Origin of the sequence: Actinokineospora sp. PR83, assembly GCF_021056305.1 — a bacterium.
Classification (GTDB): Bacteria; Actinomycetota; Actinomycetes; order Mycobacteriales; family Pseudonocardiaceae; genus Actinokineospora; species Actinokineospora spheciospongiae.
Genome location: NZ_JAJCXD010000051.1, coordinates 1 through 53,274 on the forward strand (window position 1 = coordinate 1; position 53,274 = coordinate 53,274).

Consider the following 53,274-nt stretch of genomic DNA (forward strand, 5'->3'; position numbering starts at 1 on the left):
CCGCGTCCTCGGCGGGCGGGCGCGCGGGCCCGTCCGGCTTGCGCGGGGGGTGCGCGCCGCGGGGGCGCGCGGGCCGCGCGGGGCCGCCCTTCGCCGGACCCCCGGTCCTGGGGCGGTATGGACGTTTGCCTGGCTGGGTCACGTCAGCCGTTCTCCTGCCTCGATACGGGTGCCGCGGGCCCAGTCGGTGGCCTGCATCCGCTTCTTGCCCTGTGCCTGGACCTCGCCGAGGCGCACCGGCCAGGTGGCCGTGCCGACGAGGACGCGCTTGCGCTCGACGAGCAGTTCGCCGGGTTTGAGTTCGGTCTCCACCGCGTCGCGGGTGACCGGGCCGAGCTTGACCCGCTCGCCGCGGAACTCCGCCCAGGCACCCGGTTCCGGGGTGACCGAGCGGACCAGCCGGTCGACGGCCATGCCGGGCAGCGCGAAGTCGACCTTCGCGTCCTCGACGGTGATCTTGGGGGCGTGGCTGACGCCGTCCGCGGGCTGCTCCACCGCGGTCAGCGAGCCGTCCTCGATGCCGTCCAGGGTGGCCAGCAGCAGCCCGGCGCCGGACTCGGCGAGCCGGTCGAGCAGCACGCCCGCGGTGTCGTCGGGGCGGACCGGGTCGGTCAGCACGCCGAAGACGGGGCCCGCGTCCAACTCCTTGACGATGCGGAAGGTGCTGGCGCCCGCGAACTCGTCGCCGGAGCGCACGGTCGCCTGCACCGGGGCCGCGCCGCGCCAGGCGGGCAGCACCGAGAAGTGCAGGTTGATCCAGCCGTGCACCGGGATGTCCAGCGCAGACTGCGGCAGCAGCGCGCCGTAGGCCACCACCGGGCAGGCGTCGGGCGCGATCTCGCGCAGCCGCGCCTGGAACACCGGGTCGGACGCCTTCGCCGGGGTCAGCACCTCGATGCCGTGCTCGTCGGCCAGGGCGCCGACCGGGGAGCGGTGCAGGGTCCGCCCGCGGCCCGACGGCGCGTCCGGGCGGGTCACCACGGCGGCGACCTCGTGCCGGTCGGACCCGATCAGGGCGCGCAGCGACGGCAGCGCCACCTCGGGTGTGCCCGCGAACACCAGCCGCATCAGCGGGCCCCGAACAGCGGGTGCGGGCTCTGCTTGAGGGTGGGGACCGAGCCGTCGAACCAGTCGGCCCGGCGGATCTCCTTCATCGCCTGCTTGCGGGTGGTCTCGTCGAGGCGGTCGAGGAACAGCACGCCGTCGAGGTGGTCGGTCTCGTGCTGGATGCAGCGGGCCAGCAGGTCGCTGCCCTGCACCTCCACCGGCTCGCCGTGCATGTTCCACCCGCGCGCGACCACGTTCTTCTTCCGGACGCAGTCCCAGTACAGGCCGGGGATGGACAGGCAGCCCTCCTGGCCGTCCTGCTCCTCGTCGTCCAGCGCCGTCCACACCGGGTTGACCAGGTGGCCCTCGGCCTCGCCGCAGTGGTAGGTGAACACCCGCAACCCCACGCCGAGCTGCGGCGCGGCCAGCCCGGCGCCGCCCTGCTGCTCCATGGTGTCCCACAGGTCGCGGACGAGGTTGTGCAGCTCGCGGTCGAAGTCGACCACCTCGGCGGCCGGGGTGCGCAGCACCGGGTCACCGAAGTACCGGATCTGCTGGACGGTCACGGGACTCCCTCACTCACTGCTCGCGGGCGGTCGGTCCAGTCTATGCCGCCCCCGGCGCGGCTCCGGAGCCGCGCCCGCACGGGCGGGTCCGCCAGGCCGTGGAGCCCGGGGTCTTGGTGGGTGCCCGGGTGGATCTGCTCAGCCGTGGCTGGGTTTGAAAGCGCCGGGATTTTGTGGGCGTGCCCGGGTGGGTGGATGTGCTTGGGCGGGGCCCCTACGCCGATCATGTGCCCGGTGTGACCGAGTGGGGCGAAAAGAGTGCCCCACTGCCCGGACAGGCTTGCACATGATCGCCTCCCCCACCCAAGCACATCCACCCACCCGGGCATCTCCGTAGCCGGGCCGGCGGTTCGTTGGGTGGCTGGCTTTCGCTGCGCCGGTGGGGTTCGCGGTGCCGGGCTGGCGGTTGGTGGGGTGGTCGGTTGGGCTGCTGCGCCGGTGGGGTTCGGTGTGGCCGGGGGTTGGTGGGTGGCTGAGCGGCTTTGCGGACAGGAGCTAGATGAGGTCGAGCGGGTCGAGCTGGACGCGCAGGGGGTCGGGGTCCTTGCGGGTGGCGCGCAGGCTCTGCGCCGTGGTCAGCGCGTCGGCCAGGGCCTTGCCCTCGGCGCGGGAGACCCGGACCAGGGCCCGTTCGCGGGGGGTGGGTGAGTCCGGGTCGCCGAGGGGGACCGGGCCGAGGACCTCGCCGGTGGGGGGCAGGGCCAGGTCGTCCAGGAGGCGGGCGACGGCGTCGGGGGCGCCGTCGACCGAGGCCATCCGGACGGCGGGTGGGAAGCCGAGTTCGGTGCGGGCGGCCAGTTCCACGCCCGCGTACCAGGCCGGGTCCCAGCGGACCAGGGCCTGCACCGGGGCGATGGACGAGTCGGCCAGCACCACCACCCGACCGCCGTCCGCGGCCGGGCGGACCAGGGCGGCGGCGGTCATCCACCGCCGCAGCGCCTCCTCGGCCGCCCGCAGGTCGGCGCGGTTGAGCATCGCCCAGCCGTCGAGCAGCAGGGCGGCGCCGTACCCCTTGGGGGACAGCGGTTCCGCGCCGGGGGTGGCCACCACCAGCGCCGGTCGGTCATCCACAGTGGACAGGACGTCGCGGGCGCCCGAGGTGCGGACCGGGAAGCCGGAGAACGCGCGGCCCAGCTCCTCCGCCGTGCGCTTCGCGCCGACCACGACCGCGCGCAGCCGCCGGGAGGCGCACGCCGGGCAGCGGTAGTTGGCCTCCGCCGCGGCGCACCAGCGGCAGGCCGGGGGGCCGGTGTCGGGCACGTGCAGGGGGCCCGCGCAGCGGCGGCAGCGGGCCGGGGCGCGGCAGTCCTGGCAGGTCAGCGCGGGCACGTAGCCCCGGCGCGGGACCTGGACCAGGACCGGGTACCCGGCCTGCAACGAGGCGCGGGCCGCGTCGAAGGCGACCGTGGGGATGCGCGCGGTGCGGGCGGCGGGGTCGCGGGCGAGCTGGCTGTCGTGCTCGCCCAGCGCGGTGACCCTGGGCGCGGCGGCGCGGACCCGCTCGCGGGTGGCGGCGACCTCGGCGGCCCAGCCGGAGTCGAGGAGCAGCTGCGCCTCGGCGGTGCGGGCGAACCCGGCCACCAGCACCCCGGCCCCGCACAGCCGGGCCCGGGTGATCAGCACGTCGCGCCCGTGCGGGTAGGGGGCGCGCTGGTCGGCGTGCTGGTCGTCGCCGTCGTCCCACACCACCAGTACCCCGGGGTCGACCACCGGCGCGTACGCCGCGGCCCGGGTGCCCACCACGACCCGGGCGCTGCCGCGGCGCACGGCCAACCAGGCGCGGTACCGCTTGGCTGGCCCGAGGTCGGCCGACAGCGCGACCGCCGCGGCCTCCCCCACCAGCGCCACGCACGCCGCGTGCACCCGCGCCACGTCCCGGTGGTCGGGCACGACGACGACCGCGCCCCGGCCCGCCGCGGCGGCGGTGGCGGCGACCTCGGCGAGCCGGGCGGGCCAGTCCTCCCCCGGCAGCGCCTGCCACACCGCGTGCGCCTGCTTGCCCGCGTGCACCGCGTCGAGGAACGCCGGGCCGCGGCGGTACTCGCCCCAGGCGGTGGCCGCCGGGCGGGGCGGGACCGGCGACGGCCCTGGCGGCTCCTCGGCCTCGACCCTGGCGTGCCGCGGCGGGACGGCGAAGCGCAGCACGTCGGTGAGGGTGCCGCTGTAGCGGTCGGCCACGGCCCGGCACAGCCGCGCCACCTCGGGGGCGAGCACCGGTTCCGGCGACACCACCCGCTCCAGGAACTGCAGCCTGCCCCGGTGCTCGGCCTCGGCCACCCGCTCCAGCAGGTAGCCGTCGACCGGCTTGCCCGCGAAGCGGACCCGCACCCGGGCGCCGGGCACCGCGTCGGCGTCGGACTTCGCGGGCACCAGGTACTCGTAGGGGCGGTCGAGGTGGGCCAGCGGCACGTCCACGCAGACCCGCGCCACGGGCAGCTCGGCGGCGGGCGACGGGACGCCCCTGGCCGGTTTCGCCGCCGGTGCCGGGGGTTCCGCGGGCACCTCGAACAACGCGTTCGCGCTCGCGTCGGAGGTGGCCATGACCGGTTGGTCTACCAGACCCGACCGACGGTCAGTCGGCTCGGGGGTCGCGCCGGGGCTCGCGTTCCGGCTCGGCCCCCGGGTCGGCGTCGAGGTAGTAGGACACGTACAGCTCGGCGATCTCCGCGCGGTCGCGGCGGGCGGATTCCTCGCGGATGCGGCGGTTGAGGCCGGGCGGGAAGCCGTGCTTGACCAGCCGCCGCTCGCACGCGTCCTCCAGGAACGACAGCGAGAAGTACAGCCCGGTGACGTAGGCCAGCGCGACCATGGAGAAGCGCAGCGAGGACGGGCCGGGGACCAGGAGCAGCAGCCAGAACGGCAGGAACAGCACCAGGACCCTGGCGAAGTGCCGCAACACCCAGGTCCGGCAGGTCAGGTCCCACAGCACCCACGGCCGGTTGCGCGCGGGCAGCGTGCCGCCCACGGCGTACCACAGCCAGCGCAGCGGGTCGGGGCGGCGGAACCGGACCGGTCCGGCCGCGGTGCTCGGCTCACCCATGGCGCAATCCTCCTCCTCGCCCGCAGATCGCACCGGACAACCCCAGACCGGGCAGAGCCGCACCGCACTCAGCACACAGCACGGGCCGCCACCGGAGTACCCGGTGGCGGCCCGTGGCGAACGCGGCGGATCAGCCCGCGGCGAGCTTCTTGAGCTGCTCGGCGCGGTCGGTGTTCTCCCAGGGGAGGTCGAGGTCGGTGCGGCCGAAGTGGCCGTACGCGGCGGTCGGGGCGTAGATCGGGCGCAGCAGGTCCAGGTCGCGGATGATCGCGGCCGGGCGCAGGTCGAACACCTCGGCGATGGCCGCGCGGATCTTCTCCGGGGCCACCTTCTCGGTGCCGAAGGTCTCCACGAACAGGCCCACCGGGGCGGCCTTGCCGATCGCGTACGCGATCTGCACCTCGACGCGGTCGGCGAGACCGGCGGCGACGGTGTTCTTGGCGACCCAGCGCATGGCGTAGGCGGCCGAGCGGTCGACCTTCGACGGGTCCTTGCCGGAGAAGGCGCCGCCGCCGTGGCGGGCCATGCCGCCGTAGGTGTCGACGATGATCTTGCGGCCGGTCAGGCCCGCGTCACCCATCGGACCGCCGATGACGAAGCGGCCGGTCGGGTTCACCAGCAGCCGGACGTTCGAGGTGTCCAGCTCCAGGTCGGCGATCTCGGGCAGCACGACCTGCTCGCGCACGTCAACGCCGAGCAGCTTCTCCAGGTCGACGCCCTCGGCGTGCTGGGAGGACACCACCACGGTGTCCAGGCGGATCGCCCGGTCGCCGTCGTACTCGATGGTGACCTGGGTCTTGCCGTCCGGGCGCAGGTACGGCAGCACGCCGTCCTTGCGGACCTTGGTCAGCCGCCGCGACAGCCGGTGCGCCAGCGCGATCGGCAGCGGCATCAGCTCCGGGGTGTCGGTGCAGGCGTAGCCGAACATCAGGCCCTGGTCGCCCGCGCCCTGCTTGTCGATCTCGTCCGAGGCGTTCTCGACGCGGGTCTCGTGCGCGGTGTCGACGCCCTGGGCGATGTCCGGGGACTGCGCGCCGATGGCGATGTTGACGCCGCAGGAGTTGCCGTCGAAGCCCTTGGCCGAGGAGTCGTAGCCGATCTCCAGGATCTTGCCCCGGACGATGGCGGGGATGTCGACGTACGCCGAGGTGGTGACCTCACCGGCGACGTGCACCTGGCCGGTGGTCACCAGGGTCTCCACGGCGACCCGGGAGCGGGGGTCCTCGGTCAGCAGGGCGTCGAGGATGGAGTCGCTGATCGCGTCGCAGATCTTGTCCGGGTGCCCCTCGGTGACCGACTCCGAGGTGAACAGCCGCAGGCCGTTGTTCTCACTCACGCCATATCCCCACTCAAGTTCCGATTGTTCCGTCAGGTTTGTTGTGGCTCAGCCTGGCGTATCCCCGCAACGCACGCGCAAGTGACTGACCGCGTCCCACACTTCGGTCGCCAGCTTCGCCTTCGACCCCAGTTCTATCGGACTTTCCGTGCCGTCGGCACCCAAAAGCCAGCCCGCGTTGTCCTCGGTCTCGAACGCCTTGCCCTCGCCGACCGCGTTGACCACCAACAGGTCGCACCCCTTGCGGGCCAGCTTGGCGCGGGCGAGGTCCAGCACGTCGGCGCCGTCCGGGCCGCCGCTGCCGGTCTCAGCGGCGAAACCGACGATCACCTGTCGCGAACCCGCCACCCCGCGCCGGGTCTCGACCAGCTCGGCGAGCACGTCGGGGTTGCGGGTCAGGGCGATCGGGTCGGGGTCGCGGTCGGATTTCTTGATCTTGAAGTCGGCCCGGTCGACCGGGCGGAAATCGGCCACCGCGGCGGCCATCACCACCACGTCGGCGCTCTCGGCGGCCAGGTGCACCGCCTCGCGCAGTTGCGCGGCGGTGCCCACGTGCACGACCTCGACGCCCGCGGGTTCGGGCAGCGCCTGGGTGTGCGCGGAGACCAGGGTGACCCGGGCGCCGCGCTGGGCGGCGGTGCGGGCCAGCGCGTAGCCCTGCTTGCCCGAGGAGCGGTTGCCCAGCCAGCGCACCGGGTCCAGCGGTTCGCGCGTGCCGCCCGCGGAGACGACCACGTGCAGGCCGTCGAGGTCGCGCGGCAGCGCGTCCGGGCGGGCCAGCAGCAGCCGGGCCAGGTCGACGATCTCGGCCGGGTCGGGCAGCCTGCCCTTGCCGGTGTCCTTGCCGGTGAGCCTGCCGCTGGCGGGTTCGACGACGACCGTGCCGCGCGAGCGCAGCGTGGCCACGTTGGCCCGGGTGGCCGCGTGCTCCCACATCTCGGTGTGCATCGCGGGCACCAGCAGCACCGGGCAGCGCGCGGTGAGCAGGGTGTTGGTGAGCAGGTCGTCGGCGAGGCCGTGCGCCGCCTTGGCCAGCAGGTCGGCCGTCGTCGGCACGACCAGCACCAGGTCGGCCTCCTGGCCCAACCGCACGTGCGGCACCTCGGGCACGTCGGCGAACACACCGGTGTGCACCTTGTTGCCCGACAGCGCCTCGAACGTCGCCGCGCCGACGAAGCGCAGGGCCGCCTCGGTGGGCACGACGCGCACGTCGTGCCCACTCTCGGTCAGCCCGCGCAGGACCTCGCACGCCTTGTACGCGGCGATACCGCCGCCGACGCCAAGGACGACACGGGGCCGGAGGGTCACTCGCCCTCGGTGTGCTCGAGCAGGCCCGCGTGGATCTCGCGCAGGGCGATGGACAGCGGCTTCTCCCGCGGACCCGGCTCCACCAGCGGGCCGACGTACTCCAGCAGGCCCTCGCCGAGCTGGGCGTAGTAGTCGTTGATCTGGCGGGCGCGCTTGGCGGCGTAGATCACCAGCGCGTACTTCGAGCTGACCTTCTCGAGCAGGTCGTCGATCGGGGGGTTGGTGATGCCCTCGAGAACGGTCGACGGCTCGCCCAGGGGGCCCAGCTCTGTAGGGGTGATCACTCGCAACGCTCCGCACCTTGTTTGGTTGAGTCTGTGAGTACCCAGGTTAGCAACTCGCGGGCCGCGACCTTCACGTCGCTGTTCACCACGACCGCGTCGAACTCGGATTCGGCGGCCAGCTCGTCCTTGGCGACGGCCAGCCGCTTGGCGATCAGCGCCTCGTCCTCGGTGCCGCGACCGACCAGCCGGGTGACCAGGGTCTCCCAGGACGGGGGCACCAGCATGACGAGCTGGGCCTCCGGCATGGCCACCCGCACCTGGCGGGCGCCCTGCAGTTCGATCTCCAGCACCGCGGGCTGACCCGCCGCCAGCGCGGCCTCGACCGCGGCGCGCGGGGTGCCGTAGTGGTTGCCCGCGTACTCGGCGTGCTCCAGCAGCTCACCGGCCGCGGCGAGCCGGTCGAACTCGGCCTTGTCGATGAAGTGGTAGTGCTTGCCGTCCACCTCGCCGGGCCGGGGCTTGCGCGTCGTCACCGAGACGCTGAAGTAGACCTGCGGGTGCAGCGCGCGCAGCTCGGCGACCACGCTCGACTTGCCCACGCCCGAGGGCCCGGACACAACAGTGAGCCGAGGCCGGGTGTTGCCCGGCCTCGGCTCAGAGCCTGTTGAGCGGCTCACTCACTCGCCGCTGAACTCGGCCAGCAAGGCCTTGCGCTGGCGGTCACCGAGGCCGCGAAGACGACGGCTCGGCGCGATCTCGAGGCGCTCGATGATCTGCTGGGCCCGCACCTTGCCGACGCCCGGCAGGGCCTCCAGCAGTGCGGTGACCTTCATCTTGCCCAGGACCTCGTCGTTGTCGGACTGAGTCAGCACCTCCTTGAGGGTGGTGCCACCTCGCTTCAGACGCTCCTTGAGTTCGGCTCGCGCACGACGGGCGGCAGCCGCCTTCTCCAGCGCTGCGGCCCGCTGCTCCTCGGTCAGCTGGGGAAGGGCCACGATTTCCTCCGTGGGGGTGGGATTTCTTCCGGATCGGTGCCGCGACGTTACCGACCCCTGGCCTGCGAGGACAACGCGGGTCGCCCTGTGCGGACCGTGACCGGAGCCCAGAAGTTGATCAACGAACAGTGACGTCGAGGCTGTGACCTGCGACGATCATAGCGCGCCGAACCCGGTTCCGGCGGTGACGGAGCGCGCTCGGGTGACTGCGGGGGGCGAAAGTGTCGCGGGCGCCACTATCCGCAGGCCCCCGGGCACACCCGGTCAGCCCAACCCCTGCGACCTGCGACAACGCTGTGTGGGCGTGCGGAAGCCCCGGAAGGTCGGGGAAAGGACCTTCCGGGGCAACTCGGACACGGCGAGCGGGACTTCCCGCGGACGTCGCGAAATCGCGCCTGGGATCAGCCCGCGGCGGCCACCAGGGAGTCGCGGACGCGCAGGGCAGCGTCGCGCAGGGCCGGGACACCCGGCCCGTGCCGGAGGATGTCGCGCGAGCTGGCGGGCAGCACGTGCGGCAGCGCGGCCCCGAAGACGGCCCGCAAGTCGGCCGGGCCCGCGCCCTGGGCCCCCAGGCCGGGGGCCAGGACCGGGCCGTTGAGCGCGGAGAGGTCCAGACCGCTGTCGCCGACGGTCGCGCCCACGACCAGGCCGACCGAGCCGAGCGGGTCGGCCCCGGCGTTGCGGGCGGCGGCGGCGTCGACGACGGCCTGCGCGACCGTGCGCCCGCCCCCGTCCACCGCGCGCTGCACCGACGCGCCCTCGCTGTTGGAGGTCCGCGCCAGCACGAACACGCCCCGACCGGTCTCGGCGGCCAGGTCCAGCGCCGGGTCGAGCGAGCCGAAGCCCAGGAACGGCGACAGCGTGACCGCGTCGGCCGCCAGCGGCGAGCCGTCGGCGAGGTAGGCCTGGGCGTAGGCGGCCATGGTGGAGCCGATGTCGCCGCGCTTGACGTCGAGCAGCACCAGCGCGCCCGCCGCCCGCGACTCGGCGATCACCCGCTCCAGCACCGCCACGCCCTTGGAGCCGTGCGCCTCGAAGAACGCCGACTGCGGCTTGAGCACGGCCACCACCCCGGCCAGCGCCTCCACGCAGGTCAGCGCGAACCGCTCCAGGCCAGCGGCGTCGCGCGGCAGGCCCCAGGCGTCGAGCAGCCCGGGGTGCGGGTCGATGCCCGCGCACAGCGGACCCCGGGCGGCCGTGGCCCCGGTCAGCCGGGCGCCGAAGTGCTGCCCGCTCACCGCTGCGCCATTTCCGCGCGCAGGGCGGCCTGCAACTCCTGCAGCGGTCGCACGCCGATGTCGTCGCGGATGAGCGCCTCGATGCCGTGCACCGCCGCCGCCGCGCCCTGGATGGTGGTGACGCACGGGATGTCGCGCGACACCGCGGCCGTGCGGATCTCGTAGCCGTCCACCCTCGGCCCGTGGTTGCCGTACGGGGTGTTGATGACCATGTCCACCTCGCCCGCGCGGATCAGGTCGACGATGTTGTCCGGGCCCTCGAAGTGCTTGCGCACCTCCGTGCACGGGATCCCGTTGCGGCGCAGCACCTGCGCGGTGCCCGAGGTCGCCAGGATCTCGAAGCCCAGGTCCGCCAACCGCTTCACCGGGAACACGATCGCCCGCTTGTCCCGGTTGGCCACCGACACGAACGCCTTGCCCGAGGTGGGCAGCGAACCGTAGGAGGCGGTCTGGGACTTGGCGAACGCCTTGCCGAAGGAGGCGTCGATGCCCATGACCTCGCCGGTGGACTTCATCTCCGGGCTCAGCAGCGAGTCGATGCCGTGGCCCTCCTTGGTGCGGAACCGGTGGAACGGCAGCACGGCCTCCTTGACCGCCACCGGCGCCCCCTCTGGCAGCTCCGCGCCGTCGCCCTCGGCGTTGAGCAGGCCCTCGGCGCGCAGGTCGGCGATGGTGGCGCCGAGCATGATCCGGGCGGCGGCCTTGGCCAGCGGCGCGGCCGTCGCCTTGGACACGAACGGCACCGTGCGGCTGGCCCGCGGGTTCGCCTCCAGCACGTAGAGCACGTCGTCCTTGAGCGCGTACTGCACGTTGAGCAGGCCGCGGACGCCGACGCCGTGCGCGATGGCCTCGGTGGAGCGGCGGACCGCCTCCAGGTCGGCGCGGCCCAGGGTGATCGGCGGCAGCGCGCAGGCCGAGTCGCCGGAGTGGATCCCGGCCTCCTCGATGTGCTCCATGACCCCGCCGAGGTAGACCTCGGTGCCGTCGCAGAGCGCGTCCACGTCGATCTCGATGGCGTCGTCGAGGAACCGGTCGACCAGCACCGGGTGCTCCGGGGAGACCTCGGTGGCGCGCTCGATGTACCCGGCCAGCGACTGCTCGTCGTAGACGATCTCCATGCCGCGCCCGCCGAGCACGTAGGAGGGCCGGACCAGCACCGGGTAGCCGATCTCGTCGGCGATCCGCTTGGCGCCGGGGAAGGAGGTGGCGGTGCCGTACTTGGGCGCGGGCAGGCCCGCGTCGGTCAGCACCTGGCCGAACGCGCCCCGGTCCTCGGCCAGGTGGATGGCCTCCGGCGGGGTGCCCACGATCGGCACGCCCGCGTCGGCCAGCCGCTGCGCCAGCCCCAGCGGCGTCTGCCCGCCGAGCTGCACGACCACGCCCGCGACGGTGCCGGACTGCCGCTCGGAGTGCACGACCTCCAGCACGTCCTCGAAGGTGAGCGGCTCGAAGTAGAGCCGGTCGGAGGTGTCGTAGTCGGTGGAGACGGTCTCCGGGTTGCAGTTGACCATCACCGTCTCGTACCCGGCCTCGCGCAGCGCCATGGCCGCGTGCACGCACGAGTAGTCGAACTCGATGCCCTGCCCGATGCGGTTCGGCCCGGAGCCCAGGATCAGCACCTTGGGCCGGTCGGGCTGCGGGGCGACCTCCGACTCGGCCTCGGGGTCAAGCTCGTAGGCGGAGTAGTGGTACGGGGTGGTGGCGGCGAACTCGGCCGCGCAGGTGTCGACGGTCTTGTAGACCGGGCGCACGCCCAGCCGGTGGCGCAGCGTGCGCACGCCGTCCTCGCCCGCCAGCTCCGGGCGCAGCGCGGCGACCTGGCGGTCGGAGAAGCCCGAGCGCTTGGCCCGGCGCAGCAGGGTCCCGTCGAGCACGGGGGCGTCGGCGATCTCGTCGCGCAGCTCGATCAGCGCGGCGACCTGGTCGAGGAACCACGGGTCGATGCCGGATGCCTCGTGCACCTGCTCGACGCTCGCGCCCAGGCGCAGCGCGCGCTCCACGGTGTAGAGGCGGCCGTCGTGCGCGGTGCGCAGGGCGTCCAGTGTGGACTCGACGGTGGCGCCGTCCGGGTCGGGGGTGGTCCAGAACCCGGCGGCCTTGGTCTCCATCGAGCGCAGCGCCTTGCCCAGCGCCTCGGGGAAGTTGCGGCCGATGGACATCGCCTCGCCGACCGACTTCATGGTCGTGGTCAGCGTGGTGTCGGCGCCGGGGAACTTCTCGAAGGCGAACCGCGGCACCTTGACCACCACGTAGTCGAGCGTGGGCTCGAACGAGGCGGGGGTCTCGCCGGTGATGTCGTTGGTGATCTCGTCGAGGGTGTAGCCGATGGCCAGCTTGGCGGCGATCTTGGCGATCGGGAAGCCGGTGGCCTTCGACGCCAGCGCCGAGGACCGCGACACCCGCGGGTTCATCTCGATGACGACCATCCGGCCGTTGGCCGGGTTGATCGCGAACTGGATGTTACAGCCGCCGGTGTCCACGCCCACCGCGCGCAGCACGTCGATGCCGACGTCGCGCATGTGCTGGTACTCGCGGTCGGTCAGGGTCATCGCCGGGGCCACGGTCACCGAGTCGCCGGTGTGCACGCCCATCGGGTCGATGTTCTCGATGGAGCAGATGACGACGACGTTGTCGTGCTTGTCGCGCATCAGCTCCAGCTCGTACTCCTTCCAGCCGAGCACGCTCTCCTCGATCAGCACCTCGGTCACCGGGGACTCGGTGAGCCCGGTCGAGGCGAGCCGCTCCAGGTCCTCGGGCGTGTGCGCCATGCCGGAACCGAGGCCGCCCATGGTGAACGACGGCCGGATGACCACCGGCAGGCCCAGCTCGGCGACGGTCTCGCGGACCTCCTCCATCGAGTGGCAGACCCGGCTGCGCGGGGTCTCGGCGCCGATGTCGGCGACGATGTCCTTGAACTTCTGCCGGTCCTCGCCGCGCTGGATGGCGTCGATGTCCGCGCCGATCAGCTCCACGCCGTACTTCTGCAACACCCCGCGATCGTGCAGCGCGACCGCGGTGTTGAGCGCGGTCTGCCCGCCCAGGGTGGCCAGGATGGCGTCGGGGCGCTCGGCCGCGATCACCTTCTCCACGAACTCCGGGGTGATCGGCTCGATGTAGGTGGCGTCGGCGAACTCCGGGTCGGTCATGATCGTCGCCGGGTTGGAGTTCACCAGGCTGACCCGCAGGCCCTCCTCGCGCAGCACCCGGCACGCCTGGGTGCCGGAGTAGTCGAACTCGCACGCCTGGCCGATGACGATCGGGCCGGAGCCGATCACCAGCACGTGCTTGATGTCCTCGCGCTTGGCCATCAGCGGTTGCCCTCCATCAGGTCTGCGAACCGGTCGAACAGGTCCGCCGCGTCGTGCGGGCCCGCGGCGGCCTCGGGGTGGTACTGCACGGAGAAGGCGGGCACGTCGAGCGCGCGCACGCCCTCCACGCAGCCGTCGTTGGGGCAGTAGTGGCTGACCTCGGCGGCGCCGAACGGGGTGTCGAACGGCTTGCCGACCTCGCCCCGGATGGCGAACCCGTGGTTCTGCGAGGTGATCGCCACCGAGCCGGTCGCCACGTCGATCACCGGGATGTTGACCCCGCGGTGGCCGTAGCGCAGCTTGTAGGTGTCCAGGCCCAGGGCGCGGCCCAGGATCTGGTTGCCGAAGCAGATGCCGAACAGCGGGATCCGCCGCTCCAGCACCGCCCTGGTCAGCGCCACCGGGTGGTCGGCGGTGGCCGGGTCGCCGGGGCCGTTGGACAGGAACACCCCGTCGGCCTCGACGGCGAGCAGGTCGTCCAGGCTCGTCGTCGACGGCAGCACGTGCGTCTCGATCCCGCGCGCGGCCAGCATCCGGGGGGTGTTGGACTTGATGCCCAGGTCCAGCGCGGCCACCCGGAAGCGGCGCTCGCCCTCGGCCGGGACCACGTAGCTCGCGGCGGTGGTGACCTCGTCGGCCAGCGCGGCGCCGACCATCCCCTGGGCCTCGCGCACCCTGGCGACCATCGCGTCCCTCTCGCGCAGCGCCTCGCCGGAGAACACCCCGGCGCGCATGGCGCCGCGCTCGCGTAGGTGCCGGGTCAGCGACCGGGTGTCGACGCCGCTGATGCCGACCACCCCGCCGTCGACCAGCGCGTCGTCCAGGGTCTTGGTGGACCGCCAGTTCGACGGGGTGCGGGCGGGGTCGCGCACGACGTAGCCGGACACCCAGATGCGGGAGGACTCGTCGTCCTCGTCGTTCCAGCCGGTGTTGCCGATCTGCGGGGCGGTCTGCACCACGATCTGCCGGTGGTAGGACGGGTCGGTCAGGGTCTCCTGGTAGCCGGTCATGGCGGTGCAGAACACCACCTCGCCGAAGCTCTCGCCGGTGGCGCCGTAGGACTCGCCGGGGAAGACGCGCCCGTCCTCCAGCACCAGCGCGGCGGGGGCGCGGTCGGAAATCTTGGTCAGCCGGGTTTCACTCACCGTTTGCCACCTCCGGGTTCAGCGCGCCGATGGCGGGCACCCACGTGTCGTAGTCGTCCTTGTCGTCGGCTCGGAAGCCGGTGTCGAACTCGTGCTCGCCGACCGCCCAGCGGACCACCAGCAGGCCACCGCCGCCCATCACCTTCCCGGCGATCCCGGCCTCGGTGCGCGCGGCGCGCACCGACTCCGCCGGGATCCAGACCGGGGTGGCGCCGGTGCGGTCGAACAGCAGGCCGTTCGGCAGCAGGTGGGCGGTCGCGTCGGCGCGGAAGCCGACGTCACCGACGGCCACCCGGTCCTGCCAGCTCCGGTCGGTGACCGTGCTGGCGTAGACGCCGGTGCTCGGCGGCAGCAGTGGTTCGGTCTTGCCCCCGCGAACCTGTTCCAGCAGCCCCTGGGGGACAGCCGGGAAAGCGGGCAGGTCGGCCTGGCGCTTGCGCCGGTTGCGGTAGCCCCACCACATCAGGGCGACCAGCAGCGCGAACACGGCCAGGAACAGCAGGGTCAGGCCCAGGCGGTTCACTTCGCGGCCTTCCCGTCTCGGGCGGTGAGGGCACCGCGCAGCACCGTGGCGACCACCGTGCCGGGCAGCTCCATGCCCTCGTAGGGGGTGTTGGCGGCGACGCTGGCGAGGTCCGCGCCGCGCACGGTCCAGCGGCCCGCCGGGTCGACCAGGGTCAGCGTCGCGGGCTCGCCAACGGCGATCGGCCTGCCCTGGTCGGGCAGCCCGGCGATCTCCGCCGGGCGCTCGCTCATGACCCGCGCGACGCCGCGCCAGTCGAGCAGGCCGGGGTCGACCATGGTCTGTACCACGATCGGCAGCGCGGTCTGCAACCCGAGCATCCCGGGCCGGGCGGCGGACCACTCGCAGTCCTTGTCCTGGCTCGCGTGCGGGGCGTGGTCGGTGGCCACGCAGTCCACCGTGCCGTCGGCGAGGGCGGCGCGCAGCGCGGCGGCGTCGGTCGCGGTGCGCAGCGGCGGGTTGACCTTGTTCACCGGGTCGTAGGTGCTCAGCCGCGAGTCGTCGAGCAGCAGGTGGTGCGGGGTGACCTCGGCGGAGACCCTGGTGCCCCGGCCCTTGGCCCAGCGCAGCACCTCGGCGGTGCCCGCGGTGGAGACGTGGCAGACGTGCAGCCGGGCCCCCACGTGCCGGGCCAGCAGGCAGTCGCGGGCCACGATCGACTCCTCGGCCACCGCGGGCCAGCCCGCCAGGCCCAGGCGCGCGGCCAGCTCGCCCTCGTGCGCCTGGGCGCCGACGGTCAGCCGCGGCTCCTCGGCGTGCTGGGCGATGACCGCGTCGAGGGCCTTGGTGTACTCCAGCGCCCGGCGCATGATCAGCGGGTCGGCCACGCACAGGCCGTCGTCGGAGAAGATCCGCACGCCCGCCGCGGACCGGGCCATCGTGCCCAGCTCGGCGAGCCGCTCCCCCTTGAGCCCGACGGTGACCGCGCCGACCGGGTGCACGTCGACCAGCCCGACCTCCCGGCCGCGCCGCCACACGTGCTCGACCACCACGGCGTTGTCGGCCACCGGGTCGGTGTTGGCCATGGCGAACACGGCGGTGTACCCGCCCAGCGCGGCGGCCCGGGAGCCGGTCTCGATGGTCTCGGTGTCCTCGCGGCCGGGTTCGCGCAGGTGCGTGTGCAGGTCGACGAACCCGGGCAGGGCGACCAGCCCGCCCGCGTCCAGCACCTCGGTGCCTGCGTCGGTGTAGGCGTCGGCGTCGACCCGGTCGGCGATCTCCCGGATCACGCCGTCGCGCACCAGGACGTCGACCGGGCCGCCCTCGCCGTACGGCGTGGCGCCGCGGATGAGCAGCGTGGTCATGACCCGTCCTCTTCTCCGGCGAGCAGGTGGTAGAGCACGGCCATCCGGACGTGCACGCCGTTGGTCACCTGCTGGGTGATGGCCGCGCGCGGGGAGTCCGCCACCGCGGCCGAGATCTCCATGCCGCGCAGCATCGGCCCCGGGTGCAGCACCGGCGCGTGCTCCGGCAGCAGCCGCAGCCGGTTCTCGCTGAGCCCGTAGGCGATCGCGTATTCGCGCGCCGACGGGAAGAAGCCGCCGTGCATCCGCTCGGCCTGCACCCGCAGCATCATCACCGCGTCCAGCGTCGGCAGCTCCGGGTCCAGCTCGTGGCTGACCACCAGCGACCCGGCGCCGCCCACCGACCAGTCGGCGACGCCCGTCGGCAGCAGGGTCGGCGGCGCGATCAGCACGACCTCGGCGCCCAGCGTCGTCAGCAGGTGCACGTTGGAGCGGGCGACCCGGCTGTGCAGCACGTCGCCGACCACGCCGATCCGCCTGCCCTCGACGTCTCCGAGCCGGTCGCGCAGGGTCGCGGCGTCGAGCAGGGCCTGGGTGGGGTGCTCGTGGGTGCCGTCGCCCGCGTTCACCACGCTGGTCCCGGCCTCGGTCAGCCAGCCCGCCAGCCGGTGCGCGGCCCCGGAGGCCGGGTGCCGCACGATCACGCAGTCGGCGCCCGCGGCGGCCAGGGTCAGCGCGGTGTCGCGCAGCGACTCGCCCTTGCCGACCGAGGACCCGCCCGCGGAGACGTTCACCACATCGGCGCTCATCCACTTCCCGGCAATCTCGAAGGAGACCCGGGTTCGGGTGGAGTTCTCGTAGAACATGGTGATCACCGTGCGGCCGCGCAGCGTCGGCAGCTTGCGCACCTCGCGGCCCAGCAGGGTCCGCTTGAGGCCGTCGGAGGTGTCGAGCACGGCCAGCGCGGTGTCGCGGTCGAGGCCGTCGGTGCCCAGCAGGTGCTTCACCCGGACCCCTCCTCCCGGTGCAGCAGCACGCCGTCGCGGTCGTCGGTCTCGGTCAGCAGGACGTGGACCTCCTCGGTGCGCGCGGTGGGCACGTTCTTGCCCACGTAGTCCGCGCGGATCGGCAGCTCGCGGTGCCCCCGGTCGACCAGCACGGCGAGCTGCACCGCCCGCGGTCGGCCCCCGGCGTCGCGCAGCGCGTCGAGCGCCGCGCGGATGGTCCGCCCGGAGAACAGCACGTCGTCGACCAGCACGACCAGGGCGTTGTCGATCCCGCCCTCCGGCAGCGCGGTCTCGCCGAGCGGGCGGGTCGGGCGCCTGCGCAGGTCGTCGCGGTAGAGGGTGATGTCGAGGGTGCCGGTGGGCACGGTCACACCGGAGAACTCGGCGATCCGGGCGGCGAGCCTGGCGGCCAGCGGGGCGCCCCGCGTGGGGATGCCCAGCAGCACGACCGGCGGTGCGCCGGAAGCACCCAGCGACGTCTTCTCGATGACCTGATGGGCCATTCGGGCGATGGTGCGCGCGACGTCGCCCGCCGTCAGCAGCTCGCGCTGCCCGGCCGGTTCCGGCGCGCCACGGTCTCGCGGCGGCACGGTGGACTCCTTCCCCGCCTCACCGGACGGGTCCTTAAAGGATGTCGGTCGATCCCCTGACCAGGGGTCGTGGCGACCGTATCAGGCTCCGGCAGGGGTTCGAAGGGGTGGTCCGTGTGGGCTGGACGACGCCCAGTCGCCGGATTGGCTTGACCTCCTGGCAACTCTGGGTAACCATTACTCTGCGTGTTGAGGTGAAGATCCCCGCGTCGGTCGATAGCGCCGACGGGGCGAAGGAAATGGAGAACCGCCGTATGGGCGACTACGCCAAGGCGCTGGGAGCCAAGCTCCGTGCCATCCGCCAGCAGCAGGGGCTGTCGTTGCACGGCGTCGAGCAGAAGTCGGGCGGCCGCTGGAAGGCAGTCGTGGTCGGCTCCTACGAGCGCGGCGACCGGGCGGTGACCGTGCAGAAGCTGGCCGAGCTGGCGGACTTCTACGGCGTGCCCGTGGTGGAACTGCTGCCCGAGGGCCGGGTGCCCTCCGGTGCCGAACCGGCCACCAAGATCGTGATCAACCTGGAGCGGCTGCAACAGCTGCCCGCGGAGAAGGTGGGCCCGCTGGCCCGCTACGCGGCGACCATCCAGAGCCAGCGCGGCGACTACAACGGCAAGGTGCTGTCCATCCGCACCGAGGACCTGCGGTCGCTGGCGATCATCTACGACATGACCCCCGGCGAGCTGACCGAGCAGCTCATCGACTGGGGGGTGCTTCCTCCCGAGGCACGCCCCTCGAAAGAGGACTAGGGTCGACGGAGGGACGCCACACGCGCAGACGGGGATGCTGCGCGTGGGGCGTCTTCGCCGTTCGACGGCCTCTGTCCGATGGCCTCGTCCGGTGGCCTACAGGGTGGCGCGGAGCCGGTCGGCGATGCCCGCGATCCGACCGAGCACCCCGTTGACGAACCGGGGCGAGTCGTCGGTCGACAGCGACTTCGCGAGCTGCACGGCCTCGTCGATGGCCACCGCATCGGGCACGTCGGTGGCCCAGAGCAGTTCGTAGAGGCCCAGCCGCAGCACCGCGAGGTCGACGGCGGGCATCCGGGCCAGCGACCAGCCCTCGGCGTGCTCGGTGAGCAGCTCGTCGATCCGCGCCTGGTGCGCGGTCACGCCCTCGACCAGGGTGACGGTGTAGTCGTTGACCGGCGGCACGTCCGGGGAGCCGACCCGGTCGGCCATGATCGTGACCGGGTCGGCCTTGCGCACCGCGGCCTCGAAGAGCAGGTCGACGGCGCGCTTGCGGGCCTTGCTGCGAGCACCCACGTCAGCTGTTGACGCGGCCGAGGTAGCGCCCGTCGCGGGTGTCGACCTTGACCTTCTCGCCGGTGGTGACGAACAGCGGCACCTGGATCTCCGCGCCGGTCTCCAGCTTGGCGGGCTTGGTGCCGCCGGTGGAGCGGTCGCCCTGCAGGCCGGGGTCGGTGTGCTCGATGACCAGCTCGACCGAGGTGGGCAGCTCGATGAACAGCGGCACGCCCTCGTGCGAGGACACCACCGCGGTCCCGTTCTCCAGCAGGAACCGCGCCTGCTCGGCGACGACCTCGGCGGCGATGGAGATCTGCTCGAAGGTGTCGCCGTCCATGAAGACGAACTCGGACCCGTCGTTGTAGAGGTAGGTCATCTCCCGGCGGTCCACGGTGGCCGTGTCGACCTTGACCCCGGCGTTGAAGGTCTTGTCGACGACCTTGCCGGTCATGACGTGCTTGAGCTTGGTCCGGACGAACGCGGGACCCTTGCCGGGCTTGACGTGCTGGAACTCGGTGACGGTCCAGAGCTGGCCCTCGAGGTTGAGCACCAGGCCGTTCTTCAGGTCGTTGGTCGAGGCCACTTGCTTCCGATCTCCTGTTATCCGCGCGCGTTGATGGTCGCTGTCTAGACGACCATGAGCTGCTTGGTGGTCAGCGTGAGGAGTTCGGGACCGGCGTCCCGCACGACGAGCGTGTCCTCGATGCGGACCCCGCCCTTGCCGGACACGTACACACCCGGTTCGACGGTGACCGCCATTCCGGCGGAAAGTGTACCCACCGAGGTCTTGGCCAGGCTCGGCGCCTCATGGACCTGCAACCCCACGCCGTGCCCGAGCCCGTGCAGGAACTCCTCCCCGCGCCCCGCGTCCTCGATCACACCCCGGGACGCCCGGTCGACGTCCCGGGTGGGCACCCCCGGGGCGAGCGCGGCGACCCCGGCGGCCTGCGACCGGGCGACGAGGTCGTAGAGGTCGCGCTGCCAGTCGGCGGCCCGGGTGAGCACCAGGGTGCGGGTCATGTCGGAGTGGTAGCCCTCGACGAGGGCCCCGAAGTCGAGCTTGAGGAAGTCCCCGGCCGCCAGGACGGCGTCGGTGGGCCGGTGGTGCGGGATCGCGGAGTGCGCCCCGGTGGCCACGATCGACTCGAAGGACGGTCCCTCCGCGCCGTGGTCGCGCATCCGGTTCTCCAGGTCGCGGGCCACCTCCTTCTCCGAGCGCCCGACGAGACCGCCCGCCTCGACGAGGTCGACGAGGGCGTTGTCGGCGGCGGCGCAGGCCCGGCGCAGGGCGTCCACCTCGGTCTCGTCCTTGACCAGCCGCAACCCCTCGACCAGGTTCGGCGCCCTGGTCAGCGTGGCCCGCGTGGCGGCGGCGAGGGCGTCGTGGCCGTCGACGGTCACGTGCTGGCTCTCGAAGCCGACGGCACCGGATGCCTTGTCGGCCAGGGCGAGGGCGCTGGCGCGGTCGATCACCGTGGCGAGGTCGGGCACCTGGGACGCGGACTGCTCGGTGTAGCGGCCGTCGGTGCAGAAGAGGGTCGTCTCCTCCGAATGGGTGACCAGGAGGGCGGCGTTGGAGCCGGTGAAACCGGTCAGGTACCGGATGTTGAGCAGGTCGGTGACCAGCAGCCCGTCCAGGCCACGGTCACTGAGTTCCTTCCGGAGGGCGTCCCGCCGCCGCGCGTGCACAGCCATGGGGAGAGCTTAGGACGAGCCGGGTGGGGTGCGGAGTGGCCGCGGTGCGTGGGGTGGCCTGTCCGCGGGCGCGCCGATGGGGTGCGGTGGGGCGGGCCTGCGCGCTGGCATCCGGCGCGGCGGCGGGCTTACGCTGCGGCAATGCGTCTGTGGGTGGTGCGCGGGGCGGTGCTGGCCGTTGTCCACGCCGTCGTGGCTGTGGTGGTGGCCGCGGTGAAGGCGGGGAACCCGACCGGCCAGTCGGTGGTGGAGGCGATCTCGCTCGGGGGCTTGGTGGGCGTCGCCGCCGTGTGGGCCGCCGTCGACGGGTGGCGGCAGGTGCCGGAGCGGGGGATGGCCTGGGTGCTCGCCGCACTGGTCGCGGGTGTGGGGTCGGCGGTCCTCCAGGTGATCGGGCGGGGGATCTTCGTCGACCAGACCGGGGTCAGCGCACTGGGTGGGGCGTTGACCGGTGGCGCGGCGTTCACCGCGCTGCTGGTGCTGCTCCCGGCCGGGCTGGGCTTGGTGGTCGGCCCACGCCTGGACCCGGACCGACCGCACGAGGACGAAGACGAGCCCGTGCGCGCGAAACCGTCACCCCGGCCCCGCGGCTGACACCCACCCGGAACGCGTCCGGCCGCGCGGCGGCGCAGCTCTGGCTAGCGGCGGGCGATCAGGTCGGGGCCGCGTCGGTGGGCGGCCCACTCCCGGGGGGTGACCTCGGCCAGCGTGGAGGCGTTGAGGCTGGCCAGCTTCGGGTCCGAGAGGGCCCACAGGCGCTTGTCGTCCAGGAGGAGACCCGCCTGGGCGGGGCCGGTCCGGATTCCGGCCGCTGCGGCGCTGAGGCGGGCTGTCACCGGGACCGCGTCCAGGGCGGGGACGCGGTGGTCGAGGACCTTCACGGACAGGCGCTCGGCCACCGAGCGCCGTTCGACCCGGATGAGTTCGCCGCGCAGGACCACGTCGACGGTGCGCTCCGGGGAGGGCATGGCGAAGCCCTCCAGTGCCCTGAGGGCGCGGGCGGCGTCGGCGCAGGCCGCGGTGTCGGTGAGGTCGGCCCCGAAGTACTTGAGGTCTGTGGGGGCCGCCGCGTCGGCCGTGGCGCGGACCAGGTCGACCGGGATGCGGTTGCAGGGGTCGTCCAGGGAGGGCAGGGCGTGGCCCTCGGGGGTGCGGATGAGGCCGGGGCCCTCCTTCCACGGGCCGGGGATGACGACCGAGGTGTAGGGCTTGCGGCGGAACTCGCGGTCCCAGAACGTCAGGCTGGTGCCGTCGGCGGTTTCGTGGGCGATGGCAAACGCGCCCAGGGCGTCCACCCACATCAGGTCGGCGCTGAACGCGTCGACGACGGAGCGGCTGCGGTCGGCGGTGCCCATGGTGTGGTGGAAGCCGTCCTCGCCGAGGAGTTCCACGTCGGTGCCGAAGGCGGGGTCGCGGGCGCGGAGGACGAACTGGCCCGCCCCGTTCCAGCCCGCGCCGCGGCCGGTGGTGTCGGTGAACATCAGGTAGAACCAGCCGTCGACGTGGGTGGCGGCGGGTTGGCCGGTGCCGTAGACGTTGTCCCGGAGGACGTCGTGGGAGGCGGTGACGATGGGGGCGCCCCCGTTGGCCCTGGTCCACACCCGACCGTCGGGGCTGGTGGCCAGGCCGATGGCGTTGCCGTTGGCGTGGTGGCCCGCCGCGCCGGTGTAGTACAGGTAGTAGGTCCACCCGACCTTGATCACCGACGGGTCGCAGGTGTGCATGCCGTCGAAGCCGGTGGAGCTGCCGGAGAACACCGCGGTGCCCGGGCTGCCGTCCGGACCGCTGTACGGGCCCCACGGGCTCGTCGACTCGGCCAGCAGGACGTCGTCACCGGGTGGGGCGGCGGTGCCGAGCTGGCTGCACCACCACATCCGGTACCGCCCGCCCTCGGCCATCAGCGTCGGTGCGTAGTTGTAGACCGCGTCCCCACCGCCCGCGGCCACCACCTGCGGACTGGCCCGCTCCCGGTCGGTCCCCAACCGGACCGGCTCGGCCCCCGCCCGCACGGCCGGGATGGGGGCGGCCGTGGTCGGCTCCGGCCCCCGCTCGGTCACGCCCTCCGCGTCCGCCGAGCAACCCGCCGCGACGACCACCACGACCAGGGACGCGAGGGCATGGCGAACGCGCCGAAACCTGCTGGGCATGTGCGGTGGGGACCTCCGTGCCGGGACGCCGCCGGGGTCGGCGTCCGGCCCAGTCTAGGCACCGGCGAACGCCCCACCGCCCCTCCACCGCCCCGCGGCACGGGGTGCGGGAGCCCCGAACAGCGCCTTCACCGGGGCCACCAGGACCGTTCGCCCAGTTCAGCCGCTGTCCGCCCGGGTCAGCGGGTGTTGTCGGCCAGCCAGCGGAGGGCGAGGGTGTAGCCGTCGACGCCGAGGCCGATGATGACGCCCGCCGCGATGTCGGAGATGAGGCTGGTGTGGCGGAAGGTCTCGCGCTTGTGCACGTTGGAGATGTGCACCTCCACCAGCGGGGCGGTGAGCTGCGCGGCGGCGTCGCGGACGGCGACGGAGTAGTGGGTCCAGGCGGCGGCGTTGAGGACGACCGGGGTCGACTGCTCGGCGGCCTCGTGCAGCCAGCCGAGCATCTCGCCCTCGTGGTCGGTCTGGCGCACGGTGACGTCGAGGCCCAGCTCCCGGCCGGTCTCCTCGCACCGGGCGACCAGGTCGGCGTGGGTGGTGCTGCCGTAGATCTCCGGCTCCCGGGTGCCGAGCCTGCCCAGGTTGGGGCCGTTGAGGACGAAGACCCTCACAGCAGCACCGTCCCGGACGTGGGCTGCTCGGTCGCCACCACCGAGTAGGCCGCGGCCAGCAGCGCCGGGTCGGGGCCCTCCAGCCGGGCGGGCTTGGCGAGGCCGTCGAGCACCACGAAGCGCAGGACGCCGGACTTGGTCTTCTTGTCGGTCAGCATCCCCTCGACGAGCTGGGGCAGCGCGTCGGCGTCGTAGGTGACGGGCAGGCCGACGGCGGTGAGGATGGCGCGGTGGCGGTCGGCGGTGGCGTCGTCGAGCCTGCCCGCGAGGCGGGCGAGTTCGGCGGCGAAGACCAGGCCGACGCTGACCGCGGCGCCGTGGCGCCACCTGTAGCGCTCGCGGCGCTCGATGGCGTGGGCCAGGGTGTGGCCGTAGTTGAGGAACTCGCGCTGACTGGCCTCGCGCAGGTCGGAGGCGACCACGTCGGCCTTGACCTGGATCTTGCGGCGGACCAGGTCGGCGAGCACGTCGCCCTCGGGGTCGAGGGCGGCGGCCGGGTCGGCCTCGATCAGGTCGAGGATCTTCGGGTCGCCGATGAAGCCGCCCTTGATCACCTCGGCCATGCCCGCGACCAGCTCGTTGCGCGGCAGCGTGGTCAGGGTGCTCAGGTCGACCAGCACGGCGGAGGGTTCGTGGATGACGCCGACGAGGTTCTTGCCCGCGTCGGTGTTGATGCCGGTCTTGCCGCCGACCGCCGCGTCGACCATGCCCAGCAGGGTGGTCGGCACGTTGACCAGCTTCACCCCGCGCATCCAGGTGCCCGCGACGAAACCGCCCAGGTCGGTGACCGCGCCGCCGCCCAGGGCCAGCACCACGCCCTGGCGGTCCAGGCCCATCCGGCCGAAGACCTCCCAGCAGAACGCGGCGACCGACAGCGCCTTGCCGTCCTCGGCGTCGGGGATCTCCACCCGGTGCGCGTCCAGCCCCGCCGCGGCCAGCTCCTCGCGGGTCGCCTCTGCGGTCGCGGCCAGGGTCGGCTGGTGGACGATCGCCACCTTCGACGCCCCGGCCACCGCCTGCACCAGCTCGTCGAGCAGGCCCTTGCCGATCACCACGTCGTAGGGGCGGTCGGTGGCCACCCTGATGCGCACCGGCTGCACGGTCAACGCCTTTCCTCGGTCTGGTCTGCGGTCTGGTCCGCGGTCGTGCCCGCGGTCGGTCCGGCGGGGTCCGCGGCCGACCCGGTGCCGTCCGCGGCCTGCCCACCGGGCCGGGCCGGGAGCGACGCCACCAGTTCGGCGACGACCTCGTCGGGGGTCAGCGCGTCGGTGAGCACCTCGACGGTGGCCACCTCGCGGTAGAGCGGCAGGCGCTCGTCGAGCAGTTCCCGGAACCGCGCCCTCGGGTTGATGCCGACCAGCAGCGGCCGGGCCGCCGAGAGCCCGGTGCGGCGGACCCCCTCGGCGAAGCCGACGTTGAGGAAGACCACGGTGTGCTCGGCCAGCAGCGCCCGGGTCACCGGGGACAGCACCGACCCCCCACCCAGCGCCAGCACGCCCGCGTGCTCGGCCAGCGCCGTGGCGACGGCCCGCTCCTCGATCAGGCGGAACGCGGACTCGCCGTCGTCGGTGAAGATTTCGGTGATCGGCTTGCCCGCGCCCGCCACGATGTCCGCGTCGGTGTCGCGGAACGGCAGGCCCAGCGCCGCGGCCAGGCCCTCGCCGACCGTGGTCTTGCCCGCCCCGGGCGGTCCGACCACAACCGCGACCGGGCTCACCAGCGCTTCCGCAGCGCCTCGAGGTACCCCTCGGCGTTGCGGCGGGTCTCCGGCAGCGAGTCGCCCCCGAACTTCTCCAGCGCCGCCTCGGCCAGCACCAGGGCCACCACCGACTCCAGCACAACACCCGCGCGCGGCACCGCGCACACGTCGGAGCGCTGGTGGATGGCCACCGCGGGCTCCCCGGTGACGACGTCGACGGTCGACAGCGCGCGCGGCACGGTGGAGATCGGCTTCATCGCCACCCGCACCCGCAGCGGCTCGCCGTTGGTGATGCCGCCCTCCAACCCACCCGCCCGGTTGGAGCGCCTGCTGACCCCGGACACCGCGTCGGTGTCCCGGTCGATCTCGTCGTGGGCCTTGCTCCCCCACCGCTGGGCGGTGGTGAAGCCGTCGCCGATCTCCACGCCCTTCATCGCCTGCACACCCATCAGGGCACCGGCCAGCCGCGAGTCCAGCCGCCGGTCCCAGTGCACGTGCGAGCCCAGGCCCGGCGGCAGCCCGTAGGCGATCACCTCGATGACCCCGCCGACGGTGTCGCCCGCCTTCTTGACCGCCTCGACCTCGGCGACCATGGCGTCGGTCCCGGCCTGGCTGAACGAGCGCACCGGGCTCTCGTCGATGGCCGCCAGGTCACCCGGTCCGGGCAGCGGCCCCTCCGGCGCGACGGCCGCGCCGATCGAGACGACGTGGCTGATCACCTCGATGCCGAGCAACTGGCGCAGGAACGCCTTGGCCACCGTGCCCAGCGCGGTGCGGCTCGCGGTCTCCCGCGCGCTCGCCCGCTCCAGGACCGGCCGGGCCTCCGGGAAGTCGTACTTCTGCATCCCGGGCAGGTCCGCGTGCCCCGGCCGGGGTCGGGTGAGCGGCTCGTTGCGGCTCAGGTCGGCCAGTTCCCCCGGGTCCACCGGGTCTGCGGACATGACCTTGGACCACTTGGGCCACTCGGCGTTGTCGATCTGCACCGCGATCGGCCCGCCCTGGGTGCGGCCGTGCCGCACGCCGCCGAGGAAGTCGACCTTGTCGGTCTCGAAGCCCATCCGGGGGCTCCTGCCGAACCCGAGCCGCCTGCGGGCCAACTGCTCCCCCAGGTCAGAGGTGGTGACCTCGACCCCGGACACCATGCCTTCCAGCACGGCGACCAGCGCGGGCCCGTGTGACTCTCCAGCGGTCATCCAACGCAGCACGCGGCAATCCTGTCATGTCAACCCCACGCCGCCCGCACAGCCTCGGGCCGACCGAACACCTCGCCGGTCACCTCCTCACCTGATGAAATGGACAAAAGGTACAAACAAACCAGGAGTGCTGAATGCGGAAGCCCATCCCGGCTCTGGCCGCCGCTCTGACCCTGACCGGCGTAGCCGCGTCCACCACTCCCGCCCCGGCCTCCGCGACCGCATCCGCGGTGGTGCGGGGCGTGGTGACGACCACCCCGCAGGACCTGGTCGCAATGGGACCGATCACGATCGACAAGGCGGCCCGGACGTTCACCTTCCCCACCGCCCGTCGATTCGACGTGCCCAAGGAGGTCGTCACCGCCCACTGGGTCGGGACGAGCAGCCTCTACGAGGCCGCGGTGACCCGGATCGAGCGGGGACCGTCGCTGTTCCACGTGTTCCGGCTGTCGCTGGACGGCACCGGTCGGGTCGTGGCGGACAACTACTACTACACGCCGGGCTGAGGGATCAGTTCGGAATGGAATCGCGGAGGCGATGATCGCGCAGGCCGGGACGGGATGGCCTGGTGGACATCGGCTCGTCGTTCGGCGCGGATTGCGCAGGCGGCGGAAATCCCTGAGCCAGGCGAAGGTGCGTTCGACCGGCGGGCGCGGATCACACACCGGCGAGGGCCGAGAGGGTGACCGTTGCCGTGCCCACCAGCATCCCGGGCGCGTGCGGGATACCGGTGCGGTAGCGGGGAGTGCGGCGGGTCACCACGTGCAGGGCAAGCGTGGTGAGCGCGGCCAGGAAGGTCGCGCCGATCAGCGCGGGCGGGCCGAGAGCGCCCTGGACGGCACCCAGTGGGGCGGAGAGGAAGACGTCCCCCCTGCCCAACGCCGCGGGATTCGCGTGGTGGATGAGGCTGTGGAGTGCACAGAGGACGGCCGCGCCCAGGACCGCGTGGAACAGGAGCACCCACCCGGTGGCGAGGGCGGGCCCGGCCAGGAGCGGTAACGCCAAGGCCGCGGTGGGAGCGGTGAGCGCCCTGGGCAGGCGGCGGTGGTGGAGGTCGACCACCGCCAGGGGTACGGCCACCCAGGTGAGCGGGAGGACCACGGTCAGCCACGCCGTCGGCAGGTGGGCGTGCTGCCAGAGGAAGGCGACGACTGTCCACAGGAGAGCCGTGGGGAGTTCGCACTGCCCGGGCCCGGCCCTGGTGCCGTGCGGGACCTTGGCCAGGAGGTTGCGGGAGAGCGCCCCGGCCAGGGAACCCGTCGCCAGTGCGAGGACGAGGAATGGGGACAGCCAGGCCGCGCAGAGGAAGACCAGGCAGGCGATGGTGAGGACCCGGGTGGAAACCCTTGTGGCGGCGGGGAATTCAGCGGGGAAGGATGTTTCGGTCATGACTCCACGGTACGAACCCGGCGGAGCCTTGTCATTGCCACGATGGCGTGGGGATGGACGTTTGACAGCCTGTGGATTCCGTGCAGTGCAAGGGTTCCGCGGGCCTACAGGGGCAGCGGCACCGGGTCGGGGACGGCGTCGCGGAGGGCGTCGCGCATGGCGACCCGGGGGGCCGCCTGGGCGGTGAAGAGCTCGACCTGGCCGAAAGCCTGGTGCAGCAGCATGTCCAGGCCGGTGGCGAGGTGGGCGCCGGACCCGCCCGCGGCGGTGGCCAGCGGGGTGGGCCAGGGGTGGTAGATGACGTCCAGCAGGTGGCGGGCCCCGGCGAGGTCGGCGGCGATGGGCTCGACGGCCTGGGCGGGGGCGGTGGTCACCAGCACCGCGCAGGCCGCGGCCAGGGCGCGGAAGTCGACGGTGTCCCACTCGAGGACGGTCACCGGGAGGCTGAGCCGGTCGGCGCAGTCCTCGGCGTCGGCCGCGCGGGTGCGGTCCCGCACGACCAGGGTGGCCGAGGACAGGCCCAGCGCCGCGAAGGCCGCCAGGGCCGCGCAGGCGGTGCCGCCCGCCCCCAGGACCAGGGCCGAATCGCCCGCCCTCGGCTGGTAGGCGGCGGCCACCAGCAGGGCGCCCGCGACGCCGTCGACGTCGGTGCAGTCGGCGTGCCAGGAGCCGTCGGGGCGCCGCACGAGGGTGTTCGCGGCCCCGACCGCGACGGCCCGGTCGGTGGCGGTGTCGGCCACCCGCAGGGCGGCGCGCTTGCCGGGCATGGTGACCGACAGACCCGCCCACTCCGGACCGAGCGAGGCGACCAGGTCGGGCAGCCCCGCCTCGTCGCACTCGACCCGCTCGTAGGTCCAGTCCAGGCCCAGGGCGGCGTACGCGGCGCCGTGCAGCACCGGCGACAGCGAGTGGGCGACCGGGGAACCCAGGACCGCCGCGCGCCGCTCAGTAGGCGTCGTTCTCATCGGCCAGCTTGATGTTCGCGTTGTGCTCGGGCAGCGTGTCGGCGAAGCAGGAGGTGCCGTCCTTCTGGCAGCGCACGAAGTACAACCAGGTGCCCTCGGCGGGCTTGGCCGCGGCCTCCAGCGCCTCGCGGCTGACCGCGGCGATGGGCGTCGGGGGCAGGCCGGGGCCCGCGTAGGTGTTGTACGGCCCGGCCTTGGCGCGGTCCTCGGACCGGGTTCGGATGTCCGGGCGGTCCAGGACGTAGTTGACCGTCGAGTCGTACTGCAGGTTCATCGACTGGGCGAGGCGGTTGTAGGTGACCCGGGAGACCTTGGCGAAGTCGGCCTCGATGGCCTCGCGCTGCACCAGCGACGCCATGACCAGGACCTGGTACGGGGTGAAGCCGGTGCTGTCGGCCAGACCTGGCATCCCGATGCTCTGCAGCCGGGCGGCGGAGTCGGCCAGCAGCTTCTTCCACACCTCCTCGGCGGAGGTGCCCGGCTTGACCTCGTAGACGTCCGGCATGACCAGGCCTTCGAACCGGTGCTTGGGCTCGGCCCGGCTCGCGTCCGCGACCGCCCAGTCGGGCACCCCCAGCGCGGTCATGTCGGCCGTTTCCGCGACCTTGCGCAGGTCTTCGACCGACACGCAGACTTCCTGGCCGTTGAGCTTGGCGCACGAGGCCTTGGAGATGAGCGTCAGCACGCCGGGGGTGATGGTCTCGCCGCTGGCGATGTCGTCGAGCTGGGTACCCGCCCGGATCTGCAGGTTGCCCACCCGCGACTCCGGGTCGACGATCTTGGCGACCGCGTCCGCGCCGGAGATCTTGGTGCGCATCACGTAGTAGCCCGGCTGCACCGAGCGGACCCTGGTGTCGGTAGCCGCGGCGGAGATGAACGCCTTCGAGCTGGCCACGACGCCCGCGTCCTTGAGCCGGTTGGCGATGGTGGCGGTGGAGTCACCGCCCTCGACCTCGACCACGACGTCGGTCTCACCCGAACCCGCGAAGTCGTCGTAGCCGCCGATGTCGCTGATGAACCGGTAGCCGTACCAGGCCCCGCCGCCCAGGATGAGCAGGACGACGAGCCCGACGACGACCAGCTTGAGCCGCCTGCGGTCGGGTTTGGCCGGGCGCGCCGTGGCACCGGTCCTGGGCTTGCGCGGGCGCTCGCGGCGCTCCGGCTCCTCCTCGAACAGGCCGAGGTCGTCAGTCATGAGTCCGCCTCCGCAGATCGTGCGAGCGCAGCGGCCCTGGCGTCGAGCCAGGCCTGCAGGATCTCCACCGCCGCGGCCTGGTCGACCACGGCGCGCTGCTTCTTCCCCCGGACACCGCGTTGGCTGAGCATCCGCGAAGCGCTGACCGTCGTCAACCGCTCGTCGGCCAGCCGCACCGGCACGGGGGCGATCCGGGCGGCCAGGTCGGTGGCGTAGGCGACCGCGGACTCGGCCGCGGCACCGTGCCGGGCGGCCAGGGTCCTCGGCAGGCCGACCACGACCTCGACCACCTCGTGCTCGGTGACGAGACCGGCCAGCGCGGCCAGGTCGGCCCCGGCCTTCTCGTCCCGCGCCAGCGTGACCAGCGGGGTGGCCAGGATCGGCGCGGGGTCGCTCAGCGCCACCCCGACCCGGACGGAGCCGACGTCCACGGCGAGCCTGCGGCCGCGCCCCGGGTCGTCGGCCCCGGGCCGGTGCGGTGAGGGGTTCACGCGCCGTCCAGGGCCCGCCTCAGCGCGGTGACGGCCTCACCGATGCCCCCGGCGTCGGCGCCACCGCCCTGGGCCAAGTCGGGCTTGCCGCCGCCGCGGGCCTCGATGGCCGGGGCGAAGGCGGGCACCAGCTTGCCCGCGGCCAGCCCGGCGTCGCGGGCAGCGGGGGTGGTGGCGACCACGAAGGCGACCTTGCCGCCGTCACCGGCGGAGAACAGGGCGACCACCCCGGGGCGGGCGCCGAGCCGGTTGCGCACCTCGACGGCGAGGTTGCGCAGGTCGCCGCCGCCGATGCCGTCGGGCACCTTGAGCGCGACCAGGGCCGTGCCGCGCACGTCCTCGGCCTGCTCGGCCAGCGTCCCGGCCGAGGAGAGCAACTGGCCCGCGCGCAGCTTCTCCAGTTCCTTCTCGGCGTTGCGCAGCCGGTCGACCAGGGCCTCGACCCTGGCCGGGACCTCGACGTCGGGCACCTTGAGCATGGCGGCCAGGTTCTGCACCAGGGCGCGCTCCTTGGCCAGGTAGCGCATGGCGTCCATGCCCACGTAGGCCTCGAGGCGGCGGCTGCCGGAGCCCACGGAGGACTCGCCGAGCAGGCTGATCGGGCCGATCTGCGAGGAGTGCTCCACGTGCGTGCCACCGCAGAGCTCGCGCGACCACGGGCCGCCGATCTCCACGACGCGCACCGTCTCGTCGTAGGTCTCGCCGAACAGGGCGACCGCGCCGAGTTCCTGGGCGCCGCCCATGTCGGTGTAGACGACCTTGACCGGCAGGTCCTGGCGGACGGCGAGGTTGGAGACCTCCTCGATCTCGCTCTTGGTCTCCGGCGACAGCGCGCCGGACCAGGCGAAGTCGAGCCGCAGGTAGCCGGGCTTGTTGTACGAGCCGCTCTGCAGCGCGGTCGGGCCGAGCACCTGGCGCAGGGCGGCGTGCACGACGTGCGTGCCGGAGTGCCCCTGCCGGGCGCCGACCCGCCACTCCGGGTCGACCCTGGCCTCGACCTCGGCGCCCTCGGTGATCTCGCCGGAGCGCACGCGCACCTGGTGCACCCACAGCTTGCGGGCGATCTTCTGCACGTCGACGACCTCGAGCACGGCGCCGGAGGCGGTGGTGATCGTCCCGGCGTCGCTCTCCTGGCCACCGGCCTCGGCGTAGAGCGGGGTGCGGTCGAGCACGACCTCCAGCACCTCGCCCTCGGCGGCGCCGGGGACCCGCTTGCCGTCGCGGACCAGGCCGATGACCTTGGCCTCGGTGGTCAGCTCCTCGTAGCCGGTGAACACGGTGTTGCCCTGGGCGAGCAGTTCGCGGTACACCGACTGGTCGCCGTGGCCGGTCTTGCGGGAGGCGGCGTCGGCCTTGGCGCGGGCGCGCTGCTCGGCCATCAGCTCGCGGAACCCGGTCTCGTCCACCGACAGCCCGCGCTCGGCGGCCATCTCCAGGGTGAGGTCGATCGGGAAGCCGTAGGTGTCGTGGAGCTGGAACGCCTTGTCGCCGGGCAGGGTGGCCTTGCCGTCGTCGACGAGCTTGTCGGCGGCCAGGTCGAAGATGCGCGAGCCGCTGGCCAGCGTGGCGAGGAAGGTCTCCTCCTCCTTGCGCATGATCGACTCGATGCGGGGGAAGTCGGTGGCCAGCTCGGGGTAGGACGGGGACATGGTGTCGCGGACGACGGCGGCGAACTCGCCGAGCACCGGCTCCTGCACGCCGAGCAGGCGCACGGAGCGGACGATGCGGCGCAGCAGGCGGCGCAGCACGTAGCCGCGGGCCTCGTTGCCGGGGGTGACGCCGTCACCGATGATCATCATGCCGGAGCGGGCGTGGTCGGCGATGACGCGGAAGCGCACGTCATCGACTGCGCCGCCCGGGTTGCCATAACGGCGGCCGGACATCTCCTCGGCCTTGGCGATCACCGGGCGGACCAGGTCGGTCTCGTAGACGTTGTCCACGCCCTGCAGCAGCGCGGCGACCCGCTCGATGCCCATGCCGGTGTCGATGTTGCGGCGCGGCAGCGAACCGATCGGCTTGTGCCCCTCCTTGGGGGACAGCTCGCCGCGCACGTCCTGCATGAAGACGAGGTTCCACACCTCGAGGTAGCGGTCCTCGTCGGCGACCGGGCCGCCCTCGCGGCCGTGCTCGGGGCCGCGGTCGTAGTAGATCTCCGAGCAGGGGCCGCCGGGACCGGGGATGCCCATGTCCCAGTAGTTGTCCTTGCCGTCGCGGCGCTGGATGCGCTCCTCGGGCAGGCCCGCGATCTTCTTCCAGAGGTCGAGGGCCTCGTCGTCGTCGGTGTAGACGGTGGCCCACAGCCGGTCCGGGTCGAAGCCGTAGCCGCCGTCGGACTGGCTGTTCGTCAGCAGGGCCCAGGCGTGCTCGACGGCCTGGGCCTTGAAGTAGTCGCCGAAGGAGAAGTTCCCGGCCATCTGGAAGAACGTGTTGTGCCGGGTGGTCTTGCCGACCTCGTCGATGTCGCCGGTGCGCACGCACTTCTGGATGCTGGTGGCGCGCGGCCACGGGGCCGGGGCGTCGCCGAGGAAGTACGGCTTGAACTGCACCATGCCCGCGTTGACGAACAGCAGGTTGGGATCTTCCAGGATCAGCGAGGCGCTGGGTACCGGGGTGTGGCCGTTGCTGGTGAAGTACTCCCGGAAGCGGCGGGAGATCTCGTGTGTCTGCACTGTCGGTCCTCAGGGGTCGAGCGGGTTCGGCGGGCGCGAACGGCGGAGGCCGAGCGTGTGCTCAGCCGTCCGCCCGGCGCGCTCGCGCGTCGGTGGCGCGCGGCTCCGCCCGGCGCGGCCTGCGCTGCGGGGCGGTGGCGCCGGTCAGGGCGTGCCGCGCCCCGGGGGTGACCCCGGAGCGGCGCTCGACCTCACCGGTCAGCTGCTCCTCGCGCTCGGACATGCCCGCGCGGACGTCCGCGCCGAAGGCGCCGATGGCACCGGCGAGCTCGCGCACGGCGTCGCCGACGTTGCCCGCGATCCCGGCCGGGGTGACCGCGTGCGCGGTGTCGCGGGCCTTGCGGGACAGGGCCACGCCGGTGGCGACGCCGACGCCGAGCCAGAACAGGCGCTTCACTTCTTCGCCCCCCGCCCGCGGCGCAGGCCCGGGCCCGCGTGCTTGCCCTCCAGCGCGCCCTTGGCCTTGCGGCGGGCGCGGACGGCCTTGCTCACCCCGTAGGACAGCGCGGCGGCCTTGACCAGCGGGCCGCCCAGGGTGGCGGTGAAGACCGAGGTCAGCGCCGACACGTTGCCGGTGACGGCCTGCGCGTTGGAGGTGATGCCGTCGACCCGCTCGAGCTGGGTGTTGACGTGCGTCAGCGTGGTGTTGGCGCCCGCGAACAGCGGGTCGCTGTTCTGGTGCGCCTTGCGGATCGCGATGGTCGTCTCATCGAGGGTGCGGCCGAGCTTGAACAGCACGATGCCCAGCAGCACCACGAGCAGGACGAACGCGCCCGCGGCGATCAGCGCGGCGATCTGCCCTGCTGTCACGAGACTCTCCTCCTAGGCCGTCGCTCCCCGGGTGCGGTCGGGGGGCGGGTGATCGGCGTCAGGCTACCGCGCCCGGTCCGGCCCGGCCTGCCCGGACCTGCGCCGCTGTCACCACAGTCTCCGCTTCGCCGGTGATCTGCGCGAAGAGTTATCCACAGGGGCCGGAGAGTCGGTCAATCCCCGCGCACGAGCCTGCGCAGTTTCGGCACCCGGTCGGCCAGCGGGCGCTCGGCGCCGCGCTGCGTGGGGTTGTAGTAGTCGCGGCCGCGCAGGGCGTCCGGCGGGTACTGCTGGCGCAGCACGCCCTCGGGGGCGTCGTGCGGGTAGCGGTAGCCGGTGGCGTTGCCCAGTTCCTTGGCGCCCGCGTAGTGCCCGTCGCGCAGGTGCGGCGGCACCGTGCCCGCGGCGCCCGCGCGGACGTCGGCGAGCGCGCTGTCGATGGCGGTGATCACCGCGTTGGACTTCGGCGCGGTGGCCAGGTGCACGGTGACCTGGGCCAGCGCCAGCCTGCCCTCGGGCATCCCGATGAGCTGCACGGCCTGCGCGGCGGCCACCGCGGCGGGCAGCGCGGTCGGGTCGGCCATCCCGACGTCCTCGGTGGCGTGCACGATCAGCCGCCGGGCGATGAACCTGGGGTCCTCCCCGGCTTCGATCATCCTGGCCAGGTAGTGCAGCGCGGCGTCGACGTCGGAGCCGCGGATGGACTTGATGAACGCGCTCATCACGTCGTAGTGCTGGTCGCCCGAGCGGTCGTAGCGCACGGCGGCCTTGTCCAGCGTGGCCTCGACGGTGGCGAGGTCGATCGCGCCGTCGCGGGTGGCGATCGCGGAGTCGGCGGCGGCCTCCAGCGCGGTGAGCGCGCGGCGGGCGTCGCCACCCGCGAGCCGGACGATGTGGTCCTCGGCCTCGGCCTCCAGCGTCGCCGCACCGGCGAGGCCGCGCTCGTCGGCGACCGCCCGGCGCACCAGCGCGCGGACGTCCTCGTCGCCGAGCGGGTGCAGTTGCAGCACGATCGAGCGCGACAGCAGCGGGGAGACCACGGAGAAAAACGGGTTCTCGGTGGTGGCCGCGACCAGCAGCACGATCCGGTCCTCGACCGCGCCGAGCAGCGCGTCCTGCTGGGTGCGGGAGAAGCGGTGCACCTCGTCGATGAACAGCACGGTGGACTCCCCGGAGTGGGTGAGCCGCCTGCGGGCGTCGTCGATGACCCCGCGCACCTCCTTGACCCCGGCCGAGAGCGCCGACAGCGCCACGAACCGCCTTCCGATCGCCGAGGACACCAGGGTCGCCAGGGTGGTCTTACCGGTGCCGGGCGGGCCGTACAGCAGGATCGAGGCGGGCGCGGCGCCCTCCACCAGCCGCCGCAGCGGGGCGCCGGGGCCGAGCAGGTGGTCCTGGCCGAGCACCTCGTCGAGGGTGGCCGGGCGCATCCGCACGGCCAGCGGCGCGGACGGGCTCACCCGGCGCGGCCCCGGCGGCTGCGCGGGCGGGCCGGAGGTCGTGCCGAAGAGGTCGAGGTCGAACTCCTGTTCCACCCGGGCGACGCTACCCGCTCAGATCGACAGGTCGAACCGGCCGTCCTCGGTGCCGGTCACGAAGGTTCCCCACGCGGCGCTGCGATCTCCGAACTCGACAGCGCCGTCGTCCGGGGGGAAACGGATGGCGATCCAGCGCGGACCGCTGGTCCACACCGTGCGACGCTAGCCGGGTAACGGCCGCCACCGGGACCGCGACCCCACGGGGCGGAGCGTGCTGTCGGGGAGTTGAGAACGCGTGGGCTTGTTGGACAGGTTCTACCGGGTGCCGCACGACCTTCGGCACTTGGAGCGGGAGATCGGCAAGCTGGCCGTGCTGATGGACGCGGTCACCCCGCCGGGGATGGTCCGCGCCGCCCGCGACGAGGTGACCAGGCAGTCGATCCAGGTGCGGGCGCGGCTGGCCGCGCAGGGGCGGCTGGGTGAGCTGCGCCGGTTCCGCACCCGGGTGCTCGCCTCGGCCGACTTCATGGACGGCACGATGTACCACAAGGTGTTCGTGCCCTACATCGAGACGATCCTGCCGAGGACGCCGGGTGAATAGCGGGTGTCGTGTGGGAGGATGACGTCCCGTGACCTCGACCGTCATCCTCCTCGCGGGCCCCTCCGGTTCCGGCAAGTCCACCCTCGGCGCCCGCCTGGGCCTGCCGGTGCTGCGGCTGGACGACTTCTACCGCGAGGGCCACGACCCGGCCCTGCCGCGCGACGCCGCGGGCCGCGTCGACTGGGACCTGCCCGGTTCCTGGCACGCCCCGGACGCCCTGGCCGCGGTGGTCTCGTTGGCCACGACCGGTTCCGCCGACGTCCCGGTGTACGAGATCGGCGCCGACCGCAGGGTGGGCACGCGCCGGGTGGAATTGGCGGGGGCACCGGTCTTCGTCGCCGAGGGGCTCTTCGCCGACCGGATCGTGGAGGGCTGCGCGGCGGCGGGGGTGCTGGCCGGGGCGATCGTGCTGGACCCGAGCGCGGGGCGGACGGCGCTGCGGCGGTTCAGCAGGGACGTGGCCGAGTCGCGCAAGTCGGTGCCGGTGCTGCTGCGCCGGGGGCTGCGGCTGTGGCGCGAGCACGCGGCGGTGGTGCGCCGGGGCGAGCGGGCCGGGATGCGCCGCTGCACGCCGGAGGAGGCCGTCCGGGTGGTCGCCGGGGCCGGGGTCCTCGCGAACGCCTGACCGGCACGCGCACGGCGCCCGCGAGCGCAACCCCCGCAACAGAACCGACCACGAACCGCCACAATTCTCTCAGCGGCTGGAAGGAAACCCGCGTTCGTTGCCCGGTCGCGGGGCGCGGTGCTCCGATTGGCGCATGGCCGCATCCCCTCCCCCAGACCCGCTCAAGTTCGCCTACTGGGTGCCGAACGTCAGCGGTGGTCTCGTCGTCAGCAGCATCGAGCAGCGCACGGACTGGTCCTACGACTACAACCGCGAACTCGCCATCTTGGCCGAGGACAACGGTTTTGAGTACGCGCTGAGCCAGGTCCGCTACATGGCCAGCTACGGCGCGGCCTTCCAGCAGGAGTCGACGAGCTTCAGCCTGGCGCTGCTGCTGGCGACGCAGCGGTTGAAGGTGATCGCCGCGGTGCACCCGGGGCTGTGGCACCCGGGGGTGCTGGCGAAGCTGGTCGCCACCGCCGACCACCTCTCCGGCGGGCGGGCCGCGGTCAACGTGGTCTCCGGCTGGTTCAAGGGCGAGTTCACCGCGCTGGGCGAGCCGTGGCTCGAACACGACGAGCGCTACCGGCGCTCGGAGGAGTTCATCCGGGTGCTGCGGGCAAGCTGGACCGAAGACGAGGCCCAGTTCGCGGGTGACTTTTACCGGTTGCGCGGCTACGACCTCAAGCCCAAGCCGCTCACGGCCGAGGGGCGGCCCCACCCCGAGATCTTCCAGGGCGGCAACTCCACCGCCGCCCGCGCGATGGCCGGGCGCGTCTCGGACTGGTACTTCAGCAACGGCAAGGACTTCGACGGGGTCACCGAGCAGATCACCGAGGTGAACCGCTCCGCGGAGCAGCACGGCCGCACGGTCCGCTTCGGGCTCAACGGTTTCCTCATCGCCCGCGACACCGAGGCCGAGGCGAAGGAGACGCTGCGGGAAGTCGTGGCGAAGGCCGATCCCGATGCGGTCAAGGGGTTCCGCGACGCCGTGCGGCAGGCGGGCAGCTCCACCGGCGACGGCAAGGGCATGTGGGCGGACTCCTCGTTCGAGGACCTCGTCCAGTACAACGACGGCTTCCGCTCGAAGCTGATCGGCACCCCGGAGCAGGTCGCCGAGCGGTTGGTCGCCTACCGGTCCCTCGGGGTGAACCTCGCGCTCCTGGGTTTCCTGCACTACCACGAGGAAGTAGCGTATTTCGGCGAGCACGTCCTGCCGATCGTCCGCGCGCTTGAAGCCGACGCCGACCGAGGCGCGGCCACCCCCGAACCGCTGACCGTCTGAGGAGGAAACCGTGACCACCACCGAGACCGACTGGTCGAAGACCGAGACCCCGACCACCGCCGAGGGCTGGGTGTCCCGCGCGGCGGAGGTGTCCGCGCTGCTGGCCGTCGACGCCGTCACCCGCGACCGGGAGGGCAAGACCCCGCACGCGGAGGTCCGGTTGCTCAAGGATTCCGGCCTGGTGACCCTGCTCGGCCCGACCGAGCACGGCGGCGGCGGGCAGGAGTGGCCGACCGCGTACCGGGTCGTCCGCGAGATCGCCGCGGCCGACGGTTCCATCGGCCAGCTCCTCGGCTACCACTACCTGTGGTTCTGGGCGGCACGCCTGGTGGGGACGCCGGAGCAGATCACCGCCGTGGAGGAGCTGGCGACGACGAACCGCCTCTTCTTCGGCGGCGCGGTCAACCCCCGCGACTCCGACGTGACCATCACCGACGAGGGCGACACGATCGTCTACAACGGACGCAAGTCGTTCTCCACCGGCAGCCGGGTCTCCGACCTGACCGTGCTGGAGGGCGTGCTGGAGGGCACGGACAAGCACATCTTCGCCATCGTCCCCTCCGACAGCCCCGGCCTCACCTTCCACGACGACTGGGACAACATCGGCCAGCGCCTGACCGAGTCGGGCGGCGTCACCATCGACGGCGTCCGGGTGGACTGGGCGTCGGCGGCGGGGTACGTCGACAAGACCTTCACCCCGCGCGTCTACAACACCCTCAACGTGCCGACGATCCAACTGGTGTTCGTCAACTTCTACCTCGGCATCGCCAGGGGCGCGCTGGAGACGGCCCGCACCTACACCCGGGAGAAGTCCCGCTCGTGGCTGCACGGCGGTTACGAGCGCGCGGTGGACGAGCCGTACGTGATCGACATCTACGGCGACCTCACGTCGAAGCTGTGGGCGGTCGAGGCGCTGGCCGACCGGGTGGCGGAGGAGGCGCTGGTCATCCACCGGGCCCCGGACCGGGTGACCGAGCGCGAGCGCGGCGAGCACGAGGTGCGGGTGGCGGCGGTGAAGGCCCGCGCGACGGAGGTGGCGCTGGAGATCACCGCCGGGGTCTTCGAGGTGACCGGTGCCCGCGCCACGGCGTCGTCGGAGGGCCTGGACCGGTTCTGGCGCAACGTCCGCACGCACACGCTGCACGACCCGGTGGCCTACAAGCGCCGCGAGGTCGGCGTCTTCGTCCTGCGCGACGAGATCCCGGAGCCCACCTGGTACTCGTGATCGGTCCCGCCCGCCGCAGACCTGTTCCGGGTCTGCGGCGAGCGGGGTTGTCTCAGGGCCGCAGCAGCGGCTTGACGACCTTGCGCGCGTCCATGTCCCGGTAGGCGTCGGCCACCTGCTCCAACGGGTACTCCACGTCGAAGACCGGGCCGGGGTCGAGCTTCCCGTCGAGCACGTCCGCGAGGAGTTCGTCCAGGTAGTGCCGGACGGGTGCCACCCCGCCCGCCACCGAGATGTTGTTCGAGAACATCTGCCCCACGGGCAGTTCCGGGCCGCCCGCGGGCACCCCGACGTAGCCGACGCGACCACCCGGCCGGGTGGAGTCGAGGGCCTGCTGCATGGACTCCTTGGTGCCCACGCACTCCAGGACCGCGTCGGCGCCGATCCCGCCCAGCAGCTCCTTGACCTCGGCCACCCCCTCCTCACCCCGGGTCGCCACGATGTCGGTGGCGCCGAAGCGGGTGGCCAGGCGCTGGCGGTCGGCGTGGCGGGACATGGCGATGATGCGGCCCGCGCCCAGGCGGGCGGCGGCCAGGACCGCCGAGAGGCCGACCGCGCCGTCACCGACCACCACGACCGAATCGCCGGGGGCCACCCGGGCGGAGACGGCGGCGTGGTGACCGGTGGCCATGACGTCGGAGAGGGTCAGCAGGGCCGGGACGAGGGCGGGGTCCGGGGTGCCGGGGGTGGCCACGAGGGTGCCGTCGGCGAAGGGGGCGCGGACGTACTGGGCCTGGGTGCCGTCGAGGGCTTCCCCGGCGCGGCTGGTGGAACCCCAGGCCCCGCCGTTGACGCAGGAGGTGTGGACGCCGTTGCGGCAGTGCGCGCAGGTGCCGTCGCTGACGACAAACGGGGCGATGACGAAGTCGCCCGCGCGGACGGTGCGCACGTCGGCACCGACCTCCTCGACGACGCCGACGAACTCGTGCCCGATCCGGCGGGGTTCGTCGGCGCCCCGGACACCCCGGTAGCCCCACAGGTCGGAGCCGCAGACGCAGGCGGCGACGACGCGGACCACCGCGTCGGTGGGCTGCCGGACGGACGGTTCGGCGGTGTCGGCCAGGCGGATGTCGCCCTCGCCGTGCAGGTAGGTGGCTCGCACGGTCCGAACGCTACGCCCGGATCAGGCCCCCAGCACGCGGCGCAGCGCGCCGAGGACCAGCTCCACCCGCTCTGGCCTGGCGTTGTGCCCCATGAGTCCGATGCGCCACACCGAGCTGGCGAAGGCGCCGACGCCCGCGCCGATCTCGATGCCGTACTCGGTCAGCAGGACCTGGCGCACCTTGGCCGAGTCGACGCCGTCGGGGACGCGCACGGTGGTCAGCTCGGGCAGCCGGTGGCCCTCCGCGGCGAACAGCTCCATGCCCAGCTCGACGAGCCCCTCGTGCAGCCGCTGCCCGGCCGCGCGGTGGCGCTCGTGGACGGCGTCGAGGCCCTCCTCCAGCACCCGGCCCAGCGCCGCGTGCAGGGAGGCGATCATGGCGACCGGGGCGGTGTGGTGGTAGGTGCGCCCGCCGCTGGAGCCGTCGACGTAGGCGCCGATGAGGTTCAGGTCGAGGTACCACGTCGGCGGCCGCTGCACGCGCCGGTCCCAGGCGCGGTCGGAGACGGTGAACGGGGCCAGGCCGGGGGCGACGCCGAGGCACTTCTGGGTGCCGGAGTAGGCCACGTCCACGCCCCAGGCGTCGATGTCGACCTCGATGCCCGCCAGTGAGGTGACGCAGTCGGCGAGCACCAGGGCGCGCTGGTCGCGGGCGTGCACGGCGTGCGCGAGGGCCTTGATGTCGCTGCGCACCCCGGTGGAGGTCTCCGCGTGCACGGCCGCCACCATCGACGGCTCCGGGTGCGCGTCCAGGACGCGCTGCACGTCCACCGGCTGCCCCCAGTCGTGGTCGACCCGGACGACGTCGGCGCCGTAGCGGCCCGCGACGTCGACCATCCGCTCGCCGAACAGGCCGTTCACGCCGACGACCACGACGTCACCGGGTCGGGCGAAGTTGGCGAACGCGGCCTCCATGCCGATGGAGCCGGTGCCCGACAGCGGCAGCGTCCGCGCGTTCTCGGTGCCCCACACCCGGCGCAGCCGCGCGCAGGTCTCGTCGAGGACCCGCAGGAACTCCGGGTCGAGGTGCCCCAGCAGCGGCGCGGCCAGCGCGGCCGTCGCCTCCGGGTACGGGTTCGAGGGGCCGGGTCCGAGCAGGGCGCGGTCGACGAGTGCCATGCCCGGCACTCTACGACCCGGTTGCGGACTGAGCGGTCAGTGGTCGAACGCCGGGTACACCGGGAGCGCGCGCTGGCCGTAGCGCCTGGTCAGCGCGGCCACCACGGTCACCGCGTGCTCGGCGGTGGCCTGCTTGCCCATGCGGTCGGCGGCGCGGGCCAGGTCGGCCCAGCGGGCCACCAGCACGTCGGTCTGGTGCGGGCGCGGCACCGAGCCGCCGGAGCCGAGCTGCTGCACGTCCGGCACGGTGAGGAACTGCCAGGTGCTCAGCCAGACCCAGAAGAGCTGGGCGTCGAACAGCCTCGGCAGCAGGACCTCGTCGTCGTCGAGGTCGGGCCACATGACCCGGACCTCGGCCCGCCAGGCGGCGAGCATCGCCGCGGCCATGCCCCTGGGCAGCGCGTAGGCGCACCAGCAGGACGGGAACGGCACGGTCAGGTAGGCGGCGTCGAACATCATGTTCCGCACGCAGCCGCCCTCGAAGTCCAGGAAGCGGACGCCGCGGTTGGTGATCAGGTTGTTGTCCGGGCAGGAGTCCGACGGGCTGAACGCGCGGTGGCGGCCGGTGTCGAGCAGGCCGAGGGTGGCGCGGGCGTCGTCCAGCGCGGCCGCCGGGGTCGCCACACCGAAGCCGTCGAGCAGCAGCGCGGGCAGTTCGGCGACGGCGACCGGGCCGTCGACGGCCAGCGGGTCCTTGTCCTTGGGCGGCTTGAGCCGCCGCAGCAGGGCGTCGAAGTCGGCCTCACGCCCCGCGGTGCTGGCGTGCAGCTTGCCCAGCGAGCGCGCCCAGGACAGCAGCGCCCCCTCGGCGACCCTGGCGTCGTCGCCGTGCAGCTTCTCCGCGAGCGTGGGCGCGCGGCCCAAGTCCTCGATGACCAGCAGGTTCGTGTCGCTGTCGTGGGCGAACAGCTCCGGGCACATCCGCTCCTCGGCGGCCAGCGCGGTGAACAGCTGGTAGCTGACCGCCTCGCGCACCCAGCTGTCGCGCGGGGCGGTGCGCTGGACGTAGCGCTTGACCACCAGCGTGCGGGGCAGGGAGAACGGGCTGGACGCGACCTTGACCCGGAGCACGATCGAGCGGCTGCTGCCGCCGAGGTCCTCGGGGTCGGCGAGCCTGATGCGCACCCCGAACCGCTTGCCGAGCACGGACTCCGCGGCGAGCACGGTGGCGGCCACCTCGGCCTCGCCCAGCTCGACGGGGGCGTGCGCCTCAACCCCGTCCACGGTGCCCGTGTCCGGTGGATCGGCGGCGATCTCCACACTCATCTCCTCCGACCCTACCCGTGGACACCGGCCACGACGTCCTGCGGATGGTCACGAATGCCTTCCTGCGACCGTAGCGAGGTCAACCGATACAGAACGAGACGACCGCCGCCGGGTGACGGCAGGAAGCCCGGTTCAGCCGCGAGCCACCCGGGTGAGGCCGAACGGCTCCCCCCGTGCGGAGCAGCCCCCGGCCGCGCCGCTCACCCGTCCGACAGCGGTCGGCCCGAGTCGCCGGGCGCGCGCACGCCGTGGCGCAGGACCAGCACGAGCGCCGCGGCCAGCACGATGCCGAGCAGGTTGATGGCCAGCTGCGCGGCCGAGCCGAACACCTTGCCCCACTCGCCGAGGATCGCCGCCACCCCGATGTACCCGGCGGCGGGCACGGTGGTGACCGAGATGAACACCCCGACCAGCGCCGCCGACTTGGCCGAGGTCATCGACAGCATGCCCGCCGCGCCCGCCAGCACGGCCACCACCAGCGACCACGGCCCGACCCGGTAGACGAAGTCGGCCACGTGCTCCTCGCCGTTGATGGCCGAGGCGTCGAACATCCCGGCCAGGGTGCCCAGCCAGGCGCCCGCGGCGGTGACCGCGATGGCCAGCGGGAAGCCCACGACCAGCGCCAGCACGGCCCGCCGCGCCAGGTCCCAGCGGCGGCGGACCAGGCCGACCGCCAGCGCGGCCAGCGGCCCGAACTCCGGGCCGACGACCATGGCGCCGACCAGGGTGACCGGCGAGTCGGTGATCACGCCCACCGCGGCGAGCAGGCAGGCGATGGTGAGGAAGGCCAGGAACGTGGTGTTGAGCCGGGACTCCTCTCCGGAGCGGGCGACCAGTTCCTCCCAGACCACCGCGTCGGCGCCCTCGCCGGGCGCGCGCTCCTCGGCGCGGTCGCCCGCGTCGGAGAGCACGGTGTCGATCTGCTCCAGGGTGACGCCCCCGTCGCGGTCGATGCCCAACCGGCACAGGCCCGCGAGCACGTCGTCGGCGGCCTCCCTGGCCAGGTCGGCCTCGACGACGTCGCCCTCCGGGTCGAGCGCGGCCCCGGGGAACAGCACCAGGTGCGTGGCCCCGGGGTGCTCGCGCAGCAGGCCGACCGCGGCGTCCACGCGGTCGGCCGGGCACACCACCCGCAGGTGCAGCACGCCCCTACTCCGGCTTGGCTTCCGGCTTGGCGGGCTTGAAGTCGACGCCCGCCTCCGCGCGCTGCGCGGGGGTGATCGGGGCCGGGGCGCTGGTCAGCGGGTCGAAGCCGCCGCCGGTCTTGGGGAAGGCGATGACCTCGCGGATCGAGGTCTCCCCGGCCAGCAGCATGACGATCCGGTCCCAGCCGAAGGCGATGCCGCCGTGCGGGGGCGGGCCGTAGGAGAACGCGTCGAGCAGGAAGCCGAACTTCTCCTGGGCCTGCTCCTGGTCGATGCCCATGAGCGCGAAGACCCGCTCCTGCACGTCCTTGCGGTGGATTCGGATGGACCCGCCGCCGATCTCGTTGCCGTTGCAGACCAGGTCGTAGGCGTAGGCCAGGGCGTTGGCCGGGTCCTCCTCGAAGCGGTCGACCCAGTCCGGGGTGGGCGAGGTGAACGCGTGGTGCACCGCGGTCCACTGCCCCGAGCCGACGGCGACGTCGCCAGCGGAGCGCGCGGCGGCGGCCTCCTCGAACAGCGGGGCGTCGACGACCCAGACGAACGACCAGGCGGACTCGTCGATCAGCCCGCAGCGCTTGCCGATCTCCAGCCGGGCCGCGGCCAGCAGCGACCGGGCGTCGGCGGGGTTGCCCGCGGCGAAGAACACGCAGTCGCCGGGTGCCGCGCCGGTGGCCTTGACCAGCCCCTCGCGCTCGGCCTCGGACAGGTTCTTGGCGACCGGGCCGCCGAGGGTGCCGTCCTCGCCGACGAGCACGTAGGCCAGCCCCTTGTGCCCGCGCTGCTTGGCGAACTCCTGCCAGGCGTCGAGCTGGCGGCGGGGCTGCGCGGCACCGCCGGGCATCACCACCGAACCCACGTAGGGCGCCTTGAACACCCGGAACGGGGTGTCGGCGAAGTACTCGGTCAGCTCGGTGAGCTCCAGGTCGAACCGCAGGTCCGGCTTGTCCGAGCCGTAGCGGGCCATCGCGTCGCGGTAGGTGATGCGCGGGATGTCACCGGCGATCTCGTGCCCGGCCAGCTCCCGCCACAGCGCCTTGGCGATCTTCTCGCCGAGTGCGATGACGTCGTCCTGGTCGACGAAGCTCATCTCGATGTCGAGCTGGGTGAACTCCGGCTGCCGGTCGGCGCGGAAGTCCTCGTCGCGGTAGCAGCGGGCGATCTGGTAGTACCGCTCCATCCCGCCGACCATGAGCAGTTGCTTGAAAAGCTGCGGCGACTGCGGCAGCGCGTACCAGGACCCGGGGCGCAGCCGGGCGGGCACCAGGAAGTCGCGGGCGCCCTCGGGCGTCGACCGGGTCAGGGTCGGCGTCTCGATCTCGACGAACCGCTCCTCGTGCAGGATCGTGCGGGCGATCCGGTTCGCCTCGCTGCGCATCCGGATGGCGTTGGCCGGGGCGCTGCGGCGCAGGTCCAGGTAGCGGTGGCGCAGCCGGATCTCGTCGCCGACGGAGAGGTGGTCGTCGAGCGGGAAGGGCAGCGGCGCGGACTCGCTGAGCACCTCCAGCTCGGTCACCAGCACCTCGATGGCGCCGGTCGGCAGCTCCGGGTTCTCGTTGCCCTCGGGGCGCACCGACACCTCGCCGACGACCCTGACGCAGAACTCGGCGCGCAGCCGGTGCGCGCGCTCGGCCATCTCGCCCTCGCGGAACACCACCTGCGCCACCCCGGAGGCGTCGCGCAGGTCGATGAAGATGACGCCGCCGTGATCGCGCCTGCGGGCCACCCAACCGCTGAGGGTGACACTCTGCCCGGCGTGCTCGGCGCGGAGGGTTCCGGCCTCGTGCGTGCGGATCACGGGTCGCGTTCTCCTAGTCCAGATGGTGGGACGCGGTGCGGGGTCGTGGAGACCTCCGTGCACCGCCTGTGCTGGTCAGGCTAGCCAACGGGCCCCGGCGTGCGTCGAGCAGGTTTAACCCCGCGCCCGGGGCCAACCCGCCCGGGGTGGCAATACCTTCGTATTGAGCCATTCAGACGCAATTGTTGGAACGTCCGGCGGTATAGCCCATAGGTCTTTGGGGTCATCTTGTCACTGGAGGCAGTGACGCCGTCACCCTGGAATTAACACTGGCGCTACCCATGCGGCCTACCAGGACGTACTGTGCTTATCAGGGCGTAAGCGGTAACCCCGGGAGTGAACATGGGTAGCGGTGTCACCCGCGAGCCGGTTCGTGAACTTCACCAGAACGAAAGGCTCCGCCATGCGATGACGGTCGAACCGTCCGAATCGCCCGTCGCCGACGCGTTCCCCGTGGCGCTGCGGTCGGCGATCCAGGCGAGCGGGTTGAGCCTCGACCGCATCCAGTACCGGCTGCGCGCACGCGGGGTGTCCATCAGCGTCACCGCGCTGAGCTACTGGCAGTCCGGCAGGCGCCGACCGGAGCGCGCGGAGTCGCTGGCCGCGCTCGGCCACCTCGAGGACGTCCTCGGCGTGCCCACCGGGTCGCTCATCGCCCTGCTCGGCCCACCCCGGCCGCGCGGCCGGGTCAACCGCGAGTCGTCCCGGCTGACCGTGGAAGCGCTGTGGGGCAACAGCGAACCGGTCTCGCACCTGCTGCGGCGCATCGACTTCACCACCGACTCGGCCCTGACGAAGCTCTCGCAGCACGACCGCATGGAGGTCGCGGTCGACCGCGGCGAGAAGGCGGTGTCGGTCCGCCAGGTCTTCCGCGCCGAGCGCGACGGGGCCGACCGCACGCTGATGGTCTACGACCTGGAGCTGCCCGGCCGCCCCTTCCCCGAGGTCACCTCGGGGGACAACTGCCGCATCGGCCGGGTCGCCCACGACCCGACCGCGGGCCTGATGGCCGCGGAGATCATGCTCGACCAGCCGCTGAGCCGCGGCGAGACGACGATCGTCGACTACGCCCTGCACCACCCCGGCCCCCCGTACTCCCGCGGCGACGACGCGTACTGCCGCAAGTTCACCTCGCCGGTCCGCGAGTTCGTGCTGGAGCTGCGGTTCGACCCGCGCGCCCTGCCCGCGTACCTGGAGCAGCACACCCTCGACGCCGACGACCAGGTGACCAACCGCAAGAAGCTGGAGGTCACCGCCGACGGCAAGGCGCACGCGGTCGCCCTCGACTTCGGCCCGGGCATCCTCTGCGCCCGCTGGGAGTGGCCGGACTAGCCCGGCCGGGACCCCGGCCACCCCGACGGGTCGCGGAGTCCTAGTCCCGGCCGACCAGTTCCCCCGCCAGTCCCGCCACCGGACCGACGACCGTCACCGCGGGCGGCCGGATCCCCCGGTCGACCACGTCCGCCGCCACCCGGTCCAAAGTGGACCGCAGCACCCGCTGGTTGCGCGTGGTCCCCTCCTGGACCACCGCCACCGGGGTGTCACCCGGCCGCCCGCCCGCGATCAGCACGGCGGCGAACCTGTCCAGCTTGTCCACACCCATCATGATCACGATGGTGCCGCCGAGCCGGGCCAGCGCGTCCCAGTCGGTCAGCGAGGCGGGGTCGTCCGGGCCGATGTGCCCGGAGACCACCACGACCTCGTGCGCGACGCCGCGGTGGGTGACCGGCACGTCGACGGCGGCGGGCACCGAGAACGCCGAGGTGATGCCGGGGACGACGGTGACCGGCACGCCCGCCTCGGCGCAGGCGATCAGCTCCTCGAAGCCGCGGCCGAACAGGTACGGGTCGCCGCCCTTGAGCCGGACGACGAACTTGCCCGCCTTGGCGTGGGTGATGAGGGCGTCGTTGATGGCGTCCTGGGTGGCGGCGCGGCCGTAGGGGATCTTGGCGGCGTCGATCACCTCGACCGTGGGCGCCAGCTCGTCGAGCAGTTCGCGCGGGCCGAGCCGGTCGGCGACGACGACGTCCGCGCGGGCGAGCAGCCGCCTGCCGCGCACGGTGATCAGCTCCGGGTCGCCGGGCCCGCCGCCGACGAGCGCCACCCCGGGCAGCTCCGGCGTCCGCGCCCCGTCGGGCACCCGGCCCTCGCGCAGGGCGTCGAGCAGGCCGTCCCGCACGGCCGCCGAGCGCTGGTGCGCCCCACCGGCGAGCACACCCACCAGCAGGCCCTCGTACTCGCCGCTGGCCGGTGTCACGGCGCTGCCCTCGCTGCCCGCGTCCGCGCGCACGCAGAACACCCGGACCCGCTCGGCCTCCTCGGCGACGGCGACGTTGACCGCGGTGTCGGAGGTGCAGCACAGCACGTACCAGGCGCCGGACAGGTCGCCGGGGCGGTACTCGCGCCGGTGCCAGACCAGTTCGCCCGAGTCGGCCATGGCCTCCACCGACGGGGTGGCCTCGGGCGAGACGACCTCGACCAGGGCGCCGGAGCCGACGAGGCGGGGCAGGCGGCGCTGGGCGACGATGCCGCCGCCGACCACGACGACGCGGCGGCCCGCGAGGTCGAGCCCGACAAGGTAGTGCTGCTCGCTCATTCCGACAGCATGACGGTTCCGGCCCCGATCACCACCCGCGGTGCCCGATCAGTGTGACCCACCTGGCACCCCGACGCGGTACCCGACGCCGCGCACGGACTCGACGCCGAGGTCGGCCGCGGCCGTGCGCAACTGGCGGCGCAAGCGCTTGACCGCGGACACCACCGCCTGCGTGTCGCCCACGTACGGCCTGCCCCAGACGTGCGTGGTGAGTTCGGCGAACGTCCACACCCGACCCGGTTCCCCGGCCAGGGCGGACAGCAGGTCGAACTCGCGGGCCGACAGCGCCAGCGGGGCGCCGTGCCAGGTGGCCGAGCGCGAGCCCGGGTCGAGCCGCAGGCCGCCGTGCTCCACGACCGGGTGCGCGGTCAGCAGCGGTGGCGCCTCGGCGATCGTGGTGTCCAGGGCGGTGCGCAGCGCCCGCTGGTCCGGCAGGTACAGCACGGCCGCGCGCCCCTGGGTGGCCTCGGCGATCGCGGCCAGCTGCTCGGCGCTCGTCCCCACGCAGAGGACCAATGGAACGTCCAAGCGCTCCAGCACGTTCCCGGTTTCCACCGGTCACCACCCCCCACTGCCGAGTTCGGCATTCACTGACAAGAACGTCACCGATAGGGGTCGCGCCGTTACAGGAATAGGGGTGTGATCCAGGCAGCAGCCGGGCAGAAACCGGTCGCCGCCCGACAAAAGACCCGATACCGCCCGGATTCGCGCCTTCATTTGGCGCTCCCGATCAGGCAGCGTCAGGGGGAACCGGAAAGTCAGCACTCGACTACCGGTGGTCACGCGCGAACCCTGCCGCGCGAGTTGGGAGTCCCATCTTGTCAGCAAGTCACCACCGGCGCAGACCACGAGGCCGGACCGCCCTGACCCTGACCTCCGCCGTGCTCGGCCTGCTCGGAGCGCTCACCGTGCCCGCGGTCGCCGCACCCGCCGCGCCGTCCCCGAACGACAAGATCGACACGACGGTCGCCGCGGCGTTCGACGCCAAGGACAGCACCGACTTCTGGGTTTCCTTCACCGACAAGGCCGACCTGAGCGGCCCCTCCCGCGTCGCCGACTGGAACGCCCGCGGCCAGGCGGTGGTGGACGCGCTGCGCGCCACCGCCGACCGCAGCCAGGCTTCCGTCCGCAAGGAACTGGACGCCGCCAAGGTCGACTACAAGCCGTTCTACATCGCCAACGCCCTGCGCGTGCACAACGGCTCGGAGGCACTGGCCACCGCGCTGGCCGCGCACGGCGAGGTCAGGTCGATCCTGCCCGCGCGCACCTACGAGCTGCCCAAGCCGCTGCCGAGCCAGGCCGTTGCCGAGGTGAACTCGGTGGAGTGGGGCCTCGCGGCCATCAACGCCGACGACGTCTGGTCGCAGTTCGGCGTGCGCGGCGAGGGCGTCGTGGTCGGCAACATCGACTCCGGGGTCGAATTCGACCACCCGGCGCTGGTCGGCAAGTACCGCGGCAACTCCGGCGGCGGCACCTTCGACCACAACCACAGCTGGTTCGACCCGGCCGAGATCTGCCCGAGCGCGGCGCCGTGCGACAACAACGGCCACGGCACGCACACCATGGGCACCATGGTCGGCGACGACGGCGCGGGCAACCAGATCGGCGTCGCCCCCGGCGCCCGCTGGATCGCGGCGAAGGGCTGCGAGACCAACGGCTGCTCGGACACCTCGCTGCTGGCCTCCGGCGAGTGGATGCTCGCCCCCACCGACCTGACCGGCGCCGACCCGCGCCCGGACCTGCGCCCGCAGGTGGTCAACAACTCCTGGGGCTCGTCGAACGGCGCCACGATCGACCCGTGGTACCGCGACACCGTCAACGCCTGGCGCGCGGCGGGGATCTTCCCGTCGTTCTCCAACGGCAACTCCGGGCCCTCGTGCAACACCGCGGGCTCGCCCGGGGACAACACGGAGTCCTACGCCTCGGGGGCGTTCGACTCCGCGGGCGCCATCGCGTCGTTCTCCAGCCGCGGTCCCGGCGAGAACGGCGACGTGAAGCCGAACATCGCCGCCCCGGGCGACGACGTCCGCTCGTCGGTGCCCGGCGGTGGCTACGAGCTCAACAGCGGCACCTCCATGGCGGCACCGCACACCTCCGGCACGGTGGCGCTGATGTGGTCGGCGGCACCGTCGCTGGTCGGTGACATCACCCGGACGCAGGAACTGCTCGACGAGTCCGCGACCGACGTCAACGACACCGCCTGCGGCGGCACCGCGGCGGACAACAACGTCTGGGGCGAGGGCAAGCTCGACGCGTTCGCCGCGGTCGACCGCTCCCCGCGCGGCCCGGTCGGCACGCTCGCGGGCCACGTCACCGACGCGGCGGGCGGCGCACCGGTCGCGGGCGCGACCGTGGTCGTCACCGGCCCGAGCAACCGCACGCTGACCACCGACGCGACCGGCGCCTACGGCTCGGTCCTGCCGGTGGGCGACTACACCGTCGCCGTGTCCGCGTTCGGCTACGGCAGCGGTTCGGGGACCGCCACGGTCACCGAGGACCAGACGGTCACCCGCGACGTCGTGCTGACCCCGGTCGCCCGGCACACCGTGTCCGGCACCGTGCTCGACGCGCAGGGCGGCCCGGTCGCCAACGCGACCGTGCAGGTCCTGTCCACGCCGATCCCGGCGGTGACCACGGACGCGGCCGGGGCGTACTCCGTCCCGAACGTGCCCGAGGGCAGCCACCGCATCACGGCGTCGGCGGGCGGCTGCTCCGACCCGCAGACCAAGGACGTCGTGGTGGACGGGGACGAGGTGGTCGGGTTCACCCTGCCCAGCCGCACCGACTCGTTCGGCAACCACTGCGTGCTCGACACCGCGCCGTACGTGGAGGGCGACACCCCGCTGGCGCTGGCCGGGGACGACTCGTCGGTCGCCGTGCCGCTGCCGTTCAGCTTCTTCTTCTACGGCAACAACTACACGCAGGCGTTCGCCTCCACCAACGGCCACCTGAACTTCCTGGCGTCGAGCACGGCGTACTCCAACGTCGCGCTCCCGGCGGGCGGTGCGCCGAACGCGGCGATCTACCCGTTCTGGGACGACCTGCTGATCGACTCCACCAGCCGGGTGGCGACCAAGACCACCGGCACCGCGCCCAACCGCGAGTTCGTCGTGGAGTGGCGCAACGCGACCTTCTACCAGGCCACCGCCACGCGGGTGGACTTCGAGGTCGTGCTGTCGGAGAGCGGCGAGATCTCCCTGCGCTACCGGGGGATCGACCCGAACAGCACCCGCGAGCGGGGCGCGTCGGCAACCGTCGGCATCGAGAACGCGACCGGCACCGTGGCGCTGCAGTACTCCCTCAACGCCCCGGCCCTGGCCGACGGCCAGTCCATCCGGTTCAAGCTGCCGCCGACCGGCATCGCCACCGGCCGGGTGACCGACGCCAACGACAAGGCGCCGATCAGCGGCGCGACCGTCCGGGTCCTCAAGGCGGGCGTGGAGACGGCGAAGCTCACCACCGACGCCGACGGCCGCTACCGGGCCCGCCTGCTGGCGGGCACCTACAGCGTGGAGGTGACGAAGCCGAACTACGCGACCCAGACGAAGAACATCACCGTGTCCGGCGACCTCACCGTGAACTTCGCGCTGAAGACACCGCGGGCCGAACTGCCCACCGCACCGCTGACGTTCCTGGGCCAGTCCGGCCAGCTCCGCACAGCGGTGGTGACCCTCAAGAGCACCAGCGACCTGACGCTCGACTACACCCTGGCCTCGAACGCGCCGTGGGCGTGGGCGGTACCGGGGTCGGCGACCCTCAAGCCGGGCCAGCAGCAGGACATCACCGTCCGGGTCGACCCGACCGGCCTGCTGCCCGGCGTGCACCAGGCCGCGGTGACCCTGACGACCAACGCGGGCCGCACACCCACGCTGGTGGTCCCGGTCACCCTGGTGGTCCCCGCCTACCGCACCGGCGTGGACGTCGGCGCCACCACGGGCCACACCGACCGGGCGGCGGACTCCTGGGTCGCCGACCGCGCCTGGACCCCGGGCGGCTACGGCTACCTGAGCAACGGCCCGGTCGTCACCACCAAGAAGGCCATCGAGGGCACCGAGGACGACACCCTCTTCCAGACCCAGCGGGAAAGCGCGGGCGGCTACCGCTTCGACGCCCTCCCGGCGGGCACCTACCAGGTGGAGCTGTCGTTCGCGGAGCTGAAGCCCACGATCGTCGCGGGCAAGCGCGTGTTCGACGTGTCGCTCAACGGCACGAAGGTCCTGGCGAACCACGACATCGCCGCGACCGTCGGGACGCTCACGGCCGACACCCGGGAGTTCTGGGTGACGGTGCCGGAAGGCGGGTCGATCTCGGTGGAACTGGCGGCGTTGCGCGGCAAGCAGCCGCCGGTGGTCAACTCGATCCGGCTGACCCATCGGCCGGACAGGGCACTGCCGTAGTCATGGTGTGATGGGGAGGCCCCTTCCGGCTGGTGCCGGGAGGGGCCTTTCCATTTCGATCCATTGTGGACGAATTGACGTGGGGGGCGCAGCTTTGGGTGCGTCAGCCCGGGTTTGGTGGTGGTGCCCGGCTGGGTGGATGTGCTTGGCCGGGGCCCCTACGGCGATCATGTGGCCCAGCGTGACAGGGTGGGGCTGAAGGGATGCCCCACCGCCAGGACAGGCTTGCACATGATCGCCACCCCCGACCAAACACATCCACCCACCCGGGCAGGGGCTTAGCCAGGCCGGCGGTTGCGAGGGTGGTCGGCGGCTGCGCCCGTGGGGTTCGACGTGGCCGGTGGCTGCGCCGACGGGTGTGATGTGGCTGGCACCGGGCCGCCGGTGGCAGGAGGTGGCTGGCGGCTGCGCCCGGTTGGGGCGGCTGGTGGCCGGGCCTGCGGTTTCCAGGGCGGCTCACCGCCACACCAGTGGGGTTCGGTACCGCCGGTGGCCGGGCCGCCGGTTTCAAGGCGGCCGACTGCCGGGCCCGTGAGGTTCGGCGTTGCCGGGCGCCGGGCCATGGGTTTCCAGGGCGTTCAGCCGCCGCACCGGTGAGGCTCGGCGTCGCCGGGCCACCGGGTTCAGGACCACCGGGTTCCCAAGGCTGCCCACCGCCGCACCGATGGGGTTCGGCGTGGCGGGCGGGCGGTTTCGGGGGTGGCTGGGTGGCTGTGCCGGTGGGGGCCGGGGTGCCCGGTTGGCCGCTGCGCCGGTGAAGCGGCCTCGGGGCGGGTCCTAGCGCCTGCGGCCCGAGCCGGACCGGGCGGAGAAGGCCGCCGCCCCGCCGCTGCTGCTCTGGCCGCCCTGGCCGGGGGACTCGGTCCGGGGCTCGGCGGCCCTCGGCGTGGAGCCGCCCGAGCGGCCGGAGCCCGTCCGACCGGAGCCGGTGCCGGTGCGTGCCGAGCCCGCCGCGGCGCCCGCGCGGCCCGAGCCGCCCGCGGTG

General features: G+C 73.1%; 49 protein-coding genes and 1 pseudogene. 9 read left to right on the top strand and 41 right to left on the bottom strand.

The genetic code is table 11. The features are described from left to right. Nucleotides 1–138 precede the first annotated feature (138 nt). From fmt to pyrR, 16 genes are all read right to left on the bottom strand, one after another. Nucleotides 139–1,068 carry a methionyl-tRNA formyltransferase gene (gene fmt, locus L6E12_RS18325; protein WP_236229146.1) on the bottom strand — a complete coding sequence of 310 codons (930 nt, stop codon included), beginning with the start codon at nt 1,066–1,068 and terminating at the stop codon, nt 139–141. Continuing rightward, on the bottom strand, nt 1,068–1,613 hold the full coding sequence (gene def / locus L6E12_RS18330; protein ID WP_236229147.1) for a peptide deformylase: 546 nt from the start codon (nt 1,611–1,613) through the stop codon (nt 1,068–1,070). The genes fmt and def overlap by 1 nt, the downstream gene beginning before the upstream one ends. 495 nt (nt 1,614–2,108) lie before the next feature. After that, nucleotides 2,109–4,154: a primosomal protein N' gene (locus L6E12_RS18335; RefSeq protein ID WP_236229148.1), complete on the bottom strand. Its 2,046-nt coding sequence runs from the start codon at nt 4,152–4,154 to the stop codon at nt 2,109–2,111. 31 nt (nt 4,155–4,185) lie between these two features. Beyond that, nucleotides 4,186–4,653, bottom strand: coding sequence for a DUF5313 family protein (locus L6E12_RS18340; protein ID WP_236229149.1), 468 nt, complete (start codon nt 4,651–4,653; stop codon nt 4,186–4,188). A gap of 130 nt (nt 4,654–4,783) precedes the next feature. Then, nucleotides 4,784–5,989 (bottom strand): methionine adenosyltransferase, encoded by a 1,206-nt coding sequence (gene metK / locus L6E12_RS18345; protein WP_236229150.1) that lies wholly within the window; start codon nt 5,987–5,989, stop codon nt 4,784–4,786. A 48-nt stretch (nt 5,990–6,037) separates the two neighbouring features. Next, a complete protein-coding gene (gene coaBC / locus L6E12_RS18350) occupies nt 6,038–7,297 on the bottom strand; it encodes a bifunctional phosphopantothenoylcysteine decarboxylase/phosphopantothenate--cysteine ligase CoaBC (protein WP_236229151.1) in 1,260 nt (419 codons plus the stop codon). Then, entirely contained in the window at nt 7,294–7,578 is a 285-nt protein-coding gene (rpoZ, locus tag L6E12_RS18355; protein ID WP_035281060.1) for a DNA-directed RNA polymerase subunit omega, read from the bottom strand. Before rpoZ ends, coaBC begins: the two co-directional genes overlap by 4 nt. Continuing rightward, entirely contained in the window at nt 7,578–8,138 is a 561-nt protein-coding gene (gene gmk, locus L6E12_RS18360; protein WP_374201904.1) for a guanylate kinase, read from the bottom strand. The genes rpoZ and gmk overlap by 1 nt, the downstream gene beginning before the upstream one ends. Nucleotides 8,139–8,198: 60 nt before the next feature. Next, complete coding sequence (gene mihF / locus L6E12_RS18365; RefSeq protein WP_035280954.1) at nt 8,199–8,516, bottom strand: integration host factor, actinobacterial type; 318 nt, start codon at nt 8,514–8,516, stop codon at nt 8,199–8,201. 401 nt (nt 8,517–8,917) lie between these two features. After that, on the bottom strand, nt 8,918–9,754 hold the full coding sequence (gene pyrF, locus L6E12_RS18370) for an orotidine-5'-phosphate decarboxylase (protein ID WP_236229153.1): 837 nt from the start codon (nt 9,752–9,754) through the stop codon (nt 8,918–8,920). Then, a complete protein-coding gene (gene carB, locus L6E12_RS18375; protein ID WP_236229154.1) occupies nt 9,751–13,062 on the bottom strand; it encodes a carbamoyl-phosphate synthase large subunit in 3,312 nt (1,103 codons plus the stop codon). Before carB ends, pyrF begins: the two co-directional genes overlap by 4 nt. Next, nucleotides 13,062–14,207 (bottom strand): glutamine-hydrolyzing carbamoyl-phosphate synthase small subunit, encoded by a 1,146-nt coding sequence (carA, locus tag L6E12_RS18380; RefSeq protein ID WP_236229155.1) that lies wholly within the window; start codon nt 14,205–14,207, stop codon nt 13,062–13,064. Before carA ends, carB begins: the two co-directional genes overlap by 1 nt. After that, entirely contained in the window at nt 14,200–14,730 is a 531-nt protein-coding gene (locus L6E12_RS18385; RefSeq protein WP_236229156.1) for a transporter, read from the bottom strand. The genes carA and L6E12_RS18385 overlap by 8 nt, the downstream gene beginning before the upstream one ends. Next, nucleotides 14,727–16,034, bottom strand: a complete 1,308-nt coding sequence (locus L6E12_RS18390) for a dihydroorotase (protein WP_236229157.1) — start codon at nt 16,032–16,034, stop codon at nt 14,727–14,729. The genes L6E12_RS18385 and L6E12_RS18390 overlap by 4 nt, the downstream gene beginning before the upstream one ends. Beyond that, nucleotides 16,031–16,981: an aspartate carbamoyltransferase catalytic subunit gene (locus L6E12_RS18395; RefSeq protein WP_236229158.1), complete on the bottom strand. Its 951-nt coding sequence runs from the start codon at nt 16,979–16,981 to the stop codon at nt 16,031–16,033. The genes L6E12_RS18390 and L6E12_RS18395 overlap by 4 nt, the downstream gene beginning before the upstream one ends. After that, nucleotides 16,978–17,571: a bifunctional pyr operon transcriptional regulator/uracil phosphoribosyltransferase PyrR gene (pyrR, locus tag L6E12_RS18400; RefSeq protein WP_308074970.1), complete on the bottom strand. Its 594-nt coding sequence runs from the start codon at nt 17,569–17,571 to the stop codon at nt 16,978–16,980. The genes L6E12_RS18395 and pyrR overlap by 4 nt, the downstream gene beginning before the upstream one ends. Before the next feature lie 254 nt (nt 17,572–17,825). Between pyrR and L6E12_RS18405 the strand changes: the two genes are divergently transcribed. Then, entirely contained in the window at nt 17,826–18,314 is a 489-nt protein-coding gene (locus L6E12_RS18405) for a transcriptional regulator (protein WP_018686187.1), read from the top strand. A gap of 96 nt (nt 18,315–18,410) precedes the next feature. On the opposite strand, the gene nusB is transcribed toward L6E12_RS18405, so the two are convergent. From nusB to L6E12_RS18420, 3 genes are read right to left on the bottom strand one after another with little or no spacing between them, the layout of a single operon-like run. Beyond that, nucleotides 18,411–18,830, bottom strand: a complete 420-nt coding sequence (gene nusB, locus L6E12_RS18410) for a transcription antitermination factor NusB (protein ID WP_035280937.1) — start codon at nt 18,828–18,830, stop codon at nt 18,411–18,413. Nucleotide 18,831: 1 nt separating this feature from the next. Beyond that, complete coding sequence (gene efp, locus L6E12_RS18415) at nt 18,832–19,395, bottom strand: elongation factor P (RefSeq protein ID WP_236229159.1); 564 nt, start codon at nt 19,393–19,395, stop codon at nt 18,832–18,834. Between the two features lie 44 nt (nt 19,396–19,439). Then, nucleotides 19,440–20,507, bottom strand: a complete 1,068-nt coding sequence (locus tag L6E12_RS18420) for a Xaa-Pro peptidase family protein (RefSeq protein WP_236229160.1) — start codon at nt 20,505–20,507, stop codon at nt 19,440–19,442. Nucleotides 20,508–20,648: 141 nt separating this feature from the next. Here L6E12_RS18420 and L6E12_RS18425 point away from each other — a divergent pair, with 141 nt between their 5' ends. Next, nucleotides 20,649–21,101, top strand: coding sequence for a B-4DMT family transporter (locus L6E12_RS18425; RefSeq protein WP_236229161.1), 453 nt, complete (start codon nt 20,649–20,651; stop codon nt 21,099–21,101). 44 nt (nt 21,102–21,145) lie between these two features. On the opposite strand, the gene L6E12_RS18430 is transcribed toward L6E12_RS18425, so the two are convergent. The 5 genes from L6E12_RS18430 to aroC form a co-directional block, all read right to left on the bottom strand. Next, a complete protein-coding gene (locus tag L6E12_RS18430; RefSeq protein WP_236229162.1) occupies nt 21,146–22,654 on the bottom strand; it encodes a beta-xylosidase in 1,509 nt (502 codons plus the stop codon). A gap of 179 nt (nt 22,655–22,833) precedes the next feature. Next, nucleotides 22,834–23,265, bottom strand: a complete 432-nt coding sequence (gene aroQ, locus L6E12_RS18435; protein WP_236229163.1) for a type II 3-dehydroquinate dehydratase — start codon at nt 23,263–23,265, stop codon at nt 22,834–22,836. Continuing rightward, nucleotides 23,262–24,371, bottom strand: a complete 1,110-nt coding sequence (gene aroB / locus L6E12_RS18440; protein ID WP_236229164.1) for a 3-dehydroquinate synthase — start codon at nt 24,369–24,371, stop codon at nt 23,262–23,264. The genes aroQ and aroB overlap by 4 nt, the downstream gene beginning before the upstream one ends. Further along, a complete protein-coding gene (locus L6E12_RS18445; RefSeq protein ID WP_374201905.1) occupies nt 24,368–24,982 on the bottom strand; it encodes a shikimate kinase in 615 nt (204 codons plus the stop codon). The genes aroB and L6E12_RS18445 overlap by 4 nt, the downstream gene beginning before the upstream one ends. Further along, nucleotides 24,979–26,169 carry a chorismate synthase gene (gene aroC / locus L6E12_RS18450; protein ID WP_236229165.1) on the bottom strand — a complete coding sequence of 397 codons (1,191 nt, stop codon included), beginning with the start codon at nt 26,167–26,169 and terminating at the stop codon, nt 24,979–24,981. The genes L6E12_RS18445 and aroC overlap by 4 nt, the downstream gene beginning before the upstream one ends. Nucleotides 26,170–26,291: 122 nt before the next feature. On the opposite strand from aroC, the gene L6E12_RS18455 reads away from it, so the two are divergent. Beyond that, nucleotides 26,292–26,663 carry a hypothetical protein gene (locus tag L6E12_RS18455; protein ID WP_236229166.1) on the top strand — a complete coding sequence of 124 codons (372 nt, stop codon included), beginning with the start codon at nt 26,292–26,294 and terminating at the stop codon, nt 26,661–26,663. A gap of 151 nt (nt 26,664–26,814) precedes the next feature. Here the strand turns inward: L6E12_RS18455 and L6E12_RS18460 are convergent, their stop codons facing one another. The 9 genes from L6E12_RS18460 to L6E12_RS18500 form a co-directional block, all read right to left on the bottom strand. Beyond that, a complete protein-coding gene (locus L6E12_RS18460) occupies nt 26,815–27,546 on the bottom strand; it encodes a prepilin peptidase (RefSeq protein WP_236229167.1) in 732 nt (243 codons plus the stop codon). Between the two features lie 104 nt (nt 27,547–27,650). Then, complete coding sequence (locus L6E12_RS18465) at nt 27,651–28,511, bottom strand: shikimate dehydrogenase (protein WP_236229168.1); 861 nt, start codon at nt 28,509–28,511, stop codon at nt 27,651–27,653. Then, nucleotides 28,492–29,706, bottom strand: coding sequence for an endolytic transglycosylase MltG (mltG, locus tag L6E12_RS18470; protein ID WP_236229169.1), 1,215 nt, complete (start codon nt 29,704–29,706; stop codon nt 28,492–28,494). Before mltG ends, L6E12_RS18465 begins: the two co-directional genes overlap by 20 nt. Then, nucleotides 29,703–30,197, bottom strand: a complete 495-nt coding sequence (ruvX, locus tag L6E12_RS18475; protein WP_236229170.1) for a Holliday junction resolvase RuvX — start codon at nt 30,195–30,197, stop codon at nt 29,703–29,705. Before ruvX ends, mltG begins: the two co-directional genes overlap by 4 nt. Further along, on the bottom strand, nt 30,194–32,866 hold the full coding sequence (gene alaS / locus L6E12_RS18480; RefSeq protein ID WP_236229171.1) for an alanine--tRNA ligase: 2,673 nt from the start codon (nt 32,864–32,866) through the stop codon (nt 30,194–30,196). Before alaS ends, ruvX begins: the two co-directional genes overlap by 4 nt. 61 nt (nt 32,867–32,927) lie before the next feature. After that, on the bottom strand, nt 32,928–33,263 hold the full coding sequence (locus tag L6E12_RS18485) for a hypothetical protein (RefSeq protein WP_110081983.1): 336 nt from the start codon (nt 33,261–33,263) through the stop codon (nt 32,928–32,930). Continuing rightward, nucleotides 33,260–33,676, bottom strand: coding sequence for a DUF948 domain-containing protein (locus L6E12_RS18490; RefSeq protein WP_110081984.1), 417 nt, complete (start codon nt 33,674–33,676; stop codon nt 33,260–33,262). Before L6E12_RS18490 ends, L6E12_RS18485 begins: the two co-directional genes overlap by 4 nt. A gap of 173 nt (nt 33,677–33,849) precedes the next feature. Then, a complete protein-coding gene (locus tag L6E12_RS18495; protein WP_374201906.1) occupies nt 33,850–35,211 on the bottom strand; it encodes a replication-associated recombination protein A in 1,362 nt (453 codons plus the stop codon). Between the two features lie 18 nt (nt 35,212–35,229). After that, entirely contained in the window at nt 35,230–35,367 is a 138-nt protein-coding gene (locus tag L6E12_RS18500; RefSeq protein ID WP_236229172.1) for a hypothetical protein, read from the bottom strand. Nucleotides 35,368–35,449: 82 nt separating this feature from the next. On the opposite strand from L6E12_RS18500, the gene L6E12_RS18505 reads away from it, so the two are divergent. The 4 genes from L6E12_RS18505 to L6E12_RS18520 all read left to right on the top strand — a co-directional run bounded on the left by L6E12_RS18505 (nt 35,450) and on the right by L6E12_RS18520 (nt 38,869). Further along, nucleotides 35,450–35,755: a hypothetical protein gene (locus L6E12_RS18505; RefSeq protein WP_236229173.1), complete on the top strand. Its 306-nt coding sequence runs from the start codon at nt 35,450–35,452 to the stop codon at nt 35,753–35,755. A gap of 28 nt (nt 35,756–35,783) precedes the next feature. After that, nucleotides 35,784–36,380: a uridine kinase gene (locus tag L6E12_RS18510; RefSeq protein WP_236229174.1), complete on the top strand. Its 597-nt coding sequence runs from the start codon at nt 35,784–35,786 to the stop codon at nt 36,378–36,380. 133 nt (nt 36,381–36,513) lie between these two features. Continuing rightward, a complete protein-coding gene (sfnG, locus tag L6E12_RS18515) occupies nt 36,514–37,644 on the top strand; it encodes a dimethylsulfone monooxygenase SfnG (RefSeq protein WP_236229175.1) in 1,131 nt (376 codons plus the stop codon). Nucleotides 37,645–37,654: 10 nt separating this feature from the next. Continuing rightward, nucleotides 37,655–38,869, top strand: a complete 1,215-nt coding sequence (locus tag L6E12_RS18520) for an acyl-CoA dehydrogenase family protein (RefSeq protein WP_236229176.1) — start codon at nt 37,655–37,657, stop codon at nt 38,867–38,869. Between the two features lie 52 nt (nt 38,870–38,921). Here the strand turns inward: L6E12_RS18520 and L6E12_RS18525 are convergent, their stop codons facing one another. The 5 genes from L6E12_RS18525 to aspS form a co-directional block, all read right to left on the bottom strand. Continuing rightward, the gene (locus L6E12_RS18525) at nt 38,922–39,971 is read right to left on the bottom strand and encodes a zinc-binding dehydrogenase (protein WP_236229177.1); all 1,050 of its coding nucleotides are present in this window, start codon (nt 39,969–39,971) and stop codon (nt 38,922–38,924) included. 21 nt (nt 39,972–39,992) lie between these two features. Further along, entirely contained in the window at nt 39,993–41,090 is a 1,098-nt protein-coding gene (locus L6E12_RS18530) for an alanine--glyoxylate aminotransferase family protein (RefSeq protein WP_236229178.1), read from the bottom strand. Between the two features lie 36 nt (nt 41,091–41,126). Further along, entirely contained in the window at nt 41,127–42,356 is a 1,230-nt protein-coding gene (locus L6E12_RS18535; protein WP_240013166.1) for a hypothetical protein, read from the bottom strand. Nucleotides 42,357–42,556: 200 nt separating this feature from the next. Further along, complete coding sequence (locus L6E12_RS18540; protein ID WP_236229179.1) at nt 42,557–43,501, bottom strand: DUF389 domain-containing protein; 945 nt, start codon at nt 43,499–43,501, stop codon at nt 42,557–42,559. Between the two features lie 4 nt (nt 43,502–43,505). After that, on the bottom strand, nt 43,506–45,296 hold the full coding sequence (gene aspS, locus L6E12_RS18545; RefSeq protein WP_236229180.1) for an aspartate--tRNA ligase: 1,791 nt from the start codon (nt 45,294–45,296) through the stop codon (nt 43,506–43,508). 408 nt (nt 45,297–45,704) lie between these two features. Between aspS and L6E12_RS18550 the strand changes: the two genes are divergently transcribed. Continuing rightward, nucleotides 45,705–46,628 carry a helix-turn-helix domain-containing protein gene (locus tag L6E12_RS18550; protein WP_236229181.1) on the top strand — a complete coding sequence of 308 codons (924 nt, stop codon included), beginning with the start codon at nt 45,705–45,707 and terminating at the stop codon, nt 46,626–46,628. Between the two features lie 40 nt (nt 46,629–46,668). On the opposite strand, the gene cobA is transcribed toward L6E12_RS18550, so the two are convergent. After that, the gene (gene cobA, locus L6E12_RS18555) at nt 46,669–47,892 is read right to left on the bottom strand and encodes a uroporphyrinogen-III C-methyltransferase (protein WP_236229182.1); all 1,224 of its coding nucleotides are present in this window, start codon (nt 47,890–47,892) and stop codon (nt 46,669–46,671) included. A 48-nt stretch (nt 47,893–47,940) separates the two neighbouring features. Beyond that, complete coding sequence (locus tag L6E12_RS18560; protein ID WP_236229183.1) at nt 47,941–48,447, bottom strand: winged helix-turn-helix domain-containing protein; 507 nt, start codon at nt 48,445–48,447, stop codon at nt 47,941–47,943. A 263-nt stretch (nt 48,448–48,710) separates the two neighbouring features. Here L6E12_RS18560 and L6E12_RS18565 point away from each other — a divergent pair, with 263 nt between their 5' ends. Then, a complete protein-coding gene (locus L6E12_RS18565) occupies nt 48,711–52,289 on the top strand; it encodes a carboxypeptidase regulatory-like domain-containing protein (RefSeq protein WP_236229184.1) in 3,579 nt (1,192 codons plus the stop codon). A 777-nt stretch (nt 52,290–53,066) separates the two neighbouring features. Here the strand turns inward: L6E12_RS18565 and L6E12_RS18570 are convergent. Next, nucleotides 53,067–53,274 (bottom strand): annotated as a pseudogene (locus L6E12_RS18570) (RNA helicase); the annotation flags it as partial.

Coding starts and splice junctions, on each gene's coding strand:
- sfnG (WP_236229175.1), top strand. CDS start 36,514: ATGGCCGCATCCCCTCCCCCAGACCCGCTCAAGTTCGCCTACTGGGTG.
- mltG (WP_236229169.1), bottom strand. CDS start 29,706: ATGACTGACGACCTCGGCCTGTTCGAGGAGGAGCCGGAGCGCCGCGAG.
- L6E12_RS18550 (WP_236229181.1), top strand. CDS start 45,705: ATGACGGTCGAACCGTCCGAATCGCCCGTCGCCGACGCGTTCCCCGTG.
- L6E12_RS18340 (WP_236229149.1), bottom strand. CDS start 4,653: ATGGGTGAGCCGAGCACCGCGGCCGGACCGGTCCGGTTCCGCCGCCCC.
- L6E12_RS18430 (WP_236229162.1), bottom strand. CDS start 22,654: ATGCCCAGCAGGTTTCGGCGCGTTCGCCATGCCCTCGCGTCCCTGGTC.
- fmt (WP_236229146.1), bottom strand. CDS start 1,068: ATGCGGCTGGTGTTCGCGGGCACACCCGAGGTGGCGCTGCCGTCGCTG.
- L6E12_RS18335 (WP_236229148.1), bottom strand. CDS start 4,154: ATGGCCACCTCCGACGCGAGCGCGAACGCGTTGTTCGAGGTGCCCGCG.
- L6E12_RS18405 (WP_018686187.1), top strand. CDS start 17,826: ATGGGCGACTACGCCAAGGCGCTGGGAGCCAAGCTCCGTGCCATCCGC.
- L6E12_RS18420 (WP_236229160.1), bottom strand. CDS start 20,507: ATGGCTGTGCACGCGCGGCGGCGGGACGCCCTCCGGAAGGAACTCAGT.
- L6E12_RS18455 (WP_236229166.1), top strand. CDS start 26,292: ATGCGGAAGCCCATCCCGGCTCTGGCCGCCGCTCTGACCCTGACCGGC.
- L6E12_RS18530 (WP_236229178.1), bottom strand. CDS start 41,090: ATGGCACTCGTCGACCGCGCCCTGCTCGGACCCGGCCCCTCGAACCCG.
- L6E12_RS18535 (WP_240013166.1), bottom strand. CDS start 42,356: ATGAGTGTGGAGATCGCCGCCGATCCACCGGACACGGGCACCGTGGAC.
- L6E12_RS18465 (WP_236229168.1), bottom strand. CDS start 28,511: ATGAGAACGACGCCTACTGAGCGGCGCGCGGCGGTCCTGGGTTCCCCG.
- L6E12_RS18425 (WP_236229161.1), top strand. CDS start 20,649: ATGCGTCTGTGGGTGGTGCGCGGGGCGGTGCTGGCCGTTGTCCACGCC.
- carB (WP_236229154.1), bottom strand. CDS start 13,062: ATGGCCAAGCGCGAGGACATCAAGCACGTGCTGGTGATCGGCTCCGGC.
- cobA (WP_236229182.1), bottom strand. CDS start 47,892: ATGAGCGAGCAGCACTACCTTGTCGGGCTCGACCTCGCGGGCCGCCGC.
- L6E12_RS18460 (WP_236229167.1), bottom strand. CDS start 27,546: ATGACCGAAACATCCTTCCCCGCTGAATTCCCCGCCGCCACAAGGGTT.
- L6E12_RS18390 (WP_236229157.1), bottom strand. CDS start 16,034: ATGACCACGCTGCTCATCCGCGGCGCCACGCCGTACGGCGAGGGCGGC.